Genomic DNA, 57671 nt, shown 5'->3' on the forward strand with positions numbered 1-57671 from the left:
TTAAAAGGACTAAAACCGCCCGGCTTTTCGTAATTACTTGGCAAATTGCCCATATGATAAATACTATTTCCGAATCGAAAATGGAAAGTGTATGGGAAATTGATACAGGTCTGTACAATACAAAGGGTAAATCTTATCCGAGAGTCATTTATTATGGACAAATAAATTTTTCTGATAAGGAGACTACTTTGCAAAGGCCTTTGCCGTTGGAAAAAGGAGCGAGATATGCAGTTCAAATTGTAATGAGCGGATCTCCACGGTATATTGAACTTGAATTTACTCAATAAACACACGTTGAGTCCTGAACCTCGCAAAAACTAAAATATCTTGCAGGCGAGATCCTACCTTACCCGTTTTTTCTGGATCTTCTCTTATAAAAGATCCTAAATCCCAAACCTATGCATCCTAGAAAAGGCAGAATCCAAAAAACCAAATGCCAATTTGTTTCGGGTAGATAATAAGAGAAAAAGAAGCTCTGAATAATATCTAAGGCTAAAAGCAATGACTTTAAATACAGTTCCAACTATCGGAATTTGTCCTAAAGTTGACCCAATAATGGTATTGTCCTGTTGTACAGTATGTGTCAATTCATGTGCCAGCTGACCAAGGTCATTTTTATTAAAAGGACTAAAACCGCCCGGCTTTTCGTAATTACTTGGCAAATTGCCCATATGATAAATACTATTTCCGAATGTAACATCGACATTTATAAACCCCACTCCCTTTATTGCACTCCTAACCAATGACCCACCATTGATTAAGTTAATATTATCTAAATTCAATATAGGGAATAAGGGTTGTAAAAATATTTTCTCGTATGGAGTCAAGTTACGTTGAGTAAGACCTTGCCCTTTCCATTGCTGAAACAAAGCTTCACTGTGCGGTTTTTCGATATCCAATGGTAAACGTAAGTTTTTGATATATTCTGCTGTCTCCGCGGTGGTTAATGGTCGTATTTTCGCGAATTGATCTAATTGTTCATTGCGATTTGCTGCTTTCTCCAACCCATCGTATATTACCTTCTCATCTCCTGTTAAGGCATAGCCCATGGATCGCTTCGCTTGCCGCCTGAACTCCATGCGAGGAAAGCTCATTGTGAAATATTTGCGAATCTGTCAAAAAGGATCCTTTCGTAAATAGGCTCTTTGTTCTCTCTTGAACACCAAACCAGAATGTCGAAGGCTCAGTTAATTCTGGCAATGCTTTAGATGAACTTGCAAATCCTGCATCAGTTGCCATACCGTCATCTAAGTAGGAATTCTTACGATTCGGATCCAAATTACCGGCTAAATAATTCCCCTTCTCTTCTTACGGATATATAAGACCCGAGTATTCCCAGCTTTACCTAAATGTATTCTGTTTCTTCCGGAATCTGAAGGTATTCGGGTTAGATGCGATCGTCAAAGGATGGTGGGAGAGAATCGGAGTCGTCGAGCAAGGGACAGAGGTCGAGGCAAGCGAAGGGCAAAGCAAGCCGCTTCATTTTGGGGGAAAAACGAGGCGGTTAGAAGCTCCACCTGCTTCGCAGGCGCCTCGTTTTTCTCCTAAGCTGAAAGCTATTATACAGACCACTGTGCGGATTAGCAACAAAAAATGCTTACTTATTTCCCCAGTACAATCCTAACAAAGGAGAAGCGGAGAACAAAGAAGCTTCCGCCCTTCCTCTAAAAACGGAATACTATCATAAGATCACAGAGTTCTTCTTAGATACCTTCTACCCTAAGTTCTGCCCGGAATGTAAGATCCAATTAACGAAGAAAATCGCAACAAGAGACTACCTGATTCGCTGCGAAGAGTGCCACTACCTCACCTCAAGACTCTCATATACTCCCCTCCACCATTTTAAGCTACCCTTGTGGGTATTCGGATACGTGCTGGAAGAAGCATACCTCCAAAGCCCGAAAGTTCTCACAGCCTCCGCGATTCAGAAGAAAACCGGGATCTCCTACAAAACGGCACTACTTCTAAAACGCAGGATCCAAATCTTCGCAAGTGAACAAAAAGAGAACGTAAGAGACATGCTGTATTCAAAACTACAGACGGAGATTGAAGCGGAATTTTTAAAGGAAAACCGGCGCATTGAATTTCCAAAACGATCTAAAACCGGGCGCAAACCTAAAACAGAAGAAGCAAATTTCGCGGAGAAAAGCGCACCTAAGAAGAATACCAATCCCCCACTAACCATAATGAACGCGGATACAGTAGTACTCTATTCAGCCTCCCAGAGAGCAAATAAAGGCCGTAAAAGGCATAAACACAACGGTTCTACAGCATCTATCTATATGAGTGAGAAACTAGGCGGGAGACAGGTAGGAACCTTAGTGCATACAATCGCGGGAAGTAATGGAGCGTTAATCTTAGATTCTGTACCAGACCAAAAGATGAATACTTTAGGGCCGATTATAAGAAGGAATATCCCAGAAAGATCACCTATACACACGGATTCAGGGTATCCTTGGCTAAATAGCGTATATGAAAGCCACAGAATGGTGAATCATTCGGCCCACTCTAAGGACAAGAGATACCAATGGGCGAGAAATCGCTGGGTAACAAAAGACGGAGTTCACATCCAGTACGCGGAGGGAAACCACAGAGCGATCAAGCAGGCATTCTCTTCCTACGGATACATTAGGCCGGAGTATTCCCAGCTTTACCTAAACGAGTTCTGTTTCTTCCGGAATCTAAGGGTATTCGGGTTGGATGCGATCGTAAAAAGCTGGAGGGAGAGAATCGGGGTCGTCGAGGAAAGCGCCAAAGCGGACCAAGGGCAAATCGAGCCGCTTCATTCGGGGGGAAAAACGAGGCGGTTAGAAGCTCCACCTGCTTCGCAGGCGCCTCGTTTTTCTCCTAAGCTGAAAGCTATTATACAAACCACTGTGCGGATTAGCAACAAAAAATGCTTACTTCCTGACCTCTCTCTTTAGATCCTCTTTTACCTTGTCTCTCGTTGTCCCGCTCCGATTTTCCAGTCGGATCGTATAATGGATCTGGTATTTAGTAACCACCGGTTTTTCTTCGGAATGTTCCATAGCCCAACGAGTCACATCGTTTTGGATCACTTTCGCCAAGTCGTTGATTCTGGGTACCCGAGTATTGAATCGGATCGTTTCCACCGCGCCGGTGTTTCCATTCAGGATCACTAAAATGATCCCGTCATCGGTAAAATTGATCCGATTGTACTTGGCGAGTTCCTCGCTGATAAGTGCATCCCCGCCCTTATCTACTTTTCTGTGAATGAACTTCGCTCCGCGGATTTGTCGCAATTTATAATGATCACTCGTGATATAGACCCGGAAGTATTCGCTCGAATCCTTGGAAAGCGTCTGAAAGGACGCCGGATCATTCGTCGTGATTTTTACTTCGTTCCCCTCTTCGTCCAATACGGTCTCAAGTTCGCCCGCAGGATTCGGCAAAGGCTGCGCCTTCGGATCCTCGGTAGCGGACTTAGAAGCGCTGACGCAACCGACAAGTAAAATAACCAGCGTAAAAACGAACGCAGCAATAGGAGTTTTCACTCTCCTCTCGTATATTTCTCTCATGAAAAATCCCAATCCATTTCTATATTTAAATAAAGACGAAGGAACGCGCTCACAGATAACCCAAAAATAACGTGGCCAACCCTAAGAAGCAGAAAAATCCGAAAATATCCGTCGTAGTAGTCACGAAAATGGAAGATGCGATTGCAGGGTCGATTCCCAATACGCGAAGAAGCATGGGAATCGATGCGCCTAACAATGCGGCCATGATGAGATTCGCCAGCATGGCAAAAAAGATGACAAGAGACAGGGCCAATTTTCCGGAGTAAAGATACACTGCTCCACCTGCAATTGCCCCGATCGTGATCCCGTTGATCACCCCTATGATACATTCCTTTCGAAATCCCGTGCCCCAATTCCTAGGGCTCAAATCTCCCGTGGCGATATTTCGTACTACCACCGTGATGGCCTGCGTTCCCGCATTCCCCCCCATTCCCGCAACGATCGGCATCAATGCCGCCAGTAATACGAAGGATTGGATCGTATCCTCGAAAAGCGAAACTGTGGAAGCGGCCAATACCGCGTTCCCCAGATTGATCACAAGCCAAATCAATCTTCTACGGATGGAATCCCAGATGGAAGTATTCAGCCTTTCCTCTTCGGAAACTCCCCCCATCCTCAGGATATCCTCGGAAGCCTCCTCCTGAACGATATCAAGAATGTCGTCTACGGTAATCCTTCCGATGATCCTGTCCAAATCATCCACTACAGCTGCCGAGACTAGGTCGTATTTTCGGAATACTCGCGCTACCTCTTCCTGGTCCGTATCGTAGTGGATCGAAAATACCTCTTCCTTTACAAGTTTCGCTACTTTCTGGTTTAGGGGGGCGAGAAACAAATCCTTTAACCGGATAAAACCTTTCAGGTGATTCTCCTCATCCGTTATATAGAGAAGATAGATATCATCCGTTTCCTTTGCGACCTTTCTCAGTTTGATGATTGCCTTGCGGACGGTATCGGTCTCGTACGCGGCTGCGAATTCCGTCGTCATTAAACGACCGGCGGTATATTCCCGGAAATTCAACTGTTTCCGGATTTGGGAAGAATCTTCCCGATCGAGGGAGTTTAGAATCTCTTCCGCCTTTTCCTTCGGAATCTCGGAGATCAGATTCGTAAATTCGTCTGTCTCTAGATTTTCCACGATGGGGGAAATTTCATGAACGTTCAGACGGGAGATGAAATCCGCCTGTAGTTCTTCGTCGAACTCTACGAGAATCGCGGATTGCATTTCGGAATCGCAAAGCCGGAAAACGTAAAACGCATCCTCTTCGTCCAATTTTTCCAGCACCTCCGCGATATCCGCCGGGTGATTGGCTTGTAAAAAGGAGAGTAGATAGGAATTGTCTTTGGATTCTATACTTTCGGAGAGGGATTCGAGCCATTCCGCGGAATGCAGGTTGGCCTTGGCGGAAACCGGATCCTTTGCACTGCGTTTGTCATCCATCTGGACCGAACCTCCCCTTTCCCGACAGATTCCGAAAAGATTTCCAGTCATCAATGACTTTCCGATTTTTCCTCCAAGAGTTTTTCATTTGACTCGGCGTTTGCCCGCTTAGAATGGAACCAGGTCCATCGAAAACAATATGAAAATCTCCGGCGCAAAATCGATCTTTCTCTGGATTCTCCTTCTAGCCTCCGTCTTCCCGGCTCGAGCCGACGTCATTTATTATCCTTGGGAATACAACAAACTCTACAATGAAAAGGTCGCCGTGGAGTTGGAACTGGATTCCTTGAAGACCCGCTACAGAAACGAAAGTGAGAATTCCAAAAAGGAAAAAATCACTCTGGAAAGTCGGATCCAAAGTTTGGAGGAACAGCTCGCAAACGAAAAATCCTTCCGCGAAACGGACAAAAACCAGCACGCGGAACAGATCAAAAACCTGGAAAATCAGATCGCCGTCCTCAAGGCCAAAAGCAGCAACAAGGAGAAAGAGCTCTTGGACGAAAACGCCAAGCAGTCCAAAAAATACCAGGACCTGATCTCCGAATTGAAATCCTCTTTGGAACAGGAAAAGCGGGATTGCATCAAAAAAACAGAAGATTTGAAAAAGGACTATGAGACTAAGATCGCTTCCTTGGAAGCGAGGATCGCTTCTTTGAACGACGAAATCGCGAAACTCAAGGATTTATCGGAGAACCAAAAGAACGAAAACGATCGTCTGAAAAAGCAGGCGGATGAATTGGAGGAAAAACTGAAAGGGGAAATCTCGAAGGGACAAATTCGGGTAAAAAGATTTGCCGGACGACTCATCATCAACGTGGACGATCAAATTTCCTTCGATTCCGGATCGGCGGATTTAAAAAAACAGATTCTACCCGCTTTGGATAAAGTGAAGGAGATCCTTTCCAATTACCCTGGGAACATCATTACTGTAGAAGGACACACGGACAACGTACCGATCCGAACCAAGAAATTCCAGGATAACTGGCAGCTTTCTACGGAACGGGCTCTTTCCGTACTTCGCTTCCTGTTGGATGATAAAAAGTTGGATGCTCGGAATTTCTCTGCCGCTGGGTATGGAGAATTTGCACCTCTCGTTTCCAACGATACTCCCGAAAACAAAGCTCTCAACCGCAGGGTGGATATCGTTGTCGTCCCGCGCAAATAGGAACGGTTCGGAAATGACCAAATCGTCTCCGTCGAAAGGCGATCACTCTAAAAACGCCTTCTCCGCCGATCCTTTTCTAAAGCAGACGATTCTCCGCCCGAAACGAAAGGGAACGGTGGGTTCTTTGCTTCTCGCAATCTTCTTGTCTTTGGGAATCTTCTTTTGGGAAATCTGGGGCTCTTCCGCGAGCAAAAGCCTAGCGCTTCTTGCGGATGCCGGTCATGTGGTCTCCGACTCTTTCGCATTCCTGCTCAGTTTAAGCGCCGTTCTACTCGCCGACCGCAAACCGAATCGAACCATGAATTTTGGATATTTCCGGGTGGAAGTAATCGCGGCCTTTCTAAACTCCATTTTGATCTTCGGAATCTCGGCGTTCATCCTATTCGAAGCCTGGGACCGCTTGCACGCCGGCTCCGTCGTCTCGCCGGACTTGATGTTCGCCTTCAGTCTAGGTACCATTCTGTTCAATCTACTCTCCGTCGGAATCCTGAAAAGGGTCGCGGGGGACAATATCAACCTCAGATCCGCTTATCTCCACGTATTAAGCGACTTACTCGCCACAGTCGCCGTACTCCTCGGAGCGGTACTGATCCGATACACTCACTGGAATTGGATAGATCCGGTCATCAGCATCCTTCTCTCGATACTCATCATAAGATCGGCAGGATCCATCTTCAAAGAAAGTTTGCTCATTCTTTTAGAGGCGTCTCCGAATCCGGAAGAATGGGACCACCTCCGACGCGATGTCCTATCGGTTTCCGGAGTCACCAGCGTCCTGACTTTCCATAGCTGGAGCCTAACCAAGGGAATCCAAGCCTGCGCTTTCCGTCTCGGAATCGATCCCGGATCCGATCCTAAAAAGATCGTGGAAGAGGCGTATAGCATGCTTCGCGAAGAATGGAAATTCGAGCAGATCTATCTACAACTCGAAGAACCCAAATTAACGGAAAAATTGGACGGGATTCTGGTTAAGACCCTACAGGAAATGAAGCCGGAGGAATGGGGTCACAGCCACCACAACCACGATCATCCGGACCACCATCACTGATCGGAAATTCTTCCGAACTTTCTCCACTCTCTGGTTTGGCGGATCCGATTCTTCAGATATACGGGACTTCTAGCCGGATGGATCGAGAAGAATAACTCGAAATCGGGGTATTCTTTTTTTCGGTCCAGGAAGTCCAGGGAATCCAAGAGGGAACCGCAAAGCTCCAATACGGTCTCGTAACCGTAGGGATGGATTTCCTCGATTCGAAAAAGAGGGTCTTTGTCTTTTCTGTCGGAGATTTCCAGGCATTTCGAGAATAGAAGTCCGCTCAGATCCCAAAGTCTGCCCAAAACGTACGAGCTATCCTTCGCATCGGAACGAACTCCCAAATCGCTCACGATCTTACGAACCGCTCCGCAAAAGAGAACCGCGGCGGAAAGCATTTCGGAGAGATGTACGTCCGGTCCGATTTTGGAATAGTCCTCGAACAATAAATAATGTGCAGGGATACGAATCTTTTCTCCCTTGATCTTGCAGTGGGTCGCCTCTTGCGCAAAATCCAAATGGAATTCTTCCACTACCAGACCCGGTTGATCCCGAGGAACGAAAAAGACCCCGCAAGGAACCTCTTGGCCTTTCGCGACTACTAAAAATCCTTCCGAATCCGCCCCATTAGTAACGAAACCTTTGAAAAAATCCAATTCGAAGGAACCGTCCTCCAATCTTCTGGAAGAGGATTTTAAATTGCTGATCTTTCCTAGCCAACCTGGCTCGCTTACCCCCAAGCCTACGATTCCCAAACCGCCGGAAATTCTTTGCAATAAACGGGACGTGAGTTCTCTGGTTTCCGAAGAGGATTCTCTCCCGGGTTCCGCACCGCTAGCAAAACGGAGAATCCTTCCCGCGACGTTCGTCTGAGCCATGATCCCGACACCCACCCCGATTCCGTGAGGAAAGGCAGGAAGAAGAATTAGCTTTTTGTGAAATTCCCGGAATCCCCCCTTTGACACCGTTTCGAGTAGACCCGAATTCGCGATTTCCGGAAGGGATAGTTTGTATATAGAACGAAATTCCCCCTTAGGAAAGGAGGATAGCTTCTCTAGGAGTTTTTGCATAAGCTCTTAAGAACCCCAATTGCCGTACGCTTACGAAAGGGTCCACTACTATCCGGCTTTTTTACCGTTCGTACCCAAAACCTTCCGGAGATATTGGCCCGTAAACGAATCCTTGATTTTACTCACGTCCTTAGGGGTTCCTTCCGCAATGATTTGTCCCCCGCCTTCCCCGCCCTCCGGCCCCATGTCGATGATCCAGTCCGCCTGTTTGATCACGTCCAGATTGTGCTCGATCACGATCATGGAATTTCCTCGATCCACAAGAGTATGCAGCACGACCATCAAATTCCGAACGTCTTCGAAATGGAGTCCCGTCGTCGGTTCGTCCAAAATATATAAGGTCTTGCCGGTAGGCCGTTTGGAAAGTTCCGTCGCCAGCTTGATTCTTTGCGCCTCACCGCCGGAGAACGTGGTGGCAGGTTGGCCCAACTTGATGTAACCGAGTCCCACTTCGTCCAGGGTTTCGAGTTTTCTTTTCAACGCGGGAATGTTCTCGAAAAACTTGACGGAATCTTCCACCGTCATTTCCAGAATCTCATAGATATTCTTTCCCTTGTATTTCACTTCCAGAGTTTCCTGGTTGTATCTCTTTCCCTTGCACACATCGCAGGTCACATACACGTCCGGCAAAAAGTGCATTTCGATCTTTAGGATTCCGTCGCCTTCGCAGGTCTCACACCTTCCTCCGCTCACATTAAAGCTGAAACGCCCGGGGCTATACCCTCTCAGCTTCGAATCCTCCAAACCCGAAAAAATATCCCGAACCACCGTAAAGAGTCCTGTATACGTCGCCGGATTCGAACGAGGAGTCCTTCCGATCGGAGATTGGTCGATATTGATGATCTTGTCTATCTCTTCCAGACCGGTGATTTTTTCGTGTTTCCCCGCGATGGTGCGCATCTTCATCACCTTGTGGGCCGCCGCGTTGTACAGGATATCGTTGATCAGAGTGGATTTTCCGGAACCCGAAACGCCCGTAACCAACACCAATTTTCCGAGAGGAATGTCCAGAGTGACATTTTTCAGATTGTTCTCTTTGGCTCCCTGGATCTTGAGTTTCTTTCCGTTTCCGGGACGAACCGATTCCGGAACGGGAACAAACGCTTTTCCCGAAAGATATTTCCCGGTTAACGAATTCTTATTCTTAGCGACTTCCGTAGGAGGTCCCGCGCATACTACTGTACCTCCGTGGACTCCCGCACCCGGTCCCATGTCGATGAGCCAATCCGCCTCTTCCATGGTTTCCTGATCGTGTTCCACCACGAGGACGGTATTTCCCAGGTCCCGCAAATCTTTCAGAGTGTTGATAAGCTTCGTATTGTCCCTCTGGTGTAGGCCGATGGAAGGCTCGTCCAAAATGTACAACACTCCCTGCAACCGAGAGCCGATCTGAGTCGCCAACCGTATCCTCTGCGCCTCCCCTCCGGATAAAGAACCTGCGGAACGTTCCAAACTGAGATAGCCGACCCCGACGTCGTTCAAAAAGGTCAGCCTTTGTTGGATCTCCTTCAAAATAGGTTTGGCGATGACTTCCTCGCTTCCTTTCAATTTCATCGATTTCACGAACGTTAGCGCTTTTTCCACACTGAAGGCGGAAAATCCGTCTATGCTCAAATCGTCTACCTTGACGGCGAGCGTCACCGGTTTCAGACGTTTCCCGTTACAGGAAGGACAGGCGTGGTTCGTCATATATCCTTCCAGCATCTGCCTTCTCGCTTCCGAGGATTCCTTGTATCTTCGTTTCAGATTTGGAATCACTCCTTCGAATTCCCGGCTGAATTCATAGCGGGAATTCTCCTTTCTGAAATCGTAATCTATCTTCAAGTTACGATCTCCGTAAAGTACGGTCTTTTTCACTTTCTCTGGCAGCTTCTTCCAAGGAGTATTGTAATCGAACTTCAATGTCTTTGCCATGGAATGAACGGTGGTCAAGAACCAATAGCTATTGCTCTTTGCTCCCGCCCAAGCCTCGATGCAACCCTCCACCAAGGAGAGTTCCGGATCCGTTACCAAAAGATCCTCGTCGAATTCCAAGAGACTTCCCAATCCGTCGCAGGTTTCGCAAGCTCCGTACGGAGAATTGAAAGAGAATAATCTAGGCGAAAGTTCCGGAAGGGATTCCTCCGGGTGGTTCGGGCAGGACAATTTTTGGGAAAAAATATGATCCTTCTTTCCGTCGTCCACGATCAGAATTCCGTCGGATTGTTTGAGAGAGGTTTCCACCGAGTCCGCCAATCTGGAACGGATCCCGTCCTTCATCACGAGTCGATCCACCACGATTTCTATCGTGGCCTTAAAACTTTTCTTAAAGACGATCTCCTCGTCTAAAGTACGAATCTCACCGTTAATCCGCACTCGATTGAATCCATCCTTACGGATCTTATCCAGAATATCCTTATGCTCTCCCTTTTTGCCGGAAACGATCGGAGAGAGAAGTTGTAACTTGGTTCCCTCCGGGTAGGAAAGGATTCTTTCTGTGATCTGATCCACCGAAAGGGATTGGATCGGAGTACCGCAGATCGGACAATGAGGCTTTCCGATCCTTGCGTACAGAAGTCTCAGATAATCGTAGATTTCGGTGACCGTCCCGACCGTGGACCTAGGATTTCGGTGGGTCGTCTTTTGTTCGATGGAAATCGCGGGGGACAGTCCTTCGATCAGATCCAGATCCGGCTTTTCCATCTGACCCAAAAATTGCCGAGCGTATGCGGAAAGACTTTCCACGTACCTCCTTTGCCCTTCCGCATAGATGGTATCGAAAGCTAAAGAGGATTTTCCGGATCCGGACAGACCGGTGACTACCACTAGCTTGTCCCTTGGAATGTCTAAACTGACGTCCTTTAAGTTGTGTTCCCTCGCACCTCGAATCCGGATATGGTCCAAACTAGTACCCTCTTCGTGTTCAGAGAAATTCTCGAACCTTAGACTGAAAAGCGGTTTTCCACGGACAAAAATCCGTTTTCTACTTTCGCACGGAAAATACATTGGTCGGCAAAAGGAAGCGCCCATGTTTTTCTCCATCGTTTCATTCGTTTTTTTACCGATCCGACTTCTATTACAATTCTGGAGACTGGTTCTTTTCCGATTTCGAAACGGGAATCATTTCTTTTTGGAGGTTCCCTCTTCCTTCTCTTATGAAAGAAAATCCTGGTTCGTAAGGATGCTCGTATCCGGCGGAGAAGAACCTTTCTTCGTGGATTTTCTCCTTTGGATCCGCGCTCTTTCCGTCGTCCCGGGATTGCAAAAGGTATCCTTTCTGTTCGAAGCTCCGGAATACGGTTATGGAGAAACTTGGAATCTCTGCAAATCCATCCAGGCCCTAAACGAGAAAGGGATCACGACCGCAGGGTATTCCCTCGGCGGAGGAACAAAATCCCTTTTATTACTTTCCTATTGCAAAGAGAGATATTCCAGTTCCGCATCCGAGTTCTTTCCCACCCTTCCTTCCGCGGAGGCGTATTTCTTCGGCAATACTGCAAAAAAAGTCGGAGTGGGAGTGGAAACCTATGCGAGCGGAGCTTTTAAATCCTTCGGAGAAACGTTCCAACGTTCTTCCTTTTCCGCTCCGGCTCGAAAAAACCTGGAAAATTTACTGAAAGACCAAAGGGAATTTTTGGAGGAAAGTTTCACTTCCACTTCCGGACTTTCTCTTTCCATCTTGGAGCAACCGATCTTGAGCTCCGAATCTCTTTTGGAAAAGAATTTCCTGACGGCACTTATGGAAGAGGACGAATTCCGGGAGAATTATCTCTACGAAGATTATCTGAACGAAAAGGAAGGAAAGCCGGAAAAACCGAACTACAAAAAACTCACGGACAAAGGACTGAGATTACACTCCAAGCTCGTAAGATTCTCTCCGATTTCGAAATCCTATCCCATCGTCACGATTCTCCCCGTACAAGGAAATATCCTACCCGATCTGGGAAGAGAGGAAGAATTCCGATCCAGACAGGTCTCCTATAGATATTATCAGAATTTGTTAAAAGAATTACGGGAAGATCCGAAGGTCGCTGCGGTCGTGCTGGAAATGAATTCTCCGGGAGGGTCGGCGTTGGTTTCCGAACTCATCTATCGTGAAATTAGAAAGCTTTCGGAAAAAAAACCCGTTTTCACCTATGTTCTCAACGTGGCGGCTTCCGGCGGCTACTACCTGGCCTGCGGAGGAGAAGAAATCCATGCTTCGCCCTATTCCGTCGTAGGTTCCATCGGAGCAGTCATGCTTCGATTCGATCTAAAGGGTTTATACGATAAACTAGGCGTAAAGAAGGAAAGAATCGCGTTTTATCCTTACCGGGACATCCTTTCCGAATACGGAAAATTAGGACCGAAATCGGCGGCATTCCTCAAAAAGGAAGTTTCCCGTTCGAGAGATCTGTTTTATTCCCGAGTCACTTCGGCTAGAAAGACCACGAAAGAAGAATTAGAATCGAAATGGGGAGAAGGCAGGGTCTTCTTGGGAACGCGTTTCTTACAGGGTGGCTATCTGGACTCCTGTTCCTCCTTCCTGGAAACGCTGGACCGAATCAAAGAGAAATTGGATTTGACAAAAGTGGAAGTGAGATATCTCCCCGGAACCTATAGTTGGAAGGACCTCATCCAGGAATTAAAGCCTAGCCTATCCCTCCGAACTCTGGGCCTTCCCGATTTCGACTCTTTGGAAAAATTACGAGACGAAGGACCGCATTACTTTTCGGAATTGGCGGAAAAATTAGCAAAACGTTAATTAACTCGCCGCTGCCGCCTTAGTGATACGGTTTAAAAGCGCGTCCCTTCCCGGTTCGAACAACGGCTGAAAACAGAACGCAGCTTGGATTCCTTTCGCATCGCAATCTCGGAAGAAGGAATATAATTCCCTCATATATTCCGAATTGTTTTTAACGGAAATTGCATATGCCCAGCCGGACGTTTCGATCCCGATTCCGATGGCAGCCGAGTCGGAACTCGGAGTTTCCATGCCTGTAGCCAGAAAAATCCTGCAATCGGGCGCGTAATGTCTGTATTTCATTCCCGGACTCGCCGGTTTTTCTCCGGAACCCAAGGGTTCCGCTAAAACGAGATCCGGTAAAAAACGACTCAATTCCGAAAATTCATACGCTCCTGGACGAAGCAGTTTGGGAGGTTCCGTGGAAAGGTCCACTACGGTAGATTCCAATCCTATTTTAGGATCTTCTCCTTTTAGGATCAGATCCACCTCCCCTGCAAACTCTTGGATCGCGTCCTCCATTCTCGTAATCGAAGGTCTCCCGGAAACATTCGCGGAAGGGGCCGAAACCGGACCTCCAAATGCGGAAAGCATCCTATGCGCGGCTCCGTGACTCGGAACCCGGACGCCGATCGTGTCCAATCCGGTCGAATAGACTTTCGGATCCGATTTTTTCAGGATCATCGTGAGAGGCCCTGGGAGAAATTCTCCGGCCAATATCAAGGCGCCAGGATTCATACGAGCGATCCCTGCGATGGAATCCGTGTCCGCAAGATGTACGATCAACGGGTTATCCGTCGGGCGGTTTTTAATTTTATAAATCCGTAAACAAGCTTCGGCGTTTCTGGAATCGGCGCCGATCCCGTATACCGTTTCGGTGGGGAAAAGGACGATCCCTCCTCTTTGGAGAACCTCTGCAGCTTCGGAGGGATCTTCGGAGATTTTTGTTTCCTTACTTTTTGACAAGGTCCTGGTTATTTTTCGCTTCTTCCTGATCCTGATTGTCCTCCGGAGCCGTCTGCTTGACGTCCGGGTTCTTCGGTTTGGTTTGTGCCTTAGGAACAGGAGGCAATTTATTCGTGACTAATAGTTCCAGATACGTACTGATTCCGGGGTCGTTATCGGACAAAAGTTGCCAAAAAGAAAATCCGCCGAGATCGTACGAACGCAATAAGGTCATCTTCTCTTCGAAAGCCTTACGGTTCATAAAGAAGGCTACGCGATCGCATCCTTCCGAATGATACCAGATGCTGGGATCCTCGTAGGTTTTTCCTTCATGAACCCAACTAAAGCGGGAAAGATTGGTCCAGGAATTGGAATTTTTGCTCTCTGCAAGCACTTTATCGATATTGGTAGGCTGACGGGTCACGCCTATCTGTTGGCGCCGCAACGCGTCGGACCAATAAACGGATTTGATCTTAGCATTGCAATTTAGGGCCCAGTCGTAACCGTACGTCGGAATCGCCATATATAGCTTTTTAGCGGGAACCCTTTCTTTAGCGTATTCGATGATGTTCCGGATCCATACGTTCGGAGCTTGGGGTCCCGGCCCCGGATTGCGGTATTTTCTAGGATGCAATTCGTAGGCCATCACTTTGATCCGATCCGCATGTTTCGCTAGGAAAGCATAATCGTGAGTCATAGGACCGCGCCAGTTTTCGGCGAAATCCATGTTGATCTTTTCGTTCAGTCCCTTGCAAACTTTGAGGCCGCTCTTTTTTGCGGAGGTCTTAGGGTGAACGGCAACGGAAAGGATTTTTCCCCGTTTGTGAATCTCTTTGGAAAGAATTACGATGAACTCTTCGAATTTTTCCTTTTTCTCACAGGACATCCCTTCGTAGTCGATGTCTATCCCGTCGAAACCGTACGTATCCACTTCGTAGAGTATATTCTGGATATGTCTGTCCCTGATATCGTTCCGACCGTTCATTCCGATATTTTCGGAGATCTTCTCGTTCTTATTTTCCCAACGGAAAATCGTCGGAATGATCTTCACTCTAGGATTCAGGCTGCGTAGTTCCGCGACCCGAGCGTGCTTTTGGGAGGCACCCCATAAGGAGTACAGATCTCCGTTATTCGTCGTTCTACCTTTGAAACCGTAGATAAAAGGGTGGATTTCATTGTAAAGATGGACGGTTTTCTTCATCGCCTCATAGTCCGAAAACCAAGTGGAAGCACGAAAGGATACTTCGTCATCGTTTTGAGGAAGAGGAGATTTCGACTCGTTTCCGGAGGAAACTCCTGTTTCTTTCGAGCCTTGGGTCGGAAACAGCTCGGTAGAATTCCACCATTTTCCCAAAGAGTCCCAGAGGCCAAGATCGGATAAGGAAGATTTCAAACTCGGATTCGCCAACTGCAGGGGCTTCCCTTGGTCTGCGGCGACCACATTCTCGTTCTTTTCGGAATGTTGGGCCTTTAAAGCCTGTACCCCTAAATAGAAGGAAACTCCGGATAAGCAGAACCAAAGAACGCTGACAAACAGGGTTTGCCAGCCGGAGGTTTTCTTGGGTAGATATGGGACGGGACGATTGAGTTCCTCGGGTGTATGGGCTTCTTCGTAGGATTTCATTTGAGCTCTATGTATTTATCGAATCTCGGAGGCAAAAAATAAAGCACCGACTGCTTTCCAGTGATTCTTTACCCGGTGAGAAGTCAAATCTTTGTCCAAAACCGGAAGGTTCTTTGATTGACAGTCCTTCGATCGGGAAAAAATTTCCTTCGATGCATTTCCATAAGCCGTTCAAACTCTACTTTGCCCTGAGCGCCCTCTTCCTGACCTTTCTCTTGATGGCGGAAGTGACCGGCTCCAAATGGATCCAGGCTTTCGGATTTACGATGACGATAGGAGTGATCCCGTTTCCGGTAACGTTTATCGTTACGGATCTTCTCAACGAATACTATGGAAGAAGAGGCGTCCGTTACCTTACCTTAGTCGGAATGGTGATGATCGTGCTGGCTTATTTCCTGCTGCAAATCGACATGAATATACCTGCGGTGGGAAACTCCCCCGTCGACGATCCTTCCTTTCACACGGTTTTTACGAATACCGGACAGGTGATCGCCGGTTCCGTAATCGCCTATCTGATCGGACAATTGATCGATATCCAAATCTTTCACCTGATCCGAAAAAAAACCAAAAATCGTTTTATCTGGCTCCGAGCTACTGGCTCCACCATCGTTTCCCAATTGCTGGATTCTTATGTCGTGATCTTTGTCGCTTATTGGGGGCAATACGAATTCGGAGTCTTAAACTCGATTTCTTCCACGAACTTCGTGTACAAGATGGTGATTGCGATCGCGATTACTCCGATCATTTATCTCTCCCATTCCGTCATAGAACGGTATTTGGGAGAAGAAGCTCATAAATTAGTGGAACAGGCTCTTTTGGAAGGAAGAGAAGACAGCCAACCCTATCCCGGTTAAGCGACTCCTCTGATTACTCTAAAAAATACAACCAGATCCGATTCCCCCAGGGATCCAAAAAGGAATCGTACCGTGACCCGACGCTTTCCTGAAAAAAGCCGCTTTTCAAAAGAAGATCCGAAAAAGCCGGAGCTTTCCCTGGATCGATCCTCCAGACTAACGTGCCGGGAAACACCGGACACTCTTCGGACGCACGGCTGAAAATCACTCGTTTCGTTTCGGAAAAGAGGATTTCCGAATGTCCGGGAGAAGAACGCAAAACTCTCCCTTGGAACAATTCCGCGTACAATGACGCCGCTAGGATACAATCCGTAGAGAACAGGCAGGAGGCGAAGAATTGCGGTCCATCCATAAGTCGTTTTTCGTCTAAGGAAATAGAATTGCTGGGCTTTTCCTATCGATTATTCGGTTTACGTCTGGATTTGTGCGGGAATTTTGGAACTTAGGAATCGAGCAGGCATGAACCCAGATTTGGACTACGTACGGATTTTCGACACAACTCTCAGGGACGGAGAACAATGCCCCGGCGCCGCAATGAGCGAAAACGAGAAAATCGAAATCGCATTGCATCTCGCTCAGATGAATGTGGACGTGATCGAAGCGGGATTCCCGGTTTCCTCCCCCGTTCAATTCCAGGCAGTCGAAAGAATTTCCAGAGAAGTAGAAGGTCCTACGATCGCAGCCTTGGCTCGGGCGGTACGTGGAGACATAGAAGCGGCCGCCAAAGCGATTCTTCCTGCAAAGAAAAAACGGATTCACACCTTCCTAGCCTCTTCACCTATCCACATGAAGTACAAGTTAGGCAAAGAGCCCTCCGAAGTACTAAAGATGGCGGTGGAAGCGGTCCGCATTTGTAAGGAGTTCGTGGAAGACGTGGAATTTTCTCCCGAAGACGCGACTCGATCGGAGCGAGAGTTCTTGCGCGAACTCTGCGAAGCTGTGATCGAAGCGGGGGCAACGACCGTTAATATCCCTGATACGGTGGGATACACGACTCCATACGAGTATGGGGAACTATTTTCCTTTCTCATTTCCAAGGTTGCGGGATCGAACAAAGCGATCTTTTCCGCCCATTGTCACAATGACTTAGGACTCGCAACCGCGAACAGTTTAGCGGCCATTCGAAACGGCGCCCGCCAAGTGGAATGCACGGTAAACGGAATCGGAGAAAGAGCGGGAAATACCGCAATGGAAGAAGTCGTCATGTCCTTGCGAACCAGAAAGGATACCTTCGGAGTACAGACCAGAATCAAAACGGAAGAGATCGCAAAAGCATCGTATCTGGTCAAGACCATCACCGGAATGGTGGTCCAACCGAACAAGGCTATCGTAGGCGCAAACGCATTCGCTCACGAATCCGGAATCCACCAGGACGGAGTATTGAAAAATCGGGAGACCTATGAGATCATGACCCCGGAATCCGTAGGAATCCATTCCAATAGGATGGTCCTAGGTAGGCACAGCGGAAGAGCCGGCTTCAAAGATCGGATCGTTCGCTTAGGTTTTTCTCCGCAAGCCGAGGAGTTAGAGGCCGCTTACCAACGTTTTCTCGAGATCGCGGACCGCAAAAAGGAAGTCTTCGACGAAGATATCCGAGCTCTATTTGCGGACGAATCCAGAAAATCCGCCGAGGACAAATACGTATTAGAAAGTTTTCATGTAACTACTGGTACGAAGAGCACTCCCACAGCGAGCATCCGTATCTCCATCCAGGGAAAAACGAAAGAGGAATCCGCGACGGGAGACGGCCCGGTGGATTGTATCTTCAAAGCGATCCAAAAGGCGACGATTTCCGACGCCCAACTCTCCAGATTAGTGATCTCTCCGGTGACGGAAGGTCAGGACGCGCTGGCGGAAGCCTCCGTCACCCTAGAAAAGGACGGAGAAAGAGTGGTAGGCAAAGGAAGTTCGACCGACATCATAGAAGCATGTTCCCAAGCATACATCTCCGCCTTAAACAGATTTTCTCTATCTTGATCTGACGCCTACAGAAGGTTCTAACACAAAACGAACAACGTTCAGACCCCTAAAAAACCGAAAAAAACCCTTGCGGGAATTTTTTCCGTCTCGAACATTCACTTAGTAGAACACTCGTTCTGTTCAGAACGGGCAAGGAGCCAGTACGATCTATGTCCTCATTAGATACTTCTTCCATTTTTCGACCCATTCAAATCGGATCTGAAAGCTTACCGAACCGTATCATTATGGGGTCCATGCACCTCGGATTGGAAGGGTTGCCTGCCACCGCGGACAGGATGACCGCATTTTACGGAAAGCGCTTTGAAGGCGGAGTCGGACTCATCACCACCGGCGGAATCGCCGTAAACCAAGAAGGCAAAGGATCGAATATCTTTTTCGATTTCCAAAAAGAAGAGGACTGCAAAGAACTCGAACTAGTGGCAAGCGCCCTGAAACCCATGGGAATTTTTTGCGCACAACTCTTCCATGCCGGAAGATACGCTTACCTTCGCGAATTGGTGGCGCCTTCCGCCATCCGGGCTCCGATCAACCGATTCGTTCCCAAAGAGCTCACTACGGAAGATGCGTGGAGAACGATCCGTGATTTCGGGAGTTCCGCTTTGAGAGCGAAACAGATCGGCTTCCGAGCGGTGGAAATCATGTCTTCCGAAGGTTATCTGGTAAACCAATTCTTTTCCGAAGTGACGAACAAGAGAACGGACGAATTCGGCGGATCTCCCGAAAATAGACGCCGGTTCGCCGTCGAAATCATGAAGGAAGTGCGGAAACAGGTAGGACCTGGATTTCCGGTAATCGTAAGGATGTCCGGAATCGACCTGATTCCCGGAAATCCCACGTTTGAAGAAGTGGCCGCACTCGGAAACGAACTGAAAGCCGCAGGAGCGGACGCACTCAACATAGGGATCGGCTGGCACGAATCCAGGATACCTACGATTTCCCAGCTCGTTCCCCGCGGAGCTTGGGCGAAAATTTCTCATAAGGTCAAACAAGCCGTCCCTGGCATTCCCATTATCGCATCCAACCGGATCAATATGCCAGAAACCATCGTTCAGGTATTGTCCTCCGGAGAAGCCGACGTAGTAAGTATGGCTCGTCCCTTCCTAGCGGATCCCGAGATCGTGAACAAAATCCGCGCCAACGAAACGGAAAGAGTAAACACTTGCGTCGCCTGCAACCAAGCATGTTTGGATCATACATTTAAGGAAGAGATGGTATCCTGCCTAGTAAATCCCGGAGCCAATCGCGAATTGGATTGGAGCCGACTTCCCCAAGCCCGGAAACAGAAGGTCGTCGTCGTAGGTTCCGGTCCGGGAGGAATGGAATCCGCCAGAGTCGCCGCACTTAGAGGACATTCCGTGATTCTCTTGGAAGCTTCGGAAAAACTCGGGGGACAGTTGAACTTGGCGGCCTCTATCCCCGGAAAATTCGAATTCTTCGAAACCGTCCGCTACTTTCGTAGTGAACTCCCTAAATTAGGAGTAGACATCCGCCTGAATACTCGTGCAAACCTCGCCCTTTTGGAGGAACTGAAACCGGACGCGGTGATATTTGCCACCGGTGTACTTCCTAGGGAATTGAAACTTCCAGGCCTAGATAAGAAACCGCATGCTAGCTATGTGGAATTCCTGAACGGAAGTTTCCGTCCGGGAAAATCCGTAGCGATCATCGGAGGCGGGGGCATCGGAGTCGACGTGGCACATCGTTTGACGGAGGAGAAAGATCCGGACATCCCCACCTACTTCCGGAGATACAACGTTGGATCCTACACGGAAGCGCATATCATTCCTGAAAAATCGGGACGGAAAGTTTCTATTCTCAGAAGGAACGGAAAAGTCGGAGCAGGCCTAGGCCAAACCACTTCTTGGGCCTTGTTGCAGGAACTGCAGTCCAAAGGAGTGGAGTTCCATACCTCTCTCGTCTACAAGGAAGTGACGGACCAAGGATTAGTCGTCGAGACCAAAAAAGACGGAGTCAAAACGTTAGAATGTGATACAATCATTCTTTGCGCGGGGCAAGTCAGCGATGTCTCCCTGTATGAGTCGTTCCGAAAAGAGAGACCGAATGTTCCGAGCTATTTGATCGGAGGAGCCAAGGACGCTTCCGGAATAGACGCCAAGAGAGCCATGTTAGAAGGATATCTTGCCGCGGCGAAAATCGGCACCGAACAGAACTAAGGCGAAGAGATTAGTAAAAACATTCGATTTTGGTATGATACGGAAGAAAGCTTTAGACGACGAAAGCCCAACGGAGTTTACAAGAAAATCGTAAATTGTTTCGGAATTCGATTTTCATTTTATGACTCACTCTCGGCAAACTTTTAGTCTTTACCGTTGACTTTTTACGCGGATAGTCCTAAATAGGAACCGGCTTTTGTCGCATTCTCGCGCGAGTTTCCCTCCTTCCGAAGAGGAAGAAAAAAATTAGGTCGGTAAAATGAAGGTTTATTCGGCAGAAAGAGTTCCTAATTCCGTAGACTACAACCTGTACGTCACGGAAGGCAATTCCAAAGTAAGATTACTTCTGCAGGAACCAAAGCTACCCGCCCTGCGGGAATTACCCGCACAAGACCGGGTACTGCGCTGTCTTTCCTTTACCATACTTTTGAATTACACGGATGATGCCGCTTTCGCCAGCAGCAACTCCGGTCGCTTCCTGAATTATTTGGAAGACATCATCCATCGTGATTCTTGGTTTTTTTTGGCGAACCGAGTGGAGCAATTCATCAAGGAATTTGAAAACTTCGGTGTGGAAATTTCCTACGACTTTTGACCGCCGGTAAAAAATCTGATTGTCCCGACACCGTCTAGGAATAAACTACCGTTTAGACGGTAGTGGAAACTTTCCTTCCTATCCCGAATCCCGGGGAACCCCCCTAAACTGGAGCTTCCAATCTCATGAATCCAAGAGTCGTTACGTTTCACTATACATTAAAAGACAAGCAAGGCAATCTAATCGATTCTTCGGAAGGAAGTCATCCCCTTTCCTATTTGGAAGGCGTAGGCCAAATCATCGCGGGTCTGGAGGAAGAAATCAAACATCTCAAGGCCGGAGATAAGAAGGTCATTTCTGTGGATGCGGACAAAGGCTACGGAAAGAAGAATGCGGAATTGATCTTCGACGTCCCCAAAAGCCAATTCCCGCAGGACGAAGAGCTTACCGTCGGAATGATGTTCCAGACGGATGAACCCGATACGGTGTATACGATCACCGAAATCAAAGGGGAAAGCATTATCGTGGATGGAAACCATCCTCTGGCTGGAGTGGATCTTGTCTTTGACGTGCAGATCATAAATACCAGAGAGGCAACGGACGAAGAGGTGACACACGGGCACGTTCATGGCGAGGGGGGACACCACCACCATTAATTCGTCCATGACCGCCCCGGAAGAACTGAACGAAAAACAGAAAGAAGCCATAGAAGCCACCGAAGGTCCGGTGCTTCTCGTTGCAGGCGCAGGAACGGGAAAGACCAAAACTCTAGTCCATCGTTTGGCCAAGCTGGTTTCCCTTGGAGTCCCGGCGGAAAACATCCTTTTATTGACTTTTACGAGGAAAGCGGCACGTGAAATGTCCACAAGGGCCGTAGCTCTGCTGGACAGCCGATGCTCCAAAGTCCACGCCGGAACCTTCCATTCCTTCTCGGCTCATGTCCTTCGAAAGTACGCTCCCGTTCTCGGGTTTTCCCCGCAATTTTCCATACTGGACGAGACGGATGCTTCGGACGTATTCCAGTTCGTCCGCTCGGAGGGAGAATACGCGAACCAAAAAAACCGATTTCCCGCCAACGAAACTCTTGCAACCGTTTATTCCTCTTTTATCAACACGGGACGAGAACTCAAAGACATTCTAAAATCGGAATATCCCAAATTCCTAGACCAAGAACCTTCCATTCAGAAGATATTCCAGGACTACGCATCTTATAAGAAGGAAAGGTCCTTGCTCGATTACGACGACCTCTTGCTTTTCGTAAGGGAATTATTGTCGGAGCACGATACCGTTCGCAAAAAGCTGTCCGAACAGTACAAATACGTGATGGTAGACGAATACCAGGACGCCAATAAATTACAGGCGCACATTGCCTGTCTGCTCGCTTCCGAGCACGAAAACATATTCGTGGTAGGTGATGATGCGCAAAGTATCTATTCGTTTCGTGGAGCGAACGTCAAAGGGATCTTCGATTTTCCGAAGATTTTTCCGAACGCTAAGACGATTTATCTGGAAAGAAATTATAGAAGCACCCCTTCCGTTTTAAATTTAGCGAACGGAGTGCTGCTCAATTTCTCCGAGAAATACGAAAAATACCTTTATACCAAAAACGAGGACCATCAAAAACCCATGCTATTGGGTTTCTCCGACGAGCTGGAAGAGGCCGAAGGAATCGCGGACCGGATTCTGGAAAGAAGAGAGGAAGGAATCCTGTTCTCCGAGATGGCGGTACTTTTCCGCTCCGGTTGGAATTCCAACCAACTCGAATTGGTTCTGAATTCCAGAAACATTCCCTACCAAAAATTCGGAGGAAAAAAATTCGTAGAGAGCGCGCATGCAAAGGATTTCCTTGCACTCCTTAGGATCAGGGAAAACCCGATGGACTCTGTGTCTTGGCTGCGGGTTCTGTTGCTTTTATCCGGTATCGGACCTGCAAAGGCCAAAGTCCTATTAAGCGAATTGAAAATCCTTTCCGGAAATCTCGCCGCCGTATTGGAGCGCCAAAAATCTACGACTACAGCCCTGGAAAAACTCTCTAGCTTGCTTTCCTCGGAAGGGAACCTGATCTCCACGTTGGAAAGATTCTTAGAATTTTATAAACCTCTTTTGGAAAAGAAATACGACGATCCGAAACGAAGATTCGAGGATCTGAATTCGTTTCTCACTCTGTCCCAGAGATACGAAACCCTTCACGAATTTCTAGTGGAAATGAGCCTGGACGGCCCGACGCGTAGTCTGGAAAAACTGACTCCGGAAGACGAAGAAGAAGGAATACTAGTGCTTTCCACGATCCATTCCGCGAAAGGGCTGGAATTCGATACGGTATTTTTACTGAACGTAACGGAAGGCTCTTTTCCCTCCGGAAAAGGGGAAAAAAATATAGAGGAAGAAAGAAGATTGTTCTATGTGGGAATTACCCGTGCGAGAAAAAATCTTCTTCTCACCTACCCTCAAACCTCCCTCTCTCGAGGAGGAAATACGTTCAACCGCGTTTCCCGTTTTATCGAAGAGCTGAAAGAACCGGACAAAGTACTCGACAAACGTTTTTACGACGGAAAAAAAACCTCCGGTGGTCCTCCTGGACTTCAAAATCTTTCCGGGACTGGATCGCCGGAAAGCGAGACCGTTAAAAGAATCAGGGATTTTTTCGGATCTTAAAGAATGAACGGTGCCGTGGATTGGAATACTCTACTTTACGAAACCTGGATTTCCCTATCGAAATTTTCCGGAAGGTCCGCTCCCCAAATCAAAAAAGTGGAGCTGAAATTTTATCCCTACCGAAACGGAGGCAGTTCTCTCCTTTGGAAAAAAGGTACCCTATTTGGAAAGATCCACGAATCCTTCCTGGCGGCCGACCAAGCCACAGCGGAAAGTTTAGCCAAACTTCTGATTTCCAGGATTCTAGGTCGGGCGGAGAATTCCGATTGGAAAGAATCCGTGCAGAACTATCTGAACGGACAATCCTACAAGCCGCGTCGGACCAAAATCTATTCTCCCCGGGGAAAACACTACGATCTAGAAAGAATTTTCTCGCGAATCCGTTCCTTATATTTCGAACAGGACGATCTAGAAGGAATGCGGATCGAGTGGTCTCCACGTATGGGAAAAAGAAGACTCGGCACCTACGATAGGGAAACGAAAACGGTGCGGATCAGCCCCGTGTTAGATCGCCCGGAAGTTCCGGAATTCGTGATCGATCATATCGTTCATCATGAAATCCTACATCACCTTTACCCTGTGCTAAGATGGAAGAGCAGAAATATAATACACGGCCCCGAATTCAAAAAAAAGGAAAGGGAATTCGAATATTTCCGGGAAGCAAACCGCTGGTTGAAAACGGTATATCCTAAAATGGCAGTGCTTCCGTTCTTTCTCAAATCCCGTAGAAATTGATTTCGATTCTCCGAATCGTACTTAAAAGAGAAATAGCTACATCCCGAAAATTCAGTCGGACACGAAGTTCTCACCGATTTATTTATCCTTCATTCCCTTTTTGTTTTTTTACTTTTCATCTTACTCCCAAACCGGCAATATGAAGGGAAGTGATAAAAATGAAACGGCTTCTTTTCCTCCCGGCTCTCTTATTGACAGCTTTTCCTCTTTTCAGCCAATCGTATTCTTCCAATTCCCCTTACTCCTTCGATCCGTTCGCCTTCACCGGAGGGAATTCGCTGACTCCGGATTACCGAAATTATTCCCCTTCGTTCCGTAATGAAGAATCTTCGATTCGCTTGGAGACTCCTTCCGATTCCTCCTCCAAGAAAAAAGACCGAGAACGTCTCGAGTTCCGCCGGAGTCTACTGAATTGGCACCAGACTTTGGGATTTTTAACCTGGGCTTCTTGGCTCGCAACGAATTTGGCGGGAGAACGATCTCTCTCTCATCTGCATCGAGAATACCAGCCCTTAGCGGATTTCGTGCTTCTCTCCAATCCTCAACAAAATTTTTTGGCATACAATCTGATCCTGCACGCATCTCCTTGGGATGGAGATCCTGGCGGAAGCACCCACAAAGCACTGGCGGGAACTACCTTCACACTATACGCCCTCACGGCAGGCTTTGCATTTCTGGCACCGAGCAATACTTTAGTACGCGAACCGGGTCTCACCACAATCTTCACTCATAAGGCAATGATTTGGATCCATTTGCCCGCAATGTTGGCCTTGCCGTTTCTCGGACAGGAAATTCCGAAACAAGGACCTGGCGCTGCTCATAGGATGGAAGCGGTGGGCTGGACAGGATTTGCAGCATTAACGATATCGATTGCTACTTTTTACTTTTAAGGAAAACTCATGAAACGAACCCTATCTTTTTCGATTCTTATCAGCTTCGTATTTTTGTTCTCCGCAGCTTTAAGAGCCGAGGATCTGAAGATCTCAGAAAGGAACCTGAAATTCACGGTGGTCCATCCCTTCAAAACGGTGAACGGAATCTGCAAAACCGTAAACGTGACTCCGGCAACCTATTTCACCGGGGGAATCGGTGTGCAGATTCCGAAGTCGGTGAAGATCGAGGCTCCCTTAAAGGATTTTCAATCCGGAGATCCGAACCGAGATTCGCATATTCTGGAAAGTTTAGGTTACCCGGAGCAAGAGAATGTAAGCTTTACCTCCACTTCCATCGATCCGATCGAAGGAGGTTGGAACGTCACTGGGAACCTGACCATAAACGGAGTCACAAAACAGATCAAAACGAAAGTTTCCGTGCTGAATAAGGGGGATGGTCAGATAGAAGTTTCCGGAAAATTCCAGATCAAGATGAAGGAATTCAACGTGGATCCGCCGGGTGTTCTGTTCGTCAAAGCAAAGGAAGAAGTGGAGATCGAATTCTCCTTTTTATTGAAACCCTAAGACCGATTGCGTTACGAGCAGCTAACGAAAACCCGGCGGTGCTCGCTTATCGAATCCTTTCACGAAGAGGATGAATATTCCATTCCGCCGGGTTTTTGTAAATTTGCCCCGAAGTAACTAAATAATCCGCGATCAAGAATGCATTCTCCATTTCCCGTTGGTTGTGTTTTCTCCAGATTTCATCCGATTTTTCGGATAAAGCCGCTTTATAGTCCCGCTCGCTCCCGAATGCAATCGTCAATTCCTCTCGGATCGAATTTTTAGAAACGTAAAAGCGCAGAATGGTGGCCACTTTCATTTCAAGATTCCATCTTTTGATCAGTACGACGGACTCGGGAGATACCCATTCTATAAATCCTTTTTTTCGATCGATACTGACTTTATACTGATGTTGGATCCATTGCCCGCCGGATTCTTCCGTATTCGTAATCATCGATCCGTTAACGATTTTGTTATCCGCAACGGAAAAACTGAGGTGTTCTTTTCGGGCAAAATCTTGGTAAAGACCGGCAAGGTTTTCGTGAAAACGATAGAAGATCTCCGTGGGTCGATTCTTCTTCTCTTCGAAACTGAACGTATACTTATATTTCAGATCGTTCAGATCGGAGGGAGGCTTGCCGTCCACAAAGAGAGAAGCGCAACTGCAAAAAAGGAAAGGAATGAACGCAAAAATACGAAAGTGAATATCGATTCTTTTCATCCCCGAACAGTCTGAAAAAGGGAATTTATTTTGCAACGACGAATCGAATCTACGAACGAGCGAATTCAGGACCGCGTACATGACAACGTATATCGGGGCCTATTGCTGGTTCAACAATTTACGGATCCCAGCTTCTATCCCGTCTATACTTAGAAAAAACATGGGAAATACTTTCCTGATTTCATAGACGGTAGGCGCGTCCCAATACCTCTTCGGTTCGGGATTCACCCAGATACTGTCCCGAAAATGATTTTTGATCCTTTGAAAACTGTCCAGACCCGATTTCGGATCCTCCGGTAATCTGTGGTCGTTTCGAAACCTGGAGTGATAAAAGCCGTAAGCCGGATCCAATAATTCGTACGGCGCCATACTAGCGTCGCCCACAAGAATCACCTTCGTGTCCTCCTTATGCTTCTTGAATACGGATTTCAGGGAAATCGGAAATCTCAAATCTCCTTTCGGATAAACACAATCGTAAATCGAATTATGGAAATAATAATAGTTGAACTCCTTGAAATGATTCATCTGATGACCGGCGGAGAATAGTTTGCTCACACGGTCCGCGTAAGGAGTCATACTCCCGCCGGTGTCCATAAGAAGCAGAACCTTGATCCCGTTTTTCCGCATCCGATCGAAGACCAATTCCATGTCCCCGGCATTCCTGCAAGTAGCGTCCACTGTCTTGGGAAGGTGAAATTGCGGAACCCCGTCTTTTCGTAGATTGCGGAGCCTCTTCAACGCCACCTTGAGCTGTCTCACATCCAATTGTTCGTCCGTTCGGTAGTCCTTGTATCTGCGTTCCATCGCCTGGAATACCGCAGAACGTACTCCGCCTTGGCCGCCGATCCTCACTCCTTGAGGATTTACGCCTCCGTGACCGAACGGGGAAGAACCTCCGGTGCCGATCCATCGGTTCCCACCGTGATGTTCCCCTTTTTGGTTCTTCAATCGGTCCAGAAATTCCTCCCAAAGTTTTTCGGGGGGAACCAGACTCGGAGGAAGCTTGTTCGGGTTCTCGAATATTTTGGAAAGCCATTCCAGAATTTCCTGTCTCAAAGAATCTCGAAATACACCGCGATCTCCGAATAATTCCGAAAACACCTGATCGAAGGTATCATAATGCCGCAGGTCTTTGACCAAGCAAAGACGCGAAACCCTGTAAAATTCCTCCAAACTCAAATACGGCTTGGTACCCGTCAGCCCGTCTACTGCCTTTAGGAAATCCAAAAGCTCTATCGTAGAGACCGGAAGTCCGGCTACTTTCAGCTTATAAAAGAAAGGAAAAAACAAGCGGAACTCCTAACGGAAAAGACGTAAGTCCTCTTCGTTCTTTACCAAGGCTCCTAGATACGGAATCTTTTCCTCGGCGGAAAGGTCGGCTCCCATATGGACTAAAATCTGAATCCAATCCAAGAGTTCGCTGGTCCCCGGCTTTTTCTTCATATCGTCCATCCTTCGAATCACGTAAAAAGCCTCCAAGGCTCGCTTTATAAGTTCCGTATCTATTTTAGGAAAATGTGATTTAACAATATCGCTCATAAAGGAGGGTTCGGGAAAATCGATATAATGAAAAATACACCTTCTTAGGAACGCGGCCGGTAATTCCTTTTCGTTGTTCGAGGTGATGATTGTCAAGGGGCGTATCTTTGCTTTGACGACTCGGCCGGTTTCCTGGATCGAAAACTCCATCCTGTCCAATTCCAAAAGAAGGTCGTTCGGAAATTCGATGTCTGCCTTATCGATCTCGTCGATCAAGACCACGGAAGGAACCGGAGAATCGAAGGCCTGTCCGAGAGCGCCGAGCCGGATATAATTTTCGATTCTCTTTACCTTGTCGGTATCCTCGGCAAACCGGGAATCGTTCAAGCGGGAGACAGCATCGTAAAAATACAGACCTTCCTTCGCTTGGGAGGTGGACTTAACATGCCAAGTGAACAAAGGACGATTCGTCTTCTGCGCGAGGTATTCTGCCAAAAGGGATTTTCCCGTCCCAGGTTCCCCTTTCAGTAGGAGCGGACGGGAAGTGATTTCCGAAACTTTCACCGCCTCCTCAAGTGTCTCTGAGAGAAGGTAGGTTTCGGAGGAAGTTTGATCTTGAATCATGGAGATGTTTTCCTGTACCTACATTGGACGCCCGGCCGCTTTCTAAAAGAGAATTTCGTACGCGATTTATCTTACCTGAAAGGCAACCGTATCCAAAATGGCGCCGCCCGGAATGCGGACCGAGAGCAGGAATTTTCCGCGTTTCGGTTTCCAATCGTAAGAATTCCCTTCGAACGTACCTAAACTGGCTCCGTTCAAAATCCATTCCAGAGGCAAAGTTGTAGGTCCTGCTTCGAAACGGATCCGTTCGTTTTCTTCCGGAATTTCCGGATCCAAAGCGAACAGATTTCCGGATTCCGGATAGCGAATCCGTACACTGCCGCCTCCGCGGACGGAAGGGATCGGAAGCGAAGGTTTCGAGTTAGGAACTGTATTTTGGGCAAGAATAGAAGGTCTCCCTTCCTCCAAAATGGTAATGATCTCCTTCCAAAGCGGTGCGGCCCCGGTCACCCCGCTGACATCGTGCATAGGTTCTCCGCTCATATTTCCCATCCACACGCCTACCGTATAATCCCCGCTGGAACCGATGCACCAGTTGTCTCGCATGTCCTGAGAAGTTCCGGTTTTAACGAACGTAAAGAATCGGGTCGAAAGATGATTTTCCCAACCGAAAGTAGGAGCCCGATCTTCTCGCGAGGACAATACCTTCTTTACGGATAATACTGCGTCCTGCTGATAAATCCTACGAAAACGATCCGTTTCTCCTTCTTTCCAGAACTGACCGTTCAAAGCCGCCTCTTCAGGATCGAAGGTGGGCAGGCCGAACAAACCGTCGTTCGCCAGCGTTCTATACGCGTTCACGAGCTCCCAAAGAGTGACATCCGCCGTCCCGAGAGCTAAGGATAATCCGTAATGATCGGGGTTTTTGAGTTTATGAAAACCTAATTCGCTTAATCTGGATACGAATTCCGGCACACCCGTCCAATCCAGAACCTGGACGGCAGGAACGTTCAATGAAGAAGCCAATGCGATCCTTGCCGGAACAGGACCGTTATATCTGTCCTCGTAATTCCCCGGCTTATAGGATCCTCCGACCAATTCCCATTCCTTAGGTCGATCCATGAGCAAAGATTCCGGAGTCAGAATATTTTTTTCGAAAGCCAAGGCGTACAAAAAGGGTTTTAAGGTGGAGCCCGCTTGCCTTCTGGCTCGGATCGCATCTACGAAAAAACTCTCCCGAGAAGATTTGGAATTTCCTAGATAGACCAAAATTGCGCCGGTTCTGTTTTCTACGACGAGTATCCCCGCTTCTTTCACGTTTTTCCCGCTTACTTGGGAAAGAACACGATTCATAGCTTCTCCCGCCGAGATCTGCAGGTTCGCATCTAGAGTGGAACGGAAACTTTCAGAGGTTCCGACTCCCCCGTCTCCGACGGACCAGATCTTATGAGCGGCATGGTAGGCCAAGGACGGCCCCTGCTCTTTCCGATTCCTTTTTTGGGAAAGACTGGGAATGATCTCCCGGACGGGTTGACAAAGATCGTTTCTTCCGATTGCGGAAGAAAGCCAACAACCTCGCCGAACCCAACTCTTTTGAGAACTCCCCGGATTGGGGAGCAGCGCTACCAACGCGATCGCTTCTTCCGGACCGAGAGAGGACGGATCCGCACCGAAAAGTCCTCGGGATGCGGCTCGGATTCCTACGTATTCTCCCTGAAACGGAATCAGATTGATATAAGCCTCTAGGATTTCCTGTTTCGACCATGAGGACTCGATTTTCCAGGCGACCTTCATCTGTTCCCATTTTTCGGAGAAGGATCTTCTTCCCGGCTTCGAACCGATCAGAAGTCCTGCCAGCTGCATCGTTAACGTACTGGCTCCTCGTTTCGGACCGCCCAAAATCCTATCCTTGATAGCCCCCAAAACGGATTTCACATCCACTCCGCCGTGAAACGGAAATCTCCGATCCTCTTGGGCAATCAAAGCCAGGACCAACGTCTCCGGAATTTCCGAGGAGTCCGTCCAAGAAAGACGACGAAACTTATGGTCGAGCCGGATCTTCTGCAAAGGGATGCCCTTTTTATCCAATAAGATCCCTTCCGTAGAAAACGTCGCGGATTTGACTTCGGAGAAACTAGGAATTCTGCCAGACCGAATCTCTTCCGAAAAAAAATTCCCGGATTCCTCCGCTCCGATCCATGCGAAAGGAAAAAATAAAAGAAGAATCCAAGCAGTTCTCATGCGACTTCAAACGATATTAGGGAAGAGGCACGACCGAAACATTAGGATTCGGGACGGTGGAAAAAATTTCAGGTTGGTACATCGCTTCCACTCTGGTGGGAGGCAATCGGAACGTTCCGGGTGAATTGATTCGATACGAATATTCATAAACGCTTTCCCCCGGATAAAATATTTCGTAATAAGCGACCAAACCTTCGAATTTCCGTTCTACGAAAGAAGGACCATCCCAACGATTCGATTTCACCTCTTGGGACAACATTGCGGAATCCCTTCCGAGACCGGAACCCAAGATCGTAGATCCGGCAGGAATGGGATCGCGGATCGCCAACCATGAGATGGAGAATTCGGATTTTAATTTCAGGCGGACTCTCACCACATCCCCTTCCCGAAACGAATTCTTCGGCTTTCCGTTTTCGTCCAAGACCTCTTTTTCCACCCGTAAACCGCTATGAATGGGCGAAGTCAAAGGCAAGGCCGATGAGGTTTTCACATATGCGTAAGGACTTCCCCCTCCTTCTTGATCGATCTTCAATTCGGATCTGCCTTCCGGTAAGGAAAAGGAGATCGCTCCTTCCTTTTCCTTCCAATCCATGCTCTTTTCCGCCGATCCGAGAGTCGCCTTGACTTTTCCGGCGACGGAACCGGATTCGTACAGATTCCGATATTTTTTCAATAAAAGAACTCCAAGCGCGTTTGCGGGAGTAATATCAAAATGTCCTAATTTCATTTGATTTAATATTCCGCGCAATAGCTTCGGCATGTCCGCCTTCCATCCTTCTTCTTTCAGAACGGAAGAAAGTAGTCGGATTTGAACGCCATCTCGGGAGGATAAAAGCCACCAAAGTTGAGGATCGTCCGACGCCAATTCGTAGGAACTTCCTTGAACCCTTAACCGGGATCTCAAAACCTGATCCAACTTATTTCGTTTAGCGAAGTCCCAATTCACATTCCTATACAGGTTTCGCAAGGACACCAACGTTTCGGTGGGAAGCCGATTTGGATCCGTTTCCAAAGACCGGATCCTCGATGCTTCCGGAGCGGTAAACAAAGAGATGGACTCTAACGCGGCAATCTTACGCAAAAGAGTGTCGCTCGAAGAAATTTGAGAAGGACGGCTCAGAGTACCGTCTACGAACCGATGGAGAGCCCCTAGCATCGCTTGCCTTGAAGTTTCCGGAATTTCCCAGCCCGACTCCGAGGAAAGAATCAGAACATAGGAGGTCAGGGAAACGTTCCCCCAACCGGACGATCCCGGAAAAAATTTCAGAAGTCCGTCCGAATCCATGTATTTCGGCAGAAGGCGCATCGTTTCCTTCCAGGAATCGAATTCCCCCAGACTCACCGCTTTGGAAACTTTTTGTTCCAGACAAGTGTAAGGATATCTTTCCATATAGGCTTCAATCCCGGAGATAGGAGCCGCCGCCATACTAGACTGAAAAGAGAGTTCCACTTTGCTCCGATTCGGTTCCGCCTCTTTCGGCTCCTCCAAAGGAACGGTAACGGAAGGATTCAATTGGTAAAAATTCGCCTGCAAAACGGTCAAAGGAACGGCCGACTCCACTTTTTGTTTTACCTTTAGGGAATCGGAAAAGGAGGAAGATACCGTGGAAAATTCGTAGGAAATTTCCCGGACACCTTTCGGAATTTCCATGTCCCAAGATACGGTGTTGGAAGCGTTCGGTCCCAGAGAAACCGTCTTTGCAGGAAGGTCGGATTTCGGAATCGTATTGATGGAAACCTGGACTTGCACCGTTTTGGACGAGCTGTTTTTGAGGGAAAGCCCCGGCCGAGTCTTGTCTCCTTCTCGTACGAACGGTGATACTGCGGCATAAGACAGGACCTCTTGGGAGGTGCGCACCGAAGTCGAAGCGCTTCCGAATTTATCCGTACCGGAAGAAGCGACTGCCACGATTTTAAAAGCGGTAAGAGAATCGTTTAGCGGTACTTCGAACTCCAATTCTCCTTGAGAATTCGGCGTCGCATCCGCCTTCCAGAATACGAGAGTATCGAACAACTCGCGAGTAGAGGACTTTCCGCCCCCGCCGCCCACAGGAAGACTTTTGAGGCCGAAATGTCTCCTTCCTACCAGAAAGGTTTGAGCCGTAGAAGTGCGCACATCTATGCCTCTGGCAGACATCATGGTAGACAAAAGGTTCCAGGAAAGATTCGGTTTCAGCTCCAAAAGACTTTCATCCACTGCTGCCAAGGTAATCTTGGTATCCTTCCACTTTTCCCTGTCCTTTTCGGATAGAATCACCTTCACCTTCGCCTTTTCCCTCGGCCTATATTCTTCTCTTTCCGAAAGTACTTTCAATTCTAGCTCGAAAGGTTTCCATCCTACTTGGATTTCCGCCATTCCTAACCGATAAGACGGCTTTGCAAGATCCACCAAAGCGCTAGGTTTGGGAGAAGCCACCCTACCTCGGATCGCTAATACGGAAACGAATACGTTCGGTCCATAATTGCGTAAAACGGGAATTTCCACACTAGGATTGGTGCCGCTGAGAGTCTGCACGAAGGACGTGAGTATTCCTTCTCTCTCTACGGTTACGAGAGCGGTCGCGGTCTGGAAAGGCATCCGCACCTGGAACTTAGCCGTTTCCCCCGGCTCGTATTTCTTACGTTCCGGAATCAGGTCCATCCTGTCTCCGTCAGTGGATCCGAACCAAAGGTCCTTTTCTCCCACGACCCAAACCGAAGTGTGGGCATAGGAATCCTCTTCGTCTACCTTCGCTTCCAAATAAAGTTCGCCGACCCTCGTAACGGATCCTTGGCAATCCAAAAGGCCTTGGGCATTCGTGCTTCCGGAACAGACTTCTCCGATTTCCTTTCTTTCCAGGCGATGCTTATAGGAATAAAATCCCCCTACGAGACGTTTTCTGTGGGAGACGTATCTGGCGGAGATTCCCTTGACCACCACCTTCTTCCCAGACACCGGATTGCCTTGGGAATCCAAAACGTAAACCTTGGACTTCACCTGATTTTTTACGGCCACCCAATTTTCGGCGCGGATTGCGACTAAATACTTGGAAGGTAGAAGTTTGAAATTTCGTGCTACCGTCTGGATCTCTCCGTTCGGATCCTTCCATTCCAACTCCAAATCGAGAGAATGCACGCTATCTATGTTTTTTCCTACGGGAATTTTTTCGGAAAGAAATCCGTGATCATCCGTTTGGGATTGTACTGTGCGAACATCCTGTTTTTTTCCGGAGGTTGCGGTGTCTTCCGCTTCCTCGGAATATTCATAACGGCCCAAGGAGCTTTCCGATTTTCCGTTGCCGAATTCCAAATTCGGATAAGAAGGGAATTGCATCCCGCCCGCATGTCGTATGGAAGAGCGAAGAGAAACGGGAAGTCTAGAGGCCGTTCCTCCCGAGAGATACGTGACCTGTCCGCTAACGGAAAGTTCCTTAGGCCGAACGAATTGGGAAGAGTCCGCCTGCAGTTCTGCCTTTAAAAGCGGAAGACGAAATTGTGCCGAAGTAAAGGAACCGGAAAATACTCTGGATCCGTTCGGGAGCAGGAAATACACGGAATATTCTCCGAGTACCGCTTCCTTCGGAATGGTGAACTGACTTTCTGCCGAAAACGTTTTGGACCAATTCAAATTGATGGAATAACTTTGGTCCGTGGAATTATGGACCACAAGCGCGGATTTGGGAAGTTCCGAAGCCTCCGGATAACGGAATCCGGAGCCGCTCGCAACCCGAAGGATGTGGTTCATCCGAACCGTTTCTCCCTCCCGAAACAGAGTACGGTCCATGATGGTAGCGTACCGAAAAGAACCGTCGGAATAATTTTGGAGAAGTTTGAATCTCCAAGGCTCGATTCCGTCCTGCCAAGAAGAATGAAGAAGAGTAAAATCGTCGCCCTTCTTTGCCACGAGAAAATATCCGCTATTGAATCTGCTCTCATTCTGACAATATCCGGCATTCGCCGGAATTCGATCGGTGATCACCAAACCTTGGTTTCCCGTCTTTCCTGTCCAAACCTGATTTCCCCCGCAGTCATAGACGAAGATCTCCGCGTCCTGTACAGGTTGCCCCTTGTCCAGAGTAGTCAGCCAAAGCAGGGAATTTTCTTTTCCCCATTTAAAATGAAGAGAGAGATTAGTGACCAGAGCGGCGGTCCGAACGAACATAGGAGTTTGATCGGGAAGCAATGCCTTTCCTAAAATCGCACTTTCGATCTCCACTATGTGCAAACCGTTCCGTTTCAAAGGAATTCCCACGACTTCGAATCGTTTTTCGCCGGAAGCGCTCGGAATCCGAAATTTGTTGGTCGGAACAGATCCGTTGTCCGTTCGGAACACGGATTCGTCGGCGCCGGCGTTGGAAGTTCTCCTCAGCCAATATAATAAATCTCGAATTTGGTTCGCTCCGAGGACCAAAGATTTCGCCGGGACGGATTTACCGGAAGAGGAGCCTTGGTCCGTAGATTTTTTGCCGTCCGTCGAACTTCCTAGAAATTCCTTACCGGAATCCTTGAGAGAAGCCCATTGTTCCAGTATCAGTTCCCCGGCGCCGCTCGGTTCCAGAGGATTGAGATGTTTGCTCGGAACGGGGGCTTCTATATTTCGAACGGTAACGGGAAGCAAGGCCTCCGGAAATCTTTCTATGATTCCGAAATCTCCGGCGAATTTGGCGAGAGGAGGATAATCGTCGGTTTTAAAGGAAAGCGGAAAAGAAGCGGAGTTCCCGAGCGGACGACCGGCATCGTCCGTGATTCCTTTCGGCAAAACGAGTTGGAGTTCCGTGCTCGCGGGTAAGGGAGGCGCGAACTCCACATTGTAAATCTCCCGTTCCTCATCCGGTTGGGATTTTTTTGCGGGGATGGTTTTACCGTCGGAAGTTTTCAGAAAAATCTGATTCCTCCAGGCGGAACGAATCGCGGAGGAAAAGGTCGCGTAAATCGGGGAAACCGGAACGCAGCCGGATTTCGCATTCGTCCTCTCGCAGGTAAATCCCGCAGTAAAGGAAGGACGCACCTGGTAGTCGATCACCCAATCGCTGGAAGCCGCTACGCCGGACGCGGACCGAAATCCTTTTTCGATTACGATACGGACCGTCTTTCCCGAGGGAAACACCTGTCTCGCCGCCAGAACGATCGCATTCTTTGAGGATCCGTAAAATCCGCTGGCCTTGATGAGTTCCTCTCTCTCTTTTCCCTGGACGATCCGAATCGGAATGCGGTTCTCCAAGCCCTCTACGGAAAAATAGATTTTGGTGTTCAGATCTCCGAGCTTCGGTTCGGTATCGAACTCTAGGAGGAAGGCTTGGTCTTCGGCAATCGTTCCTCCTTGGTACGGTTGAGAAGATCGAACTCCGGGACCTCCGGTATGGAACGTGAATGTCTTTCCCGGTTCCAATTTGTTTCCGGCCAGCGATTGGATTGCTTGCGTGGTGAATTTACAAACGACTCCTCCCGGAAGAGGTTCCGGGAATTCGTAGGCCCAATCCGTTTCGGTGATCCAACGTTCCTCTCCGGAAATCGGACATTCTATTTTAAACGGAGAAACCTTTCGCTTCGGATCTCCCAAAGCGACGATCGGTTCCCGAAAGATCGCCAGAACTTGGCCGACCTTTTTGATCTCTCCTTGGGGGGAAAACGTAAATGCGATCCTACCCGATTGGGAGAAAACAGGACCGGAAAATAGAAGAAAGAAGCAAAGAAAATAGAAGAAAGAAACGAACCGAGCAGGAAATTGCACGCGAGGCCCCCATCGAATGGTGAGGACTTTCATCTCTCTTGCCCGAACTAGAGGCAACCAGTTTTCTTGGCTCTAAATTCCGGAATTTCCCACGACTAGGAATGTTTCGCTTCTTCCGATCCTTCGTACTTAGCCGGCAATGTTCACTTCTCTGATCAGAATATCGGGTACCTTGATGGAAGAATAACTGTCGGCATACTGGTCGGAGATCCCTTCGATCCTTTGGATCAAATCGAAGAAATTGGTGTTCATCGTCATCCGATCCACCGGAAATTGCGGCTTTCCGTTCTCGTAATAAACCCCTTGGATCCCGATGGAAATTTCTCCCGAAACGGCGCTACATCCCGCTCCCCCTTCCAACTTCGTGATCAAGATACAGCGTGGAACGGAGGATAAAAGTTCTTGCCGAGTGTTCTTGCCGAAAGGAACAATCAGGTTGGAAAAGGAAGTGCCCGCTCTTCCGGAATAGGAGCGAACCCCGTTCCCACTAGGAGAAACTCCGTCCTTTTTAGCGGACTCCAAATTGTATAGAAACGCGTTTAAGATTCCGTTTTCCACGACACTTCTAGGAGAAGTGGGAACCCCCTCCGCGTCTAGCAGCCTAGAGCCGGGAAAATCGGGTATGTGAGGTTCGCAACGTATGTTCAACAAGGACGAAGCGATCTTCTCTCCTTTCTTACCGACCAATCTAGATTGTCCTTTCTGCACGGCATCCGCAAAAAAGGGAGAAGAGAACATCCCGAAAATCTGAGGACTGATCCGATGGGAAAGCACAACGGAAATCACCCCGCTTTCGATCGGTCTGGCGCCTAATAATTCCACCGCACGGGAAGCGGCCTCTTTCGCGATCTCCTCGGGAGAGAATTTGGACAGGTCCCGTCCGGAACGATAAAAGCTGCCCATTTTCTTACTGTCTTTTTCGGACGCGACGATTCCGGTTCCCGCATACACTAGATTGGATTCCTTTTTCAGGAAGATTCCTTTCGAATTCGCGATCAGACTTTCGGAACGACTTTTTCCCACTCCTACATGAGGAACGTTCTCGATTCTCGCATCCTCCTTCCACGAAGCTTCGTCTAACGCCTGTCCGAAATTCCGCATCCAGGTAAAATCCAGATGTTCTAGATTCCTTTCGAAATGCTTTAAGTCGATCTCTGCGATCCGATTCGGTTCCGGCAAATCCAGCTCCAGACGATCCGTGATTTCCGTCTGGTCCGTCGCATCGGAGATCATCCGAGACAAGGCTTCTTCGCTAAACCGCTCGCTATAGGAATAACCGGGCTTCGAATTTTTCAGTACTCGAATTCCCACTCCTCTCGAACGGGAAGTTTCCGTATTTGCGATCCTCCCTTGGAACACTTCGATACCGGTATCTTCGGAATCGGTGGCGATCAAATCGAATTCTTCTAGTCCGAGCTTCTTTCCCTCGCGAAGGACGTAGTCCGCTGCTTGCTCTAGATTCATCAGCGACCTCCGACCAGGATCTCGTCCACCTTCAGGGAAGGCTGTCCTACGGTTACGGGAATGGATCCGGACGAAGCGCCGCAAGTTCCCGCGGCCAATTCCAGATCTTTTCCGATCATGGAAATCTTAGGAAGAATTTCATGTCCCTTACCGATCAAGGTGGCGCCTCTTACTGGTTCCGCCAGTTTTCCGTTTCGAATTACGTAGCCTTCTTCCACTGCAAAATTAAACTCTCCTGTCGCAGGATTTACGGAACCTCCTCCCATTCTCTTGGCATACAATCCGTAATCCACCGAGCCGAACATACCGTCCAAGGAGTCTTGTCCTGCCGCGATAAACGTGTTTCTCATCCGGGAAACCGGAGCATACTGGTAGGATTCCCTTCTCCCGCTCCCTGTACGCGGAACCCCTGTCTCCGCAGAACCTATCCGGTCCGAAAGATAGGCTTTAAGAATCCCGTTTTCGATCAAAAGGGTTTTTTGGGAGGGCATCCCTTCGTCGTCCACTTTGATGGAACCGTAAAAATCTTCCAAAGTGCCGTCGTCGTAAGCGGTAAGGCAGGATTGTGCGATCCTTTCCCCTAATTTCCCTACAAAGGGGGAAGAGTTCTTCCGGATCGCTTCCGTTTCCAGAGGATGCCCGCAAGCTTCATGAAAGATCACTCCTCCGAATCCGTTGCCCATAATTACCGGCATTTTTTTCCCTTCGATGTATCCTGCATCCAACATGAACAAGGCACGTTCCGCGGCATTTTTAGCGAGCTCAGCAACTCTCAATCCTTCGAAGAATTCGAAACCCTGCAAGGCTCCCGGAGATTCCGTAGCTACGAATCTTTCTCCGTCTTTTTCCGCAGTGACGGATAAGGAAAATCTGCTTCGAACACGCAGATCCTCCACCCAAAGACCTTCCGAATTTGCAATCAGAACGTTCGTGACGATATCGGAAGCGCTCGCTCCCACCTGGACTACCTTAGAAGACAATTGTCTCGCGGAGGAATCCGCAGCCTGTAACAGTTCCAATTTTTTGGCCGGAGAAACGGATCGAGGGTCTTTCAAGCCGGCAGCAAACACGGGATGTTGCCCGATAGAAGGGAGAGTGAATTTGCCACCGTTCACGGTCGCCTCCCCTCTGGAATCCGCAAGCAAGCGGATCAAGGAAACGAGATGTTCCGTATCGTCGTTACTGGTATATGCATACAAAACGTCCGTTCCGTAAATCAAACGAATCCCGATCCCATAATCTGTGGCGGCCAAAGATTGCTCTATTTTTTTGTCTCGCAAGGCAACGGAAGAATTTCTGGATTCTTCTTCGTAGATTTCTACGAAATCCGCCTTCCGATTTTTGCCGGCTTCGATCAGGGTTTCTACTTTTCTTGGTTCCATGTTTCCTTTCTTAGACCCGTTCTAACGAACGACACTCTCTCTTTTTCTCGAACGCTAGTTTCCTTTCGGAAAAGAAATTCCCTCCGGAGCCTGAGCCGTCCCTTCCAAGGCTTGGCGGATATACTCCGGTCCTTTTGCTTCCCCGTATCTGGGAATCAGATGAAAATGCATATGTGCTACTTTTTCGGAGACGAGAACCGTATAAATCTTAGGCGGAGAAAAGCGGGAAAGAATCCACTCGGACGCCTTTTGCAAAGCGATTCCGAATTCGGAAAATTCCTTCTCCGACCATTCGGAGTAACTTTCCCGATGTGCGATCGGCTCTAGATACAAGTATCCCGGAATTTTCTTGGAAGGTTCGCAATGCCGGACCAGGAAATCGCCGGATTGAAATAAAAATCCGGAAGGAGAAGAGGAACGATGCTCGATGCAAATCGGACATTCGGAGCGGAGCGCTTCGGAAGGAATTTCCAGGATCAGACCTCCGATCCCTGAGCGGTATAATTCTTGTATCTCTCGTACACTCTATGGATATAATCCAGATTCGAACAGAAACGAATGATGCATCTGTAAAAATGGTACCTTTCCATATCTTGGATCTGATTTTCTTCGTCCATTTGTTCCCGAAGCAAACCTTTGATCATCCCGAAAAACAAGGAACGTTCTCTGGAATTGTATCCTTCCGGGGAATACCTAGCCCCTTCCAAAATATTCACGAAATTCCGGGCGGATCGGACAAATTCCTGTTCGTCGGACAAATATCGATTTCTCTCTTCCGGGGAAAACGTGGATAGATAATCATGAAATAACGTCAGCTGAATCGATTCCACTAAGGAACCGGTCCTTTCCTTGGCTTCTCTGTAAAACGGGGTCTGGATGCTATATTCGACGAAATCTTTCCAGGAGGATCTCGTAGTCTCTATTTTATGCAGTTCTTTCAAACTCATGGATTTTCCGCTTTCCAGACATGAATTTTCGATTCTTCTCTGAAGTAATACGGGAAAAATCGTCTCAATGTCAAAGGTTTTCCGTCCTCTTATTCTTCTTTTCTCTCTATTCTTAACGACCGCAGTCCTTTCTTCCGAACCTAAGGACCAAGAGGTTTGGGAGTCCGCCATGGAGTGGGCAGGTCACCCGGTATTCCGGGAAAAAAAAATCGTCCGAAACCTTGTGTCCGACTTTTACCGAAACTTGAAAACGGAGACGGAAACCTCGATTCGTGAAAGCATAGACGCAGAGGTTTCTTCCCCGAAAGCGTTAAGGCCGGAAGTCTCCAAAAGACTTTCCGAAGACTTAAAAGAAATTCCGGATCTAGGCGGGATTTCTTACGACCTTCCCGGCTTTGGCAAGGACACTCTACTAAAGGAGGAGACGGATTTTCCGGAATCCTTCCAAAGCTTTTCCTATAAAAACGGTAAAATAAGCTATTTCTTCCGAAATAGAACCGATCCGAATTTGGAAAAATGGGAGAGCCTCAAACTGATCGGCTCCTTTTATGCATTTACCGAGGCGGGAGCTTTGATTTTATGTAAGGAAGCTGAAAACGCTTCTCCCAAATTCAGAGATATTCGAGAACTGAGAGCCTATTTTCAGGAGAAAAAAAAGAAGTCCTCCTCCCTGGAATTATTTCACGAAAACGGAATTTACCTTTTCTACTTTCCTGGACAAAACTTATTTCCTTACTATCTATTATTCCTTTCCAAAATTGCTTTGCTCGTTCTCGCTCCGTTATTGTCGTTTCTATACTTCAAACGCTTTTGGGAATTCCTAAAAGACCAAAGAAAGCGAAGCTACAAGGCCCAAGCCCAATTTCTGAGAGATAGGCAAAAAGATTCCGGCTCCGAAAGCACGGAAATTGCCCCCTAAAGAACGCCTACATTTCACTGCAAGTATATTTGCTATACAAATAAGTAGATTTTTTTCCGATTGTTACCTGTTTTTTGGGTGACATAAGATTCAGAAAAAATCATCCTTTTCCTAAGGGAAAGACCGAGTTTTTTGCCGCAGCGGATTGGAATTTGTCCGGCGGGAGTAGTATCCTACTCTTAACAACGGAAGCCCTCAAAAGTACAAGGAATTTTACGAAGAGAGGAACCGTTCTTGGCAAGAGAAGGAGCTAAAGAATCCATGAAGAAGCAAAAGGAAGAAGCGCAAGGCCTGGACGATTCTAAGAAACTTGCGATCGACCAAGCCATGACCCAAATCGAAAAGCAATTCGGCAAAGGGTCCATCATGCGCCTCGGTGCGGCATCCGCTACGAATATCATTCCCGTGATTCCCACCGGTTCGTTGGACTTGGATATCGCATTGGGAATAGGCGGCTACCCGCTAGGCAGGATCGTAGAAATTTACGGACCGGAATCTTCCGGTAAAACGACTTTAACTCTTTCCGCGATCGCAGAAGCGCAGAAGAGAGGCGGAGTGGCCGCCTTTATAGATGCCGAGCACGCACTCGATCCCTCCTATGCCAAAAAGCTAGGAGTGAATCTGGAAGAGCTTTTGGTTTCCCAACCGGACAACGGGGAGGAGGCCCTGGAGATTTGCGAATCTCTAGTACGGAGCAATGCCATTGACATAGTGGTGGTGGATTCCGTTGCTGCCCTTGTTCCCAAAGCGGAAATCGAAGGCGATATGGGAGACGCACATATGGGATTGCAAGCGCGTCTTATGTCTCAGGCTCTCCGAAAACTTACGGGAACGATTTCTAAATCCAGAACGGTGGTCGTTTTCATTAACCAAATTCGGATGAAGATCGGAGTGATGTTCGGTTCCCCGGAAACTACGACCGGAGGAAACGCTTTGAAATTTTACAGCTCGATCCGACTAGACATCCGAAAAATCGAGACACTGAAGGAAAAAGAGGAAGCCACCGGAAACCGAGTAAGGGTCAAAGTAGTGAAAAACAAAATGGCTCCTCCGTTTCGTCAGGCTGAATTCGACATAATCTACAACACAGGGATTAGTCGGGAAAGTTCTCTCGTTGACTTAGGGGTGAAACACGACATCATTAGTAAATCGGGAGCTTGGTATTCGTACAATACCGAAAAGATCGGGCAAGGGAAGGAAGCGGCCAAGGAATACTTGAAGTCGAACCCCGAAATCGCTCTTCAAGTCGAAAATATGGTGAGGGATTTAAACGGCCTCCCACCCCTTTCCGCGGAGGGAAAACCGCTCCCACCTCAAACTGAGGCACAGGACGGGCAAAGAGCTGCGGGATAAATCATACTGGCTTTCTTTTTAGAAACCATTGACGCCGGGTGGGTTTCCATCCGGCGTTTTTTTATTCCAATACCATGGACTTCTTCCATTCTTGTCTTACAAGGAAACATTCCTACAGAAACACATGTCAGAAATCAGCATCATCGGAGCCGGCGGATTTACCGGAAAAGAACTACTCGGCCTTTTATCCAGACATCCTAAATACAAAGTAGTCCATCTCACTAGCGATAAACTCTCCGGAAAGAAATTGTCGGAAGTGTTTCCCGACCTACCCTTCCCCGAAGACCTAACGTTTCAAAAACATGAAGATCCGGTTCCGAAAGGATCTCTGGTGGTTCTCGCGATTCCAAACGATGCTTCTCTCCAATTGGCTCCTAAGTTTCTGAACGCAGGACACAAGTTGATCGATCTTTCCGGAGTATACCGCCTGCACGACAAACAGGCTTTCGAGAGTACCTACAAACTTTCCCATACTAGCTTCGAGTTGATGAACCGTGTCGTCTTTGGAATTCCGGAGATTTTCCGGGAGAAGATCAAAGGCGCCGATTTCGTCTCCAATCCCGGTTGCTACTCCACTTCCGTGATTCTAGCAGTGTATCTTTTAGGGGAACTCAGGCATAAGATACGTCCAAGAATCGTAGCTGATTGCAAATCCGGAGTCAGTGGTGCGGGAGGTAGAGTGGAGGACGGCGGGTTTTCCTTTACGGGAGTGCATGAAAATTTCCGTGCCTATAAAATTTTAGCCCACCAGCATGAACCTGAAATTCAGGAATACGCTTTTTCCGGATCCGGACTCCCCTTCCCGGAAATCTTATTCGTTCCCCACTTGCTGCCTTTGTACCGCGGGATTTTATCCACCGTCTACCTGGAGATGGAGGATTCTTCTTCGACGACGGACCTTCTTTCGGTGATGAAAAAGAACGCGAAAGAAGAACCATTTCTGAGAATCCGGGAAACTCCGGAAGAAATCGATCTTCTAAAAATCGCTCACACGAATTTTCTGGATGTTTCTTTACGAAAAAGAGGAACCAATATCACCATCGTATCGGCATTGGATAACCTGGTAAAAGGAGCTGCCGGGCAGGCTCTACAGAATATCAATCTGATGCTGGGAGAAAAGGAAACTCTAGGCCTGCTTCCGTAACTTGAAATGGAAAAACTCAGCGTTTATCATCTGGTAAGGGACTCTTGCCACCAATACCAGGATCGCCCTTTCCACTGGATTTGGGACGAAAAACAACGTACCTTCTTAGGGGTCACTTACGGAGATTGGTTCCTGAGCATGGGAAAACTCTCCGCTTATCTTTTGTCCAAAGGATTGAAAAGAGGAGATAAGGTAGGACTCGTCTGTGATAATAGAACGGAGTGGTCCCTATGTTCCCTCGGGATCGTTTGCGCAGGCGGGGTGGACGTTCCGCGGGGAACTGATGCCAGTCCGGAAGACATTTCTTATATCCTTGGCCATACCGAGGCCAAAATCGCCTTTCTGGAAAAGAATTCGGTTCTACAAAAACTACGGACAAAACCGGAATCCTTTTCTACTCTGGAAGCATTGGTTCTGATCGAAGAGGAATCCACCTTCGAAGGCTTGGCGGAAATCAGAGCGAAGTTTCCGAAATTAGAGATTCTTACGTTAGACAAAGCGCTTTCTTCGGGCGAAGCGTTTTTAGCCAAGAAAGGGGACGAGATCTTGCGCCAAGCGGGAGAAGCCCTGACTCATAAGGACAACGCGACCATCATTTATACCTCAGGAACGACGGGTGTTCCGAAAGGGGTGGTTTTAAGGCATAGGTCCTTTACCTGGAGCGTGCACCAACTCCATCAATTCGTTCCGGTCACGTACCAGGATCGCACCGTAGTATTTTTACCTCCGTGGCATATTGCGGAACGGATCTTAGAGACTGCGCTCGTCTCTTGGGGAGCCTCGATGGCTTGTTCCGCAGTCTCTACCATACAACGGGATTTCGGGATCGTGCGTCCGACCGTGCTCGTTTCGGTCCCTAGAGTTTGGGAGGCTCTCCACAAGAAAATTTGGGACACCGCGAGAAAAGGCCCCTCTTGGAAATTCACGGTTTTTCGCTTAGCGGTTCGTATCGCGGAATTTTATAGTTCCGTCTACGACACTCTCACGGGAAATTATTGCGCCAGCGAAGACGAACCCTCCGACGAAAAAGCGAAGGATAAATTCGTTTCCCTACTATTTTTCGGACCGAGCTATCTTGCGAATCTACTCGCCCAGAAAATTTTAGAACCGGTACGGAATTCTTTAGGCGGGAAATTGCGCTTTGCTTTCTGCGGTGCGGGCGCCATGCCTCCCAAGATCCAATTCTTTTTCCGCTCGATCGGAATTCCCATTATTGAAACCTACGGAATGACGGAGACCACCGGAATGGGAGCGATGGGAAGGTTTCCGATTCCCAAAACGGGAGCCATCGGTCCCGTATTTCCCGGAGCCCATATCAAATTGGTGGACGAACAGGGAAAAATCGTAACCGAACCCGGGACAAAGGGAATCGTGTGGCACAAAGGACCTCATGTTACGCCCGGATATTATAAGGACGAAGAAAAAAATCGAACCTCCCTCGTGGACGGATGGTTCGATTCCGGAGATCTATTCGTTTGGACCAAAACCGGGGAACTGAGATTCGCAGGAAGAGCCAAGGACACTATCGTGCTTTCCTCGGGTGAAAACGTCGAACCGGAACCGATAGAATCAAAAATCGGAGAGACCGGATTTTCCCAGTTCGCAGTGGTAGCAGGCCAAGACCGAAAGTCCCTTACGTTGCTTCTCGTACCGGATTTCGAAAAATTACGAGAGAGATTTTTGCAGGACGGGAAAAAATTACCTTCCTCCGACTCCGAATTGGCAGCCGATCCGCAAGTAATCCAATTTTACAAAGATCTAATCAAGAAAACCATTTCGGAAAGGAACGGCTTTAAGAATTTCGAACGGATTTCGAATTTAGCAGTGCTTGACAAACCGTTCACGAAAGGAGACGAGCTCACGGAGACCATGAAGGTCAAACGAAAAGTCGTATTAGAGAAATATTCCGATCTAATCCGCCGTCTATATGAATAGTTGTATTTTATGAATCCCGAATGGAATCTGAAAGACATTCTTTTTTGCGGAGCTTTTTCGGGAGAAATAGATAGGATCTCCGTTCACGCCGATTTGAAAACCTTGGAAGTAGGCGTCGGAAATTTGAACGCAGCTCTTCGACTCCAATCGTATTTATTACGAAATCCGGAACCGGTCCCGAAGGCGATTCTTTTCCTCGGGTCTGCGGGAGTCTATCCTTGGATTCCCAGGAAGGAATGGGAGGGAAAAATAGGCTTTTCCAGAACTTTTACGAATTACGAAATCGCCTACTTGGACAAAAAAATCCGCATCCCCGAATTTCTCTCCTTAAAATTGGAATGTATCCCGTTTTCATTTCCTCTTCCGAATCTGGAATTTTTCGAATCCGGGACCAACGGAACCGGTTCGGTCACCATCGAGGATCCGAGTCCGCGAGTCCTGGAACGATTGAAGACCGAATCGATCGGATTGGAAAATATGGAGGTTTTCGGATTGGCAAAAGTCGCTCAGGATTTCCAAATCCCTTTCGCGGCCCTCTTCTCTTTAACGAATCGCGTCGGTCCGAAAGGAAGCGAAGAATGGAAGAGTTCCTGGAGAAAACTTTCCGAACGTTTACAGGAAAGTCTACTCTCCTCTCTTCCTCAGTGATTTTCCTTTTTACGCTCGGAGGGAAAAAATAGCGCGCGAATCTCTTTGGTCGCCGCTTCGGCTTCCAACTCCCCCTTTTTAATGATCTCCTTATAGCGACCGAAATCGGTAAAGGCGAACTCTTCCAAATGCATGTTTACGAAAAGATCCATCTTTTCCTTTCTGAGTTTCGTGATTTCCCGGCCTTCCAATGTGATGGCTCGAGCCATGATTTTGAGAATAGGGGGATAAGATATGTCTTCCAAAAGATTCTTGAAGAAGGATTTTCCAGTCACCTTTCTATCTTCCAGTAATCTTACGATTGCATCGTCCCGGAGCGGGGATACGTTGGCCGATAAAATAACATCGGCACCCTTTTTACGTATCAGATTTTCCGGCACGTTGTTGATGACCCCTCCGTCGATTAACAAATGATCCCCCTTAAACACCGGAGGGAACATTCCGGGCAGGCTCATTGCGGAGGCTAACGCTTCCCAAATGGGTCCTTGGTCCATAACGTATTCCTGCCCGCTATGCAAATCCACCGCGGAGGTGGCGAAAGGAATCTTCAAGTCCTCGATCAATTGGGAACCGAACGCATCCTTCAGCATTCTTACCATTTTCTTTCCCTTAAAGAAAGATATGAGCGGAATCGTCGGATCGAAAGGCTTATCGATCCCTCCGAAGAATTTTCCGATCATCTTGTATATCGAATCTGCGCTTTCTCCTCTGGCGTACAACGCGCCTATGACTGCGCCGAAGGAAGAACCGGAAACGTAATCGAACTGGATCCTTTCCCTTTCCAGAACTTTAAGAAGCCCCACATGCGCGAGAGCTCTTGCTCCGCCCCCGCCCAAAGCCAATCCTCTGGTTTTAGAAACGAGATACCTGGCAAACGTTTCCCCCCGATGGAAGATTCTTTGATTGGAATCCTTTCCCTCGGTATGAGAAATCTTTTCCGAGACCACCAACTTAGAAGTCCTGCCTTCGTAGTTTCGGATCCTAGGACGCCAATAATCCAGGATTTCGTTTTTACTTTTTACGTTCCGTTCGGGATTATCCTCCCAAAAAACGATCTGATCGCATTGTTGTACGACTTTGTCCAAGTCGGGTACCAGCCCGTGATTCCTGAAATAGATATGAAGCACCGGGGATTTCTTTCTAAGCTGGGATATCATACGGATCATTTCCGAAAGGGATTTTTCCTTAAAAATATCCATCTTGAACAAGGCTACGTTGCCTCCGTGCGATTTTCTCCCTGCGTCGACGATCAGGTCCAGATGCTGTTTAAAATCTTCGATTTCCTCTAATGGAATATGACAGACCAATCTTCTGGAAGTCGAAATCGGTTTGGTGGGACCTTCCATCACCTCCCGCATCCGTATTCCCATCAATCTCATCAAATTCTGCGAGAGGATTTTCTCTTTTGCCGCCAAACGGAGAAAGTATTCCCCATCCAGAACGTACAGAAGAGTGTCCAAAACTGCCTGAGCCGAACCCGAATGGACGGATCTGGTCAAAACACTGTTTTCTGCAAAGATATCCCCTTCTCCCAAATAACGAACCGTTTGGCCGGTTTCTCCTAGGGTGACCATCACTTCCCCGTGTCGGATCAGGTACAGTTCCTTGGATATCTCTCCTTTATAATAGATTACGTCGTGATTGTAGACATTCCGTTCCTCGATGTGCTTATAGATCTGCACGAGTAGTTTGCGAGGGAGATTTTTAAATAACGAAATGGAGGCAAGAAATTGTAGGGCTTCGGGAGGTACGAACCGGTTCATTTCCGGCAAATCCTAATAGGCACCTTCGGATTTGTAAAGCCTATCTCGTAACGGATTCGAAACGGAATTGAAAAGCGCGGTCGTTTTCGGTGGAAATCTCTTGATTTCTGGATTTAAAGGGAAATTCTAGCCAGATGAAGTTAGATTCGGCTTCCGTGGTCTCGATTTTTCAAAAATCCGTCCAGGACTGGCATGCAAACGAGTCTTTATCGGTGAACCCCTATCCCGCTTCCGATTTAGAGCACTTACTTTACAAAAAGAATCAAATCGACACGGTCCAATGGCATGTGGAAGACGAAATTCGGAGACCTGACCTCCCGGATTCCAAGTTGGTCCAATTCAAAAGGCAGATCGACTCCCTGAATCAGGAAAGAACCGATCTGGTAGAATCGATAGACGATCGGATTTCAGCATTATTCCAAGAGATTCCTCTCAAACCGGGAGCTCGAATGAACTCCGAGACCCCTGCTTGGCTCATCGATCGTATGAGCATTCTGGAACTCAAGATCTATCATATGGAAGAGCAAACTCGTCGAAACGACGTATCTTCGGAGCATCTCCAAAAATGTAAGGCTAAGCTGGACGTACTCCTGGAGCAAAGAAAGGATCTCTCCCTCTGTTTGGACCAGATTTTAGAGGATCTGAAAAAAGGGGAAAAGTTTTACAAAGTGTATCGACAGATGAAAATGTACAACGACCAGAATCTCAATCCCTCTCTGTATTCTCATAAAGCATGAATCTTCTCGTCCTTCGATTCTCCGCGATGGGAGATGTCGCCTTGATGGCTCCGGCTTTGATAGCCATCGTATCGAAGTATACGAATATACAATTAACCGTCGTTACGAGAGGGAATTACGCTCCTTTTTTCTACAATATCCCGAACGTTCATGTGGTAGGGATCAATCTCAAAAAATATAAGGGAATCAAAGGACTCTACCGCCTATTCCGCGAATTGAATAAGCTCGGTCCTTACGAGAAAATCGTGGACCTTCACTCCAGTCTTCGATCCAGGTTCATCAGTCTTTTTTTCCGATTTAGAGGAGTTCCCGTATTCCAGATCGTGAAGGGAAGAAGGGAAAAATTGAGACAGATCCGGAAAAACAGGAAAATACTGCGGAAACTCCCTCATACCGTGGATCGGTACCTAAAAGTCTTCGAGAAGGCTGGATATCCTGCTTCCGTCAGAAAGGGTCCGTGGATCAATGTGGACCCCGAATCCAAAATCTTCGCGAAGGATTTCTTGAACTCCAGAAAGATAGACAAAAAAGAAGGCCTTTGGGTTGGATATGCTCCGTTTGCCGGACACAAGTTGAAGGAATGGCCGCACGAAAAAAGTATCGCCCTACTGAAGTTGTTGAAGGATGAATTTCCGAATATCAGGATATTTTTATTCGGTTCCTCTCAGGAAGCCTCTCTCATGGAAGAATGGAGAAACGGCGACCAATCCATGACGATCGTTTCCGGAGGAAAATTAGGAATCCGCGGCGAGTTGGGAATCATGGAGCGCATGGACGTAATCATCGGAATGGATTCCTCCAATATCCACATCGCTGCATTGTTAAAACGTCCGGTAGTGGCTTTGTTTGGCACTACTCACCCCTATTCCGGATTCGCACCGTTCGGGCAGGAGGACACGGGAGTGCTTCAGATCGAAGATCTTTCCTGTCGGCCGTGTAGCATATACGGCAACACTACCTGCTTTCGAAAGGACTTCGCATGCATGGAATGGATCACACCGGAGGACGTGATCAAGCGTATCAACGTTATTATCAACATCAACACGCTTTTCTAATACTATACTTTATCCGAAAATCCCGAAAGGATCCAGGGAAAAGATCATATTCAATAAGGACCTACTTTTTTTCTTCCCCTTTTGATCTGCCACAGCTTTATAGGCGTCTTCCATTCTATCCACACAAGCTTTTATCTCGTGACTCTGCGCGATCCGAATCGATTCGACGGAAAAACTGGAATACAATTCCGGATCCTTAAGAATCGAGATCGCTTTTTCTGCGATTCCTTTCACGTCGAAAGGCTTAGCGATAAAACCGTTCTTTCCGTCGTGGACCAATTCCGGGATCGCAAAAGAATCTACTCCTACTGCAGGAAGGCCACAAGCGATGGATTCCAAGATCACCAAACCTTGGGTCTCCATCGTGGAGGCGGTTAAAAATAGATCGTAATTCGGATATTCTTCCGGAAGTTTTTCTCGATCGATAAAACCTTTAAAAATAACGGAATCGCCGATTCCTAATTTTTCCGCCTGCAATTTCAGGGAACCGAGGGCAGGCCCGTCTCCTATGATCGTCAGATTCGATCCGGGAAGCTGTTCCTTGATGATCTTAAAGGCATTGATGATCACATCGCAGTTCTTTTCGTAGGAAATCCTCCCCACATGCAGTAATTTCAGGGAGTCGTCGCTTTCCAATTTTTTCGGTTGTCCCTTGAACTGAGATAAATCCAATCCGTTGGAAATCACCGCCACAGGTTTTTTAAGGCCGAATTCCTCTAATTGCTTTTTAATCAGATGGGAAGGAGAGATGATGAGATCGCAACGATCGTACAGATTATTCGTGATTTTTAGAATGATTTTTTTCCGAATATTGAACCTGTCGAATTTCTCGAATTTTATCAAATCCTTGATCCGCAGCTTTTTGTTTAACTTCCCCACCTTCATGAAAAGTTTATCCAACTTGAGAAGTCTGTACAAAGAAAGATACATGTCCTGCTCGGACATTAGGGTATGGTAGGTTCCGATACTGGGAATACCGTATCTTTCGGTCGCGTTGATTCCGTACAATCCCAAGAGGCCCGGGGTATGGATGTGAACTAAATCCGGCTGGAATTCCTTGATGATCCGTTTGATCTTTGCGGGAGAAGGCAGGACCACCTTTATGTCGGGATAACTGGGCAGATAGCCGCTGCGAAATCTTTCGATTCGAATCTTTTCTCCCATCTGGTCGAAGTCACCTTCTCCGTATCTTGGGCAGCAAACGACGAACTCGTGTCCTCTTTCCGCAAGCAATTCCGCGAAATTCTTCATGGAAATTGCTACTCCGTCGATTTTGGGAAGAAATGTATCCGAAAAATAAAGGATCTTCATTGTAGTCCTGACGGGGAACCAATCTCTTCGTAATCCGGGATTTTTCCACTCCATTCTACTTTATGTCGGGAAAAATAATCGAATTTACAGGGAATCGGGAATTGGCAATCTGTAACGGACGTTTTCTCTCATGAAAGGTTTTTTAAGTAAGGCGCATCTATTCTGTCTGCTCGCCACTTTTTTTACGATCGGAATTTCCGTAAGTCTGAGCCAAGCTTTTCTAGTACTCTCCTTCGGCTTCGGGTTTTCGGATACGGTTCGGAATCGCCCGCTTTCGCAATGGTTTCCTCACCATCCACTTTTCTACGCATCCCTCCTGCTCTTTTCCTGGTATTTTTCGGATTTTTTCCTTCATTTGATTTCCGACCAGGACGCCAATCATCCGAAAAGAGCCTTCGACAGTGAATTAAAGGACTTCTTCCTGTTTTTCGGCTTTTTGGCGATTTGGTTTTTACGGGAAGAGGATCTTCCGAAGGTCCGGAACGGAATGTTCCTCCTATTTCTAGTACTGATCGTGACCGGTGTCATCGGGGGTTTTTCTCCCGTTCGTTTATCCCGTCTAGTCACCGACCTCTACAGAGATTCCACCGCTTATAAGTTTACTCATCCTTTAGGGTCGTTTGCAAAGATTCCGATGTACGTTACGATTGGTCTCATGAACACCCATTTGACTTTCGGTGGTTTGCTCCAATTTTTTTCGGGATTTGCCGTATTTCGGTGTCTCAAGGATCTGGAATATTCCGACAGAAAGCGTCTCTTACAGAGCGGGATTCTACTTGCACTTTACGTCTTCGTATTGCTCCTGAACCAAGCTCGCTCCAGTCTGATCGGGGCATCCGTTTCCATTCTGATCGCGACCATCCACTTGTTCTGGATCCGAAAGGAATTGCCGAGTTCTTATCTGGTCAAAGGCGGATTCGCCTTCCTTCTTCTAACCGCTATTTTAGGCCTCGGTCTCGCGTTTAGTCCTGCGGGAAAGAAGGTGCTCGGTCCGATTTTCGGAAAAGAGAAGCATACCGATTCCGGTAGAACTTTTATCTGGGATTCCACCTTTCCTTTAGTTCAGGAACATCCTTGGATCGGCGTAGGTCCGGGAAATTACAATCGATCGATAGAAGTCGTTCGAAAAGAGCATTCCGAGAAATATCCTGAACTTTCTTACTTTTACGAAGTTACCCAACGCGGGCACGCACATAACGATTATTTCCATTTCGCTGCCGTTTTCGGACTTCCCGCCCTGTTTTTGTATTTAGCAATTGCCGGAATTTTCGGATATTCCCTACTCTCCTCCAAACAACCTTTTGAAAATCTAGTTCTGTATTACGGAGTCTTCGGATTTTTCGTCTCCGGATTGTTTCAATGTTATTTCCAGGACGACGAAGTGGTGATCTTATTCTGGCTCATACTCGGTACCTTTGTTAGAATGGAAACTTCCTTATCGGATTCCGGAAACACAAAGACGGTTTCTGCTTAAAAACGGTCGGTTGAAATCGGCGAAAAATCTTTCGTCGGAACGTTCGACCCAGGGAAGGTATTTATCGGGAACGGAGACTGGACGGGAAATCTCGTAAGCAGAAGTGGCCAACTCTTCCATCCAAGTCAGTTTAGAAGTTTCGGATTTTGTGCAGAACAGCAGAGTGAAATTCCCGGAATCCAAAACAACGACTGCGTTAGCCGGAATCGGTTCAATCGTCCGAAACGAGGCCCCGTAAGGAAGGACCACACTCTTGAGAGGCAATTTTCCCCTGGAAAGAATCCAAGCCGAGGTTGGCAAGGAAGGAAGCGAAAGCGCTTTCAGTAAATCGTTGTCCGAACTTTCCCAAGACCAACTAAAATCGCTTTCCGCAAAAAACTCGGGACGTAGAAATAAGATCGGCTTCGATAAAAGGGAAAGAAACTCCTCCCCTAAAAGCGAACTCGGTTTAGAAAACAAGATGTTCCCGGCACGGTCCGAGATCGTAGACGGTAAAAAGTCGAAAAACTCCGTCGGAAATTCAGACTTTCCACCGAATAAGCGAACGCTGACATCCTCGAAATCCTTCCATTCCTTACAGACTTGTCCGATCTTAAATTTATAATACGGTTTCCATCGAAAAAAACCGCCTCCTACATCCCCGAAAAATTCGGCTCCCTCCGAATCGAAAACACAGATTCCGGCTTTATCCACGTTCCGAAGGCGGACCTCCGAAGATTTTTCGCTCGGAAACAGAGGGATAGCGAAGTTCCGTACTCTGATTTCTTCCTTTTGAAATTCCGAAACCAAGTAGGGATTTTCCGTTCGAATGAGTATCTCCCGATTGGAATCCCGGGCACTAACGGAATAATTATAGGATCCCGTAAGAAGAGTGGAAAAATCGACCAACATGGTTTTATGATGCAGCAAACCGCCTTTTCCGAAACTAGCGTCGTCTAAACGGTCTTCGTTTCCGTCCTCCCAAACGGCGGCGTTCGACAATCTTCCCAAATGAAACGCTTCGGGATCGGCTGGGCGATCATAGACCACTCCAAGGTGTCCGCCTCTTCGATCGAATCTGGAAAATTCGGAACTTAAAACGGAGTCGTAATGGTCGAAAATGAGGACCTCTATTTTCTCTCTAGCCATTCGGACCGATTCTGTGAGGACAAACTGGATCAACTTTCCTTGCTGTGGGGAATTCCTGAATTCCAGAGAACTCAGGCGCAATTTCGGAAACGGATATTCTTCCCGTAAAAAAGCGAAAAAGGAATCCTTTTCCGAGTCCTTCAAAACGAATTCTATGTACCCGTTATGATCCCTTTCCAAACCGTAATGGGTGAAATTTCCGGTTCCGATAAATACGGTTCTCTCGTCCACAACCAGCACCTTTGTGTGTTGTAATCCCGTTCCCTTCCAATAACGCAAAAAGGGCAAAAATACGTCCGGATAGGATTTTCCGAATTCTCCTAAAATCTCCGCCCTTACCCCTCTTTTGATCGCGGAGGAAATCTCCGCCTCGATCTCGGGGTCCTCGAAAGAATAAACGTGAAGATAAATCGATTTTTTCGAATTTCGGATTAGCCTTAAAATTTCGTCTCTTACCGTTCTCTTCTTTCCGACCGGCGTAAATCTTCCCGGAAAGGAAAAGAACGCCTTCGGAAAATCATTGCTCAGAAACTCTCCCAAAAAAGCGGGATCGGTTTCGGAATATGTGCATGCGAACGAAATGAGAGAGAGTAAAATTATTTTGGAACGCATGAAAACTCCCAGCCGAATTTAAAGAGCAAATACCATTGCTTGATTCCCGTATTCCGGTCGGATTCGATCCCTCCCAGATCCAATTGCAGGTCCGGAACGTTTCCTTCTCTCTTGGCCCATCCGATTGCGATACTTCCTTCTCTCATAAAAGAGCCGGAAAAACCTTTCGGAGAAATCGACCATGCTCCGCTCGATGCTCCTGTATCCGATAAAAATTGGATATAGCTGGATTGAATTTCCAAACGTAGGTTTCCGAATTTGAACGATCCCTGAGTTCCGAATATTCCGGACGGTCGCTTGCTCGGAATCCGGGTGGAATCCTTTTCCAACCCTGCCCCCGTAACCCAAGCTCCGGGTGTCCAACCCCATATCTGATTTAAGAGAGGGTTCGGTAGCGGTGAGGTGCCCATACCTACGAATCCCAATTCCAGTATTTCCCCGTTTTTACTCCTGCGGTCCCCATTCGGGAGAAACCCGTACAGGGAAACGCACCATCCGCTCCCGAAAACGCCTGTCTCTATCCGTAACGCCTCCCCGCTGATAGGAAGGCTCTTTTGAGGTCTCTGCGGATGGGTAGCCGTTTTGTCCAGGCCTCTAGACGCCAGGCCTTCTCCCAAAACATAAAAGGATTCGAGAAGGTAACCTAGGCCGACTTTCGTATGAGAAAGATAATCCTTATCTCCTAACGAAGAAAAAGACCTAGCTTCCGAGGTCTCCTCTCCGAATCTTCCCCAGTTCCCCAAAGATAAATAACGTATTTGTAAATTATAAAATACTCCCGAATTTTCCTTCCCCCAGAACCCGATTCCTGTCCGATATCTGAATTTTGTTTTCGAAAGAGCGTCGCTCTTTTCCGACATTGCTCCTAATTCTTTCCTAGCGGATGCGGGTAAATACGAATCTTTTCCCTGCCAAATCAGCCATCTGTTCTCCGCCAACGGAAATCCGCGGTAGAAATCCAGCGCGTCGAAACGGATTCGATAGCGTTCGGATCGCTTCGTTTCCACAAAGAAGCCTTCTACGCCGTCGTTCCAATGAAACCGACTCGGAAGAGAATTTGGGTCCGATTTCCTACCGAACCCCCAATAAAATCCTTTCGAATACAGTGCAAGATACGCTTCTTTTCCGGGAAGGATCCTGAGTTTGTCTTCTCCGGTAGAGACCGCGTCCAACTCCAGGTTTGCCTTCCAATCCTCTTTTTCGGAATTCGCCCGAAACCGGATCCAAAACGGTAGAGCAATCCCGCCGAACCTTTCGGTTTGCGTTTGATTTTTTTCGACAAGATTTCTCCTGCCTTGGGTCTTAAATCCGAATGTGCTGATTCTGATCTTGGCTTCGTCCGATTCTGCTTCGGCGACAAGAACAGAGGGGAAAATCAGACAGAGGAATACCATGAAACGGACTTTCATCCTACCTCGGCGGGAAAGGCGTTCGGCGCTCCTGGACTAGCGTGCGTTCCTTCGCAACCCTCCGACCTTCCCGGAAAAATAGGCAAATCCGAATCTTTCCAAATTTCCGTTCCGCCTTGTTCCAAGAGGAAAAAAGCGGATCTTCTGATTTTTCCTCTGGTGTCGTTTTTTCCCGGCCCGGCGGACGTATACCGAAACTCTCCCCAAACCCCTCCCCGGATCGGATCCAAAAGACGGAGTACATTCCCACCCGTTTGTGGAAGAGAAAAATTCGACTCCGTCCAAGAAACCGAATTCGGGAAGCAGGTCAGTTTTCCTGAAGACAAAAGAGACCAACCTTTCTCTATCGGGAAAAGAATACTCGAAATCCCTCCTCCGCTCGTCTGAGTCTGCAATACTGCGGAGGAAACTTCCTGGTTTTCCGACCGAACCTCTAAAAAGCGATCCCCGGATATAGGTTCGTTTCCTCTATAAGAACCGGCCCAAGAAACTTCCGAAATCGTAGCAGATCCGGAGAAATCAAACTCGGTTTTCCTTCCAGGAAAGAATCGATGACTGGGATGGAGTCCGTCCGGAGGCAGTTCCTTTTTCGGTATGTATACCTTTTCCTCCCTGACTAATAAGGAAGAGGTCGCAGTTCCCGGAATTTCGAGGGCCACACGATCGTACGCAGACTCAGGTCCTCGAAACTCCCCGTTCCAAAGGTTTTTTTCGCTTCCCGAGGTTCTGTTTCTGATTCGGATCGAGTCCGTTCCTTTTAAGTTCGAAAGGTTCCGGTAAGAAAGTTCAGCCTTTCCGAACAGAAAAGGAATCGCCCCTACGGTCAAAATCGCCCCCGGTTGCAAAAGGCTTCGCGCGGAGATCGGCAGATTCGTCGAGCCGAAAGAGAGTTCTAGATCCGAAGAGTCGCATTTAGTAAGGCCCGTATATTCTAAATCTATGAACTTATAATCCGGACGCAACTTCCCATCCCGATAAGCTCCCAGAAAATTGATTTCTTCTATCCGAAATTCTCTCGCGTCGCAGAGACCGATTCGTCGGTCGTCGGAAGCGAACCTTTCGCTCGGCCTCCCTGGATCCATACAATAGGACTCGGGCAAAAAACTCGTTCGTTCCGGGGCGCCACAGTCCGAAAAACCGCTCCTCTTCCAGGAATACGATTCTTCTCCGAAACGGTATCCTCCACCCGGAAGAACCCGTTCGGAAACGCTTCCTTCCTTTGTAAGTTGCAAGGTTCCGTTTCGTTTCAAGTCTCCCCAACGAATTCCTGTTAAGAGAATTTTTTCCAGGATGGAGGATTCTTCCGCATAGACCTTGGATTCACCGGGAGCGAAAAATCCGACGGAAGCGGGAAGAGAAACCCGATTTCCGAATAAGACGAATTGCAATCCGAATTCGCATATCGGATGCGGATAAGGATTATAAAGTTCTATCCACCTTCCGGATACGGATTCGGTCTCTCCGAAAATTTCGGAAATCTCAGGCAGGTCCGCCTTGCAATTCGCGAGTATTTTCTCGTTCGTGGAAGGAATAGACCCCAGACGATTCGTCCAATCGGAATCCAATCCAGGCGGAAGTAGAATCTTAAGGGTAAGATAAACACCGGAAGACTCGCTTGGAGGAAATACCCAAAACCATTCGTTTCCCTCCAATCGAAAAAGACTGAAACCCGGCTCGTGGAATTTTCTAACATATCTTCTCCTGTCCCAAAACATACCGTCCGAAGAGTCCTTTTTGAGTTCCCCGCTTCCCAAAATCCCGAATCCGCTTTTTACGATCCTCTTCCG

43 protein-coding genes and 1 pseudogene (1 of these 44 running past the window's edge) are annotated in these 57671 nt (G+C 47.7%); 22 read left to right on the forward strand and 22 right to left on the reverse strand.

Going from position 1 to position 57671, the window contains the following annotated elements:
- The coding region (locus EHO60_RS17180) for a hypothetical protein (protein ID WP_210409297.1) at positions 1–287 on the forward strand (287 nt) is incomplete at its 5' end.
- A gap of 96 nt (positions 288–383) precedes the next feature.
- Here the strand turns inward: EHO60_RS17180 and EHO60_RS00005 are convergent.
- A complete protein-coding gene (locus EHO60_RS00005) occupies positions 384–1049 on the reverse strand; it encodes an eCIS core domain-containing protein (RefSeq protein WP_135766123.1) in 666 nt (221 codons plus the stop codon).
- Between the two features lie 1233 nt (positions 1050–2282).
- On the opposite strand from EHO60_RS00005, the gene EHO60_RS17230 reads away from it, so the two are divergent.
- Complete coding sequence (locus EHO60_RS17230; RefSeq protein ID WP_246028076.1) at positions 2283–2924, forward strand: transposase; 642 nt, start codon at positions 2283–2285, stop codon at positions 2922–2924.
- A 45-nt stretch (positions 2925–2969) separates the two neighbouring features.
- Here EHO60_RS17230 and EHO60_RS00020 read toward each other — a convergent pair.
- Positions 2970–3539, reverse strand: a pseudogene (locus EHO60_RS00020) (LA_2219 family laminin/E-cadherin/plasminogen-binding protein); the annotation flags it as partial.
- A gap of 49 nt (positions 3540–3588) precedes the next feature.
- Entirely contained in the window at positions 3589–4980 is a 1392-nt protein-coding gene (gene mgtE / locus EHO60_RS00025; RefSeq protein WP_135766493.1) for a magnesium transporter, read from the reverse strand.
- 139 nt (positions 4981–5119) lie between these two features.
- Between mgtE and EHO60_RS00030 the strand changes: the two genes are divergently transcribed.
- A complete protein-coding gene (locus tag EHO60_RS00030) occupies positions 5120–6145 on the forward strand; it encodes an OmpA family protein (RefSeq protein WP_135766125.1) in 1026 nt (341 codons plus the stop codon).
- Between the two features lie 13 nt (positions 6146–6158).
- Complete coding sequence (locus tag EHO60_RS00035; RefSeq protein WP_135766126.1) at positions 6159–7193, forward strand: cation diffusion facilitator family transporter; 1035 nt, start codon at positions 6159–6161, stop codon at positions 7191–7193.
- On the opposite strand, the gene EHO60_RS00040 is transcribed toward EHO60_RS00035, so the two are convergent.
- A complete protein-coding gene (locus tag EHO60_RS00040; protein ID WP_135766127.1) occupies positions 7187–8248 on the reverse strand; it encodes an acyl-CoA dehydrogenase family protein in 1062 nt (353 codons plus the stop codon). The two genes, EHO60_RS00035 and EHO60_RS00040, sit on opposite strands and share 7 nt — an antisense overlap.
- A gap of 48 nt (positions 8249–8296) precedes the next feature.
- Entirely contained in the window at positions 8297–11131 is a 2835-nt protein-coding gene (gene uvrA / locus EHO60_RS00045; protein WP_135766128.1) for an excinuclease ABC subunit UvrA, read from the reverse strand.
- 124 nt (positions 11132–11255) lie between these two features.
- On the opposite strand from uvrA, the gene EHO60_RS00050 reads away from it, so the two are divergent.
- Complete coding sequence (locus tag EHO60_RS00050; protein ID WP_135766129.1) at positions 11256–12971, forward strand: S49 family peptidase; 1716 nt, start codon at positions 11256–11258, stop codon at positions 12969–12971.
- Here EHO60_RS00050 and EHO60_RS00055 read toward each other — a convergent pair whose 3' ends face one another.
- On the reverse strand, positions 12972–13916 hold the full coding sequence (locus EHO60_RS00055; RefSeq protein WP_135766130.1) for an L-threonylcarbamoyladenylate synthase: 945 nt from the start codon (positions 13914–13916) through the stop codon (positions 12972–12974).
- On the reverse strand, positions 13903–15519 hold the full coding sequence (locus EHO60_RS00060) for a glycosyl hydrolase family 18 protein (RefSeq protein WP_135766131.1): 1617 nt from the start codon (positions 15517–15519) through the stop codon (positions 13903–13905). The genes EHO60_RS00055 and EHO60_RS00060 overlap by 14 nt, the downstream gene beginning before the upstream one ends.
- A 152-nt stretch (positions 15520–15671) precedes the next feature.
- On the opposite strand from EHO60_RS00060, the gene EHO60_RS00065 reads away from it, so the two are divergent.
- A complete protein-coding gene (locus EHO60_RS00065) occupies positions 15672–16373 on the forward strand; it encodes a queuosine precursor transporter (protein ID WP_135766132.1) in 702 nt (233 codons plus the stop codon).
- Positions 16374–16386: 13 nt separating this feature from the next.
- On the opposite strand, the gene EHO60_RS00070 is transcribed toward EHO60_RS00065, so the two are convergent.
- A complete protein-coding gene (locus tag EHO60_RS00070) occupies positions 16387–16725 on the reverse strand; it encodes a hypothetical protein (protein WP_135766133.1) in 339 nt (112 codons plus the stop codon).
- A 107-nt stretch (positions 16726–16832) separates the two neighbouring features.
- On the opposite strand from EHO60_RS00070, the gene EHO60_RS00075 reads away from it, so the two are divergent.
- From EHO60_RS00075 to EHO60_RS00110, 8 genes are all read left to right on the forward strand, one after another.
- Positions 16833–18350 (forward strand): 2-isopropylmalate synthase, encoded by a 1518-nt coding sequence (locus EHO60_RS00075; RefSeq protein WP_135766134.1) that lies wholly within the window; start codon positions 16833–16835, stop codon positions 18348–18350.
- Between the two features lie 152 nt (positions 18351–18502).
- Positions 18503–20527 (forward strand): oxidoreductase, encoded by a 2025-nt coding sequence (locus tag EHO60_RS00080; protein ID WP_135766135.1) that lies wholly within the window; start codon positions 18503–18505, stop codon positions 20525–20527.
- A gap of 259 nt (positions 20528–20786) precedes the next feature.
- The gene (locus EHO60_RS00085; protein ID WP_135766136.1) at positions 20787–21122 is read left to right on the forward strand and encodes an LIC14007 family protein; all 336 of its coding nucleotides are present in this window, start codon (positions 20787–20789) and stop codon (positions 21120–21122) included.
- Positions 21123–21247: 125 nt separating this feature from the next.
- Positions 21248–21718, forward strand: coding sequence for an FKBP-type peptidyl-prolyl cis-trans isomerase (locus EHO60_RS00090; protein WP_135766137.1), 471 nt, complete (start codon positions 21248–21250; stop codon positions 21716–21718).
- Between the two features lie 7 nt (positions 21719–21725).
- Positions 21726–23717, forward strand: a complete 1992-nt coding sequence (locus tag EHO60_RS00095) for an ATP-dependent helicase (protein WP_135766138.1) — start codon at positions 21726–21728, stop codon at positions 23715–23717.
- 3 nt (positions 23718–23720) lie between these two features.
- Positions 23721–24452 carry a SprT-like domain-containing protein gene (locus EHO60_RS00100; protein WP_135766139.1) on the forward strand — a complete coding sequence of 244 codons (732 nt, stop codon included), beginning with the start codon at positions 23721–23723 and terminating at the stop codon, positions 24450–24452.
- A 158-nt stretch (positions 24453–24610) separates the two neighbouring features.
- Positions 24611–25342: a hypothetical protein gene (locus EHO60_RS00105; RefSeq protein ID WP_135766140.1), complete on the forward strand. Its 732-nt coding sequence runs from the start codon at positions 24611–24613 to the stop codon at positions 25340–25342.
- A 9-nt stretch (positions 25343–25351) separates the two neighbouring features.
- Entirely contained in the window at positions 25352–25909 is a 558-nt protein-coding gene (locus tag EHO60_RS00110) for a YceI family protein (RefSeq protein ID WP_135766141.1), read from the forward strand.
- Positions 25910–25955: 46 nt separating this feature from the next.
- On the opposite strand, the gene EHO60_RS00115 is transcribed toward EHO60_RS00110, so the two are convergent.
- From EHO60_RS00115 to EHO60_RS00155, 9 genes are all read right to left on the reverse strand, one after another.
- Positions 25956–26609: a hypothetical protein gene (locus tag EHO60_RS00115; RefSeq protein ID WP_135766142.1), complete on the reverse strand. Its 654-nt coding sequence runs from the start codon at positions 26607–26609 to the stop codon at positions 25956–25958.
- A gap of 99 nt (positions 26610–26708) precedes the next feature.
- Positions 26709–27899, reverse strand: a complete 1191-nt coding sequence (locus EHO60_RS00120) for a VWA containing CoxE family protein (RefSeq protein WP_135766143.1) — start codon at positions 27897–27899, stop codon at positions 26709–26711.
- A gap of 9 nt (positions 27900–27908) precedes the next feature.
- The gene (locus EHO60_RS00125; protein ID WP_135766144.1) at positions 27909–28712 is read right to left on the reverse strand and encodes an AAA family ATPase; all 804 of its coding nucleotides are present in this window, start codon (positions 28710–28712) and stop codon (positions 27909–27911) included.
- Positions 28713–28778: 66 nt separating this feature from the next.
- Positions 28779–30893 carry a penicillin-binding protein 1C gene (gene pbpC, locus EHO60_RS00130; protein ID WP_135766145.1) on the reverse strand — a complete coding sequence of 705 codons (2115 nt, stop codon included), beginning with the start codon at positions 30891–30893 and terminating at the stop codon, positions 28779–28781.
- Between the two features lie 16 nt (positions 30894–30909).
- Positions 30910–36636, reverse strand: coding sequence for an Ig-like domain-containing alpha-2-macroglobulin family protein (locus tag EHO60_RS00135; RefSeq protein ID WP_135766146.1), 5727 nt, complete (start codon positions 36634–36636; stop codon positions 30910–30912).
- A 96-nt stretch (positions 36637–36732) separates the two neighbouring features.
- Positions 36733–38067 (reverse strand): TldD/PmbA family protein, encoded by a 1335-nt coding sequence (locus EHO60_RS00140; RefSeq protein ID WP_135766147.1) that lies wholly within the window; start codon positions 38065–38067, stop codon positions 36733–36735.
- The gene (locus EHO60_RS00145; protein ID WP_135766148.1) at positions 38067–39449 is read right to left on the reverse strand and encodes a TldD/PmbA family protein; all 1383 of its coding nucleotides are present in this window, start codon (positions 39447–39449) and stop codon (positions 38067–38069) included. The genes EHO60_RS00140 and EHO60_RS00145 overlap by 1 nt, the downstream gene beginning before the upstream one ends.
- Positions 39450–39503: 54 nt before the next feature.
- Positions 39504–39917 carry an HIT family protein gene (locus EHO60_RS00150; RefSeq protein ID WP_135766149.1) on the reverse strand — a complete coding sequence of 138 codons (414 nt, stop codon included), beginning with the start codon at positions 39915–39917 and terminating at the stop codon, positions 39504–39506.
- 8 nt (positions 39918–39925) lie between these two features.
- Positions 39926–40396, reverse strand: a complete 471-nt coding sequence (locus tag EHO60_RS00155; protein WP_135766150.1) for a hypothetical protein — start codon at positions 40394–40396, stop codon at positions 39926–39928.
- A 67-nt stretch (positions 40397–40463) separates the two neighbouring features.
- On the opposite strand from EHO60_RS00155, the gene EHO60_RS00160 reads away from it, so the two are divergent.
- From EHO60_RS00160 to EHO60_RS00180, 5 genes are all read left to right on the forward strand, one after another.
- On the forward strand, positions 40464–41315 hold the full coding sequence (locus tag EHO60_RS00160) for a hypothetical protein (RefSeq protein ID WP_246028077.1): 852 nt from the start codon (positions 40464–40466) through the stop codon (positions 41313–41315).
- 261 nt (positions 41316–41576) lie between these two features.
- A complete protein-coding gene (gene recA / locus EHO60_RS00165; RefSeq protein WP_135766151.1) occupies positions 41577–42668 on the forward strand; it encodes a recombinase RecA in 1092 nt (363 codons plus the stop codon).
- Positions 42669–42792: 124 nt separating this feature from the next.
- Positions 42793–43812 carry an N-acetyl-gamma-glutamyl-phosphate reductase gene (argC, locus tag EHO60_RS00170; RefSeq protein ID WP_135766152.1) on the forward strand — a complete coding sequence of 340 codons (1020 nt, stop codon included), beginning with the start codon at positions 42793–42795 and terminating at the stop codon, positions 43810–43812.
- A gap of 6 nt (positions 43813–43818) precedes the next feature.
- Complete coding sequence (locus tag EHO60_RS00175) at positions 43819–45747, forward strand: AMP-dependent synthetase/ligase (protein ID WP_135766153.1); 1929 nt, start codon at positions 43819–43821, stop codon at positions 45745–45747.
- 9 nt (positions 45748–45756) lie between these two features.
- A complete protein-coding gene (locus EHO60_RS00180; RefSeq protein WP_135766154.1) occupies positions 45757–46395 on the forward strand; it encodes a nucleoside phosphorylase-I family protein in 639 nt (212 codons plus the stop codon).
- Here EHO60_RS00180 and EHO60_RS00185 read toward each other — a convergent pair.
- Complete coding sequence (locus tag EHO60_RS00185; protein WP_135766155.1) at positions 46389–48158, reverse strand: patatin-like phospholipase family protein; 1770 nt, start codon at positions 48156–48158, stop codon at positions 46389–46391. The two genes, EHO60_RS00180 and EHO60_RS00185, sit on opposite strands and share 7 nt — an antisense overlap.
- A 134-nt stretch (positions 48159–48292) precedes the next feature.
- On the opposite strand from EHO60_RS00185, the gene EHO60_RS00190 reads away from it, so the two are divergent.
- Complete coding sequence (locus tag EHO60_RS00190; protein WP_135766156.1) at positions 48293–48895, forward strand: DUF4254 domain-containing protein; 603 nt, start codon at positions 48293–48295, stop codon at positions 48893–48895.
- Complete coding sequence (locus EHO60_RS00195; RefSeq protein WP_135766157.1) at positions 48892–49950, forward strand: glycosyltransferase family 9 protein; 1059 nt, start codon at positions 48892–48894, stop codon at positions 49948–49950. The genes EHO60_RS00190 and EHO60_RS00195 overlap by 4 nt, the downstream gene beginning before the upstream one ends.
- A 9-nt stretch (positions 49951–49959) precedes the next feature.
- On the opposite strand, the gene EHO60_RS00200 is transcribed toward EHO60_RS00195, so the two are convergent.
- Complete coding sequence (locus EHO60_RS00200; RefSeq protein WP_135766158.1) at positions 49960–51261, reverse strand: glycosyltransferase; 1302 nt, start codon at positions 51259–51261, stop codon at positions 49960–49962.
- 130 nt (positions 51262–51391) lie between these two features.
- Here EHO60_RS00200 and EHO60_RS00205 point away from each other — a divergent pair, with 130 nt between their 5' ends.
- The gene (locus EHO60_RS00205; RefSeq protein WP_135766159.1) at positions 51392–52735 is read left to right on the forward strand and encodes an O-antigen ligase family protein; all 1344 of its coding nucleotides are present in this window, start codon (positions 51392–51394) and stop codon (positions 52733–52735) included.
- Here the strand turns inward: EHO60_RS00205 and EHO60_RS00210 are convergent.
- The 3 genes in view from EHO60_RS00210 to EHO60_RS00220 are tightly spaced (each overlapping or abutting the next) and all read right to left on the reverse strand, a layout consistent with a single transcriptional unit that may run on beyond the window.
- A complete protein-coding gene (locus EHO60_RS00210) occupies positions 52697–54475 on the reverse strand; it encodes a phospholipase D-like domain-containing protein (protein ID WP_135766160.1) in 1779 nt (592 codons plus the stop codon). The two genes, EHO60_RS00205 and EHO60_RS00210, sit on opposite strands and share 39 nt — an antisense overlap.
- Entirely contained in the window at positions 54460–55884 is a 1425-nt protein-coding gene (locus EHO60_RS00215) for an LA_2168 family protein (protein ID WP_135766161.1), read from the reverse strand. The genes EHO60_RS00210 and EHO60_RS00215 overlap by 16 nt, the downstream gene beginning before the upstream one ends.
- Positions 55881–57671: the 3' portion of an LIC11755 family lipoprotein gene (locus EHO60_RS00220; RefSeq protein ID WP_135766162.1), read on the reverse strand. Its footprint extends 399 nt past the window's final position; 1791 of the gene's 2190 nt are visible here — the last part of the coding sequence; its start codon lies beyond the right edge, outside the window; its stop codon occupies positions 55881–55883. The genes EHO60_RS00215 and EHO60_RS00220 overlap by 4 nt, the downstream gene beginning before the upstream one ends.

Origin of the sequence: Leptospira fletcheri (assembly GCF_004769195.1) — a bacterium.
In the GTDB taxonomy this organism is placed as follows: Bacteria; Spirochaetota; Leptospiria; order Leptospirales; family Leptospiraceae; genus Leptospira_B; species Leptospira_B fletcheri.

What these genes read in the sequence shown, in the direction of transcription:
- EHO60_RS00005 (WP_135766123.1), bottom strand. Translation starts at nt 1,049, where the DNA reads ATGGGCTATGCCTTAACAGGAGATGAGAAGGTAATATACGATGGGTTG.
- EHO60_RS17230 (WP_246028076.1), top strand. Translation starts at nt 2,283, where the DNA reads ATGAGTGAGAAACTAGGCGGGAGACAGGTAGGAACCTTAGTGCATACA.
- mgtE (WP_135766493.1), bottom strand. Translation starts at nt 4,980, where the DNA reads ATGGATGACAAACGCAGTGCAAAGGATCCGGTTTCCGCCAAGGCCAAC.
- EHO60_RS00030 (WP_135766125.1), top strand. Translation starts at nt 5,120, where the DNA reads ATGAAAATCTCCGGCGCAAAATCGATCTTTCTCTGGATTCTCCTTCTA.
- EHO60_RS00035 (WP_135766126.1), top strand. Translation starts at nt 6,159, where the DNA reads ATGACCAAATCGTCTCCGTCGAAAGGCGATCACTCTAAAAACGCCTTC.
- EHO60_RS00040 (WP_135766127.1), bottom strand. Translation starts at nt 8,248, where the DNA reads ATGCAAAAACTCCTAGAGAAGCTATCCTCCTTTCCTAAGGGGGAATTT.
- EHO60_RS00050 (WP_135766129.1), top strand. Translation starts at nt 11,256, where the DNA reads ATGTTTTTCTCCATCGTTTCATTCGTTTTTTTACCGATCCGACTTCTA.
- EHO60_RS00060 (WP_135766131.1), bottom strand. Translation starts at nt 15,519, where the DNA reads ATGAAATCCTACGAAGAAGCCCATACACCCGAGGAACTCAATCGTCCC.
- EHO60_RS00065 (WP_135766132.1), top strand. Translation starts at nt 15,672, where the DNA reads ATGCATTTCCATAAGCCGTTCAAACTCTACTTTGCCCTGAGCGCCCTC.
- EHO60_RS00070 (WP_135766133.1), bottom strand. Translation starts at nt 16,725, where the DNA reads ATGGATGGACCGCAATTCTTCGCCTCCTGCCTGTTCTCTACGGATTGT.
- EHO60_RS00075 (WP_135766134.1), top strand. Translation starts at nt 16,833, where the DNA reads ATGAACCCAGATTTGGACTACGTACGGATTTTCGACACAACTCTCAGG.
- EHO60_RS00080 (WP_135766135.1), top strand. Translation starts at nt 18,503, where the DNA reads ATGTCCTCATTAGATACTTCTTCCATTTTTCGACCCATTCAAATCGGA.
- EHO60_RS00085 (WP_135766136.1), top strand. Translation starts at nt 20,787, where the DNA reads ATGAAGGTTTATTCGGCAGAAAGAGTTCCTAATTCCGTAGACTACAAC.
- EHO60_RS00090 (WP_135766137.1), top strand. Translation starts at nt 21,248, where the DNA reads ATGAATCCAAGAGTCGTTACGTTTCACTATACATTAAAAGACAAGCAA.
- EHO60_RS00095 (WP_135766138.1), top strand. Translation starts at nt 21,726, where the DNA reads ATGACCGCCCCGGAAGAACTGAACGAAAAACAGAAAGAAGCCATAGAA.
- EHO60_RS00100 (WP_135766139.1), top strand. Translation starts at nt 23,721, where the DNA reads ATGAACGGTGCCGTGGATTGGAATACTCTACTTTACGAAACCTGGATT.
- EHO60_RS00105 (WP_135766140.1), top strand. Translation starts at nt 24,611, where the DNA reads ATGAAACGGCTTCTTTTCCTCCCGGCTCTCTTATTGACAGCTTTTCCT.
- EHO60_RS00110 (WP_135766141.1), top strand. Translation starts at nt 25,352, where the DNA reads ATGAAACGAACCCTATCTTTTTCGATTCTTATCAGCTTCGTATTTTTG.
- EHO60_RS00115 (WP_135766142.1), bottom strand. Translation starts at nt 26,609, where the DNA reads ATGAAAAGAATCGATATTCACTTTCGTATTTTTGCGTTCATTCCTTTC.
- EHO60_RS00125 (WP_135766144.1), bottom strand. Translation starts at nt 28,712, where the DNA reads ATGATTCAAGATCAAACTTCCTCCGAAACCTACCTTCTCTCAGAGACA.
- pbpC (WP_135766145.1), bottom strand. Translation starts at nt 30,893, where the DNA reads ATGAGAACTGCTTGGATTCTTCTTTTATTTTTTCCTTTCGCATGGATC.
- EHO60_RS00135 (WP_135766146.1), bottom strand. Translation starts at nt 36,636, where the DNA reads ATGAAAGTCCTCACCATTCGATGGGGGCCTCGCGTGCAATTTCCTGCT.
- EHO60_RS00140 (WP_135766147.1), bottom strand. Translation starts at nt 38,067, where the DNA reads ATGAATCTAGAGCAAGCAGCGGACTACGTCCTTCGCGAGGGAAAGAAG.
- EHO60_RS00145 (WP_135766148.1), bottom strand. Translation starts at nt 39,449, where the DNA reads ATGGAACCAAGAAAAGTAGAAACCCTGATCGAAGCCGGCAAAAATCGG.
- EHO60_RS00155 (WP_135766150.1), bottom strand. Translation starts at nt 40,396, where the DNA reads ATGAGTTTGAAAGAACTGCATAAAATAGAGACTACGAGATCCTCCTGG.
- EHO60_RS00160 (WP_246028077.1), top strand. Translation starts at nt 40,464, where the DNA reads ATGTCAAAGGTTTTCCGTCCTCTTATTCTTCTTTTCTCTCTATTCTTA.
- recA (WP_135766151.1), top strand. Translation starts at nt 41,577, where the DNA reads ATGAAGAAGCAAAAGGAAGAAGCGCAAGGCCTGGACGATTCTAAGAAA.
- argC (WP_135766152.1), top strand. Translation starts at nt 42,793, where the DNA reads ATGTCAGAAATCAGCATCATCGGAGCCGGCGGATTTACCGGAAAAGAA.
- EHO60_RS00175 (WP_135766153.1), top strand. Translation starts at nt 43,819, where the DNA reads ATGGAAAAACTCAGCGTTTATCATCTGGTAAGGGACTCTTGCCACCAA.
- EHO60_RS00180 (WP_135766154.1), top strand. Translation starts at nt 45,757, where the DNA reads ATGAATCCCGAATGGAATCTGAAAGACATTCTTTTTTGCGGAGCTTTT.
- EHO60_RS00185 (WP_135766155.1), bottom strand. Translation starts at nt 48,158, where the DNA reads ATGAACCGGTTCGTACCTCCCGAAGCCCTACAATTTCTTGCCTCCATT.
- EHO60_RS00190 (WP_135766156.1), top strand. Translation starts at nt 48,293, where the DNA reads ATGAAGTTAGATTCGGCTTCCGTGGTCTCGATTTTTCAAAAATCCGTC.
- EHO60_RS00195 (WP_135766157.1), top strand. Translation starts at nt 48,892, where the DNA reads ATGAATCTTCTCGTCCTTCGATTCTCCGCGATGGGAGATGTCGCCTTG.
- EHO60_RS00200 (WP_135766158.1), bottom strand. Translation starts at nt 51,261, where the DNA reads ATGAAGATCCTTTATTTTTCGGATACATTTCTTCCCAAAATCGACGGA.
- EHO60_RS00205 (WP_135766159.1), top strand. Translation starts at nt 51,392, where the DNA reads ATGAAAGGTTTTTTAAGTAAGGCGCATCTATTCTGTCTGCTCGCCACT.
- EHO60_RS00210 (WP_135766160.1), bottom strand. Translation starts at nt 54,475, where the DNA reads ATGCGTTCCAAAATAATTTTACTCTCTCTCATTTCGTTCGCATGCACA.
- EHO60_RS00215 (WP_135766161.1), bottom strand. Translation starts at nt 55,884, where the DNA reads ATGAAAGTCCGTTTCATGGTATTCCTCTGTCTGATTTTCCCCTCTGTT.